Annotated in this window: 53 protein-coding genes (1 of these 53 running past the window's edge); 38 read left to right on the top strand and 15 right to left on the bottom strand. The window is 48.2% G+C overall.

Going from position 1 to position 57,671, the window contains the following annotated elements; genetic code table 11:
* Positions 1 to 1,267 carry the 5' portion of a sensor histidine kinase gene (locus ABRS97_RS17805; RefSeq protein WP_367816116.1) on the bottom strand. 101 nt of this gene lie to the left of the window's left edge, so only the first 1,267 of its 1,368 coding nucleotides appear in the window; its start codon is at positions 1,265 to 1,267; the stop codon falls past the left edge of the window.
* Positions 1,264 to 2,019 (bottom strand): response regulator transcription factor, encoded by a 756-nt coding sequence (locus ABRS97_RS17800; protein WP_367816114.1) that lies wholly within the window; start codon positions 2,017 to 2,019, stop codon positions 1,264 to 1,266. The genes ABRS97_RS17805 and ABRS97_RS17800 overlap by 4 nt, the downstream gene beginning before the upstream one ends.
* A 220-nt stretch (positions 2,020 to 2,239) precedes the next feature.
* Between ABRS97_RS17800 and ABRS97_RS17795 the strand changes: the two genes are divergently transcribed.
* Positions 2,240 to 2,560, top strand: coding sequence for a hypothetical protein (locus ABRS97_RS17795; RefSeq protein ID WP_367816112.1), 321 nt, complete (start codon positions 2,240 to 2,242; stop codon positions 2,558 to 2,560).
* A gap of 85 nt (positions 2,561 to 2,645) precedes the next feature.
* Here ABRS97_RS17795 and ABRS97_RS17790 read toward each other — a convergent pair whose 3' ends face one another.
* Positions 2,646 to 3,608: an aldolase catalytic domain-containing protein gene (locus tag ABRS97_RS17790; RefSeq protein ID WP_367816111.1), complete on the bottom strand. Its 963-nt coding sequence runs from the start codon at positions 3,606 to 3,608 to the stop codon at positions 2,646 to 2,648.
* Between the two features lie 182 nt (positions 3,609 to 3,790).
* On the opposite strand from ABRS97_RS17790, the gene ABRS97_RS17785 reads away from it, so the two are divergent.
* From ABRS97_RS17785 to ABRS97_RS17770, 4 genes are all read left to right on the top strand, one after another.
* Positions 3,791 to 4,597, top strand: a complete 807-nt coding sequence (locus ABRS97_RS17785; protein ID WP_367816109.1) for an inositol monophosphatase family protein — start codon at positions 3,791 to 3,793, stop codon at positions 4,595 to 4,597.
* A gap of 64 nt (positions 4,598 to 4,661) precedes the next feature.
* Entirely contained in the window at positions 4,662 to 5,078 is a 417-nt protein-coding gene (locus ABRS97_RS17780) for a hypothetical protein (RefSeq protein ID WP_367816108.1), read from the top strand.
* A gap of 766 nt (positions 5,079 to 5,844) precedes the next feature.
* Positions 5,845 to 7,137: an arsenic transporter gene (locus ABRS97_RS17775; RefSeq protein ID WP_483312475.1), complete on the top strand. Its 1,293-nt coding sequence runs from the start codon at positions 5,845 to 5,847 to the stop codon at positions 7,135 to 7,137.
* Positions 7,138 to 7,263: 126 nt separating this feature from the next.
* A complete protein-coding gene (locus ABRS97_RS17770; protein ID WP_367816104.1) occupies positions 7,264 to 8,619 on the top strand; it encodes a dicarboxylate/amino acid:cation symporter in 1,356 nt (451 codons plus the stop codon).
* Positions 8,620 to 8,680: 61 nt separating this feature from the next.
* Here ABRS97_RS17770 and ABRS97_RS17765 read toward each other — a convergent pair whose 3' ends face one another.
* On the bottom strand, positions 8,681 to 9,952 hold the full coding sequence (locus ABRS97_RS17765; RefSeq protein WP_367816102.1) for a BaiN/RdsA family NAD(P)/FAD-dependent oxidoreductase: 1,272 nt from the start codon (positions 9,950 to 9,952) through the stop codon (positions 8,681 to 8,683).
* A gap of 241 nt (positions 9,953 to 10,193) precedes the next feature.
* Here ABRS97_RS17765 and ABRS97_RS17760 point away from each other — a divergent pair, with 241 nt between their 5' ends.
* The gene (locus tag ABRS97_RS17760) at positions 10,194 to 10,820 is read left to right on the top strand and encodes a hypothetical protein (RefSeq protein WP_367816100.1); all 627 of its coding nucleotides are present in this window, start codon (positions 10,194 to 10,196) and stop codon (positions 10,818 to 10,820) included.
* A 431-nt stretch (positions 10,821 to 11,251) separates the two neighbouring features.
* Here ABRS97_RS17760 and ABRS97_RS17755 read toward each other — a convergent pair whose 3' ends face one another.
* Positions 11,252 to 12,151, bottom strand: coding sequence for an FAD:protein FMN transferase (locus tag ABRS97_RS17755; protein ID WP_367816098.1), 900 nt, complete (start codon positions 12,149 to 12,151; stop codon positions 11,252 to 11,254).
* A 262-nt stretch (positions 12,152 to 12,413) separates the two neighbouring features.
* Between ABRS97_RS17755 and ABRS97_RS17750 the strand changes: the two genes are divergently transcribed.
* The 12 genes from ABRS97_RS17750 to ABRS97_RS17695 all read left to right on the top strand — a co-directional run bounded on the left by ABRS97_RS17750 (position 12,414) and on the right by ABRS97_RS17695 (position 28,608).
* Positions 12,414 to 14,678 carry an ArnT family glycosyltransferase gene (locus ABRS97_RS17750; RefSeq protein WP_367816097.1) on the top strand — a complete coding sequence of 755 codons (2,265 nt, stop codon included), beginning with the start codon at positions 12,414 to 12,416 and terminating at the stop codon, positions 14,676 to 14,678.
* Between the two features lie 99 nt (positions 14,679 to 14,777).
* Positions 14,778 to 15,746 carry a glycosyltransferase family 2 protein gene (locus tag ABRS97_RS17745; RefSeq protein WP_367816095.1) on the top strand — a complete coding sequence of 323 codons (969 nt, stop codon included), beginning with the start codon at positions 14,778 to 14,780 and terminating at the stop codon, positions 15,744 to 15,746.
* Positions 15,743 to 16,147 carry a GtrA family protein gene (locus ABRS97_RS17740; protein WP_367816093.1) on the top strand — a complete coding sequence of 135 codons (405 nt, stop codon included), beginning with the start codon at positions 15,743 to 15,745 and terminating at the stop codon, positions 16,145 to 16,147. The genes ABRS97_RS17745 and ABRS97_RS17740 overlap by 4 nt, the downstream gene beginning before the upstream one ends.
* A gap of 1 nt (position 16,148) precedes the next feature.
* Positions 16,149 to 17,051, top strand: a complete 903-nt coding sequence (gene galU, locus ABRS97_RS17735; protein ID WP_367816091.1) for a UTP--glucose-1-phosphate uridylyltransferase GalU — start codon at positions 16,149 to 16,151, stop codon at positions 17,049 to 17,051.
* 742 nt (positions 17,052 to 17,793) lie between these two features.
* Positions 17,794 to 18,477, top strand: a complete 684-nt coding sequence (locus ABRS97_RS17730) for a response regulator transcription factor (protein ID WP_367816089.1) — start codon at positions 17,794 to 17,796, stop codon at positions 18,475 to 18,477.
* Positions 18,474 to 19,991 carry a sensor histidine kinase gene (locus ABRS97_RS17725; RefSeq protein WP_367816088.1) on the top strand — a complete coding sequence of 506 codons (1,518 nt, stop codon included), beginning with the start codon at positions 18,474 to 18,476 and terminating at the stop codon, positions 19,989 to 19,991. The genes ABRS97_RS17730 and ABRS97_RS17725 overlap by 4 nt, the downstream gene beginning before the upstream one ends.
* Positions 19,992 to 20,519: 528 nt before the next feature.
* Positions 20,520 to 21,635: a hypothetical protein gene (locus ABRS97_RS17720; protein WP_367816086.1), complete on the top strand. Its 1,116-nt coding sequence runs from the start codon at positions 20,520 to 20,522 to the stop codon at positions 21,633 to 21,635.
* 272 nt (positions 21,636 to 21,907) lie between these two features.
* Positions 21,908 to 23,581 carry a permuted SH3 domain-containing protein gene (locus ABRS97_RS17715; protein ID WP_367816085.1) on the top strand — a complete coding sequence of 558 codons (1,674 nt, stop codon included), beginning with the start codon at positions 21,908 to 21,910 and terminating at the stop codon, positions 23,579 to 23,581.
* Between the two features lie 24 nt (positions 23,582 to 23,605).
* Positions 23,606 to 24,328, top strand: coding sequence for an ABC transporter ATP-binding protein (locus ABRS97_RS17710; protein ID WP_367816083.1), 723 nt, complete (start codon positions 23,606 to 23,608; stop codon positions 24,326 to 24,328).
* Positions 24,325 to 25,503 carry an ABC transporter permease gene (locus ABRS97_RS17705; protein WP_367816081.1) on the top strand — a complete coding sequence of 393 codons (1,179 nt, stop codon included), beginning with the start codon at positions 24,325 to 24,327 and terminating at the stop codon, positions 25,501 to 25,503. Before ABRS97_RS17710 ends, ABRS97_RS17705 begins: the two co-directional genes overlap by 4 nt.
* 102 nt (positions 25,504 to 25,605) lie before the next feature.
* A complete protein-coding gene (locus ABRS97_RS17700; RefSeq protein ID WP_367816079.1) occupies positions 25,606 to 27,813 on the top strand; it encodes a hypothetical protein in 2,208 nt (735 codons plus the stop codon).
* 87 nt (positions 27,814 to 27,900) lie between these two features.
* The gene (locus ABRS97_RS17695) at positions 27,901 to 28,608 is read left to right on the top strand and encodes a response regulator transcription factor (RefSeq protein WP_367816078.1); all 708 of its coding nucleotides are present in this window, start codon (positions 27,901 to 27,903) and stop codon (positions 28,606 to 28,608) included.
* A gap of 99 nt (positions 28,609 to 28,707) precedes the next feature.
* On the opposite strand, the gene ABRS97_RS17690 is transcribed toward ABRS97_RS17695, so the two are convergent.
* Together ABRS97_RS17690 and ABRS97_RS17685 are read right to left on the bottom strand one after the other, a co-directional pair.
* The gene (locus ABRS97_RS17690; protein ID WP_367816077.1) at positions 28,708 to 29,694 is read right to left on the bottom strand and encodes a metallophosphoesterase family protein; all 987 of its coding nucleotides are present in this window, start codon (positions 29,692 to 29,694) and stop codon (positions 28,708 to 28,710) included.
* Between the two features lie 66 nt (positions 29,695 to 29,760).
* Positions 29,761 to 31,197 carry an ABC transporter substrate-binding protein gene (locus ABRS97_RS17685; RefSeq protein ID WP_367816075.1) on the bottom strand — a complete coding sequence of 479 codons (1,437 nt, stop codon included), beginning with the start codon at positions 31,195 to 31,197 and terminating at the stop codon, positions 29,761 to 29,763.
* A gap of 118 nt (positions 31,198 to 31,315) precedes the next feature.
* Between ABRS97_RS17685 and ABRS97_RS17680 the strand changes: the two genes are divergently transcribed.
* The 7 genes from ABRS97_RS17680 to ABRS97_RS17650 all read left to right on the top strand — a co-directional run bounded on the left by ABRS97_RS17680 (position 31,316) and on the right by ABRS97_RS17650 (position 35,636).
* The gene (locus ABRS97_RS17680; protein WP_367816073.1) at positions 31,316 to 31,675 is read left to right on the top strand and encodes a GntR family transcriptional regulator; all 360 of its coding nucleotides are present in this window, start codon (positions 31,316 to 31,318) and stop codon (positions 31,673 to 31,675) included.
* Positions 31,675 to 32,571: an ABC transporter ATP-binding protein gene (locus tag ABRS97_RS17675; RefSeq protein WP_367816071.1), complete on the top strand. Its 897-nt coding sequence runs from the start codon at positions 31,675 to 31,677 to the stop codon at positions 32,569 to 32,571. The genes ABRS97_RS17680 and ABRS97_RS17675 overlap by 1 nt, the downstream gene beginning before the upstream one ends.
* On the top strand, positions 32,568 to 33,236 hold the full coding sequence (locus ABRS97_RS17670; RefSeq protein ID WP_367816070.1) for a hypothetical protein: 669 nt from the start codon (positions 32,568 to 32,570) through the stop codon (positions 33,234 to 33,236). Before ABRS97_RS17675 ends, ABRS97_RS17670 begins: the two co-directional genes overlap by 4 nt.
* A gap of 244 nt (positions 33,237 to 33,480) precedes the next feature.
* Positions 33,481 to 33,780, top strand: coding sequence for a LiaF transmembrane domain-containing protein (locus ABRS97_RS17665; protein WP_367816069.1), 300 nt, complete (start codon positions 33,481 to 33,483; stop codon positions 33,778 to 33,780).
* A 38-nt stretch (positions 33,781 to 33,818) separates the two neighbouring features.
* Entirely contained in the window at positions 33,819 to 34,478 is a 660-nt protein-coding gene (locus ABRS97_RS17660; protein WP_367816068.1) for a PspA/IM30 family protein, read from the top strand.
* 3 nt (positions 34,479 to 34,481) lie between these two features.
* Positions 34,482 to 34,946: a PspC domain-containing protein gene (locus ABRS97_RS17655; RefSeq protein WP_367816067.1), complete on the top strand. Its 465-nt coding sequence runs from the start codon at positions 34,482 to 34,484 to the stop codon at positions 34,944 to 34,946.
* Positions 34,947 to 34,949: 3 nt separating this feature from the next.
* Positions 34,950 to 35,636 (top strand): PspA/IM30 family protein, encoded by a 687-nt coding sequence (locus ABRS97_RS17650; protein ID WP_367816065.1) that lies wholly within the window; start codon positions 34,950 to 34,952, stop codon positions 35,634 to 35,636.
* A gap of 288 nt (positions 35,637 to 35,924) precedes the next feature.
* Here ABRS97_RS17650 and ABRS97_RS17645 read toward each other — a convergent pair whose 3' ends face one another.
* The gene (locus ABRS97_RS17645; RefSeq protein WP_367816064.1) at positions 35,925 to 36,128 is read right to left on the bottom strand and encodes a hypothetical protein; all 204 of its coding nucleotides are present in this window, start codon (positions 36,126 to 36,128) and stop codon (positions 35,925 to 35,927) included.
* A 74-nt stretch (positions 36,129 to 36,202) separates the two neighbouring features.
* Here ABRS97_RS17645 and ABRS97_RS17640 point away from each other — a divergent pair, with 74 nt between their 5' ends.
* The 9 genes from ABRS97_RS17640 (at position 36,203) to nadE (ending at position 48,710) form a co-directional block, all read left to right on the top strand.
* A complete protein-coding gene (locus tag ABRS97_RS17640; protein WP_367816062.1) occupies positions 36,203 to 38,527 on the top strand; it encodes a sensor histidine kinase in 2,325 nt (774 codons plus the stop codon).
* Positions 38,528 to 38,792: 265 nt separating this feature from the next.
* On the top strand, positions 38,793 to 40,016 hold the full coding sequence (locus ABRS97_RS17635; protein ID WP_367816060.1) for an S-layer homology domain-containing protein: 1,224 nt from the start codon (positions 38,793 to 38,795) through the stop codon (positions 40,014 to 40,016).
* A gap of 13 nt (positions 40,017 to 40,029) precedes the next feature.
* Complete coding sequence (locus ABRS97_RS17630; protein WP_367816058.1) at positions 40,030 to 43,959, top strand: hybrid sensor histidine kinase/response regulator; 3,930 nt, start codon at positions 40,030 to 40,032, stop codon at positions 43,957 to 43,959.
* Between the two features lie 330 nt (positions 43,960 to 44,289).
* On the top strand, positions 44,290 to 44,478 hold the full coding sequence (locus ABRS97_RS17625; RefSeq protein WP_367816056.1) for a hypothetical protein: 189 nt from the start codon (positions 44,290 to 44,292) through the stop codon (positions 44,476 to 44,478).
* 352 nt (positions 44,479 to 44,830) lie between these two features.
* On the top strand, positions 44,831 to 45,754 hold the full coding sequence (locus ABRS97_RS17620; protein ID WP_367816055.1) for a polysaccharide deacetylase family protein: 924 nt from the start codon (positions 44,831 to 44,833) through the stop codon (positions 45,752 to 45,754).
* 67 nt (positions 45,755 to 45,821) lie between these two features.
* Positions 45,822 to 46,697: a hypothetical protein gene (locus ABRS97_RS17615; protein WP_367816053.1), complete on the top strand. Its 876-nt coding sequence runs from the start codon at positions 45,822 to 45,824 to the stop codon at positions 46,695 to 46,697.
* Positions 46,694 to 47,089 carry a DUF3905 domain-containing protein gene (locus ABRS97_RS17610; protein ID WP_367816051.1) on the top strand — a complete coding sequence of 132 codons (396 nt, stop codon included), beginning with the start codon at positions 46,694 to 46,696 and terminating at the stop codon, positions 47,087 to 47,089. Before ABRS97_RS17615 ends, ABRS97_RS17610 begins: the two co-directional genes overlap by 4 nt.
* A 223-nt stretch (positions 47,090 to 47,312) precedes the next feature.
* Positions 47,313 to 47,750: a BrxA/BrxB family bacilliredoxin gene (locus tag ABRS97_RS17605; RefSeq protein ID WP_367816049.1), complete on the top strand. Its 438-nt coding sequence runs from the start codon at positions 47,313 to 47,315 to the stop codon at positions 47,748 to 47,750.
* Positions 47,751 to 47,900: 150 nt separating this feature from the next.
* Positions 47,901 to 48,710 carry an ammonia-dependent NAD(+) synthetase gene (gene nadE, locus ABRS97_RS17600; RefSeq protein ID WP_367816047.1) on the top strand — a complete coding sequence of 270 codons (810 nt, stop codon included), beginning with the start codon at positions 47,901 to 47,903 and terminating at the stop codon, positions 48,708 to 48,710.
* Positions 48,711 to 48,766: 56 nt separating this feature from the next.
* Here nadE and ABRS97_RS17595 read toward each other — a convergent pair whose 3' ends face one another.
* The 3 genes from ABRS97_RS17595 to ABRS97_RS17585 form a co-directional block, all read right to left on the bottom strand.
* Positions 48,767 to 48,877 carry a YjcZ family sporulation protein gene (locus ABRS97_RS17595; RefSeq protein WP_367816045.1) on the bottom strand — a complete coding sequence of 37 codons (111 nt, stop codon included), beginning with the start codon at positions 48,875 to 48,877 and terminating at the stop codon, positions 48,767 to 48,769.
* A 46-nt stretch (positions 48,878 to 48,923) separates the two neighbouring features.
* Complete coding sequence (locus tag ABRS97_RS17590) at positions 48,924 to 49,034, bottom strand: YjcZ family sporulation protein (protein ID WP_367816044.1); 111 nt, start codon at positions 49,032 to 49,034, stop codon at positions 48,924 to 48,926.
* Between the two features lie 161 nt (positions 49,035 to 49,195).
* Entirely contained in the window at positions 49,196 to 50,173 is a 978-nt protein-coding gene (locus ABRS97_RS17585; protein ID WP_367816042.1) for an aldo/keto reductase, read from the bottom strand.
* A gap of 155 nt (positions 50,174 to 50,328) precedes the next feature.
* Between ABRS97_RS17585 and ABRS97_RS17580 the strand changes: the two genes are divergently transcribed.
* From ABRS97_RS17580 to acpS, 3 genes are all read left to right on the top strand, one after another.
* Positions 50,329 to 51,204, top strand: coding sequence for a helix-turn-helix domain-containing protein (locus ABRS97_RS17580; protein ID WP_367816041.1), 876 nt, complete (start codon positions 50,329 to 50,331; stop codon positions 51,202 to 51,204).
* A 101-nt stretch (positions 51,205 to 51,305) separates the two neighbouring features.
* Positions 51,306 to 52,625: a condensation domain-containing protein gene (locus tag ABRS97_RS17575; protein WP_367816039.1), complete on the top strand. Its 1,320-nt coding sequence runs from the start codon at positions 51,306 to 51,308 to the stop codon at positions 52,623 to 52,625.
* A 65-nt stretch (positions 52,626 to 52,690) separates the two neighbouring features.
* Positions 52,691 to 53,080 carry a holo-ACP synthase gene (gene acpS / locus ABRS97_RS17570; RefSeq protein ID WP_367816037.1) on the top strand — a complete coding sequence of 130 codons (390 nt, stop codon included), beginning with the start codon at positions 52,691 to 52,693 and terminating at the stop codon, positions 53,078 to 53,080.
* Between the two features lie 8 nt (positions 53,081 to 53,088).
* Here acpS and ABRS97_RS17565 read toward each other — a convergent pair whose 3' ends face one another.
* Both ABRS97_RS17565 and ABRS97_RS17560 read right to left on the bottom strand, forming a co-directional pair.
* The gene (locus ABRS97_RS17565; RefSeq protein ID WP_367816035.1) at positions 53,089 to 53,520 is read right to left on the bottom strand and encodes a c-type cytochrome; all 432 of its coding nucleotides are present in this window, start codon (positions 53,518 to 53,520) and stop codon (positions 53,089 to 53,091) included.
* A 6-nt stretch (positions 53,521 to 53,526) separates the two neighbouring features.
* The gene (locus tag ABRS97_RS17560; RefSeq protein ID WP_367816033.1) at positions 53,527 to 54,102 is read right to left on the bottom strand and encodes a hypothetical protein; all 576 of its coding nucleotides are present in this window, start codon (positions 54,100 to 54,102) and stop codon (positions 53,527 to 53,529) included.
* Positions 54,103 to 54,201: 99 nt separating this feature from the next.
* On the opposite strand from ABRS97_RS17560, the gene mutY reads away from it, so the two are divergent.
* Entirely contained in the window at positions 54,202 to 55,326 is a 1,125-nt protein-coding gene (gene mutY / locus ABRS97_RS17555) for an A/G-specific adenine glycosylase (RefSeq protein WP_367816031.1), read from the top strand.
* A 12-nt stretch (positions 55,327 to 55,338) separates the two neighbouring features.
* Here the strand turns inward: mutY and ABRS97_RS17550 are convergent, their stop codons facing one another.
* Entirely contained in the window at positions 55,339 to 56,022 is a 684-nt protein-coding gene (locus tag ABRS97_RS17550; protein ID WP_367816030.1) for a Crp/Fnr family transcriptional regulator, read from the bottom strand.
* A gap of 26 nt (positions 56,023 to 56,048) precedes the next feature.
* The gene (locus ABRS97_RS17545; RefSeq protein WP_367816028.1) at positions 56,049 to 57,170 is read right to left on the bottom strand and encodes an HD-GYP domain-containing protein; all 1,122 of its coding nucleotides are present in this window, start codon (positions 57,168 to 57,170) and stop codon (positions 56,049 to 56,051) included.
* Positions 57,171 to 57,671: the final 501 nt, after the last annotated feature.

Here is a 57,671-nt window from a genome sequence, read left to right as displayed (position 1 = left end):
CGATGGCCAGTCCTAATCCTGCTCCGCCTTGCTTGCGGTTCCTAGCCTTATCTGCGCGATAGAATCTATCAAACAGGTAAGGAAGATCTTTTTCCGCAATTCCGATGCCGCGGTCAATGACCTGAATGTGCACCTGAGAAGATTCATATTCTTGGATGTTAATGACTACAATCTGCTTGCTATATTTCAGTGCATTATCTACTAGAATGACTAGTAGCTGCTTCAAGTTGTTAGGGTTTCCCATCATTAGGAGCTCTTTCATTTTAGGCGGAATTTGAACCTCAATTTCTCTTCCGGAAGTCAATCGAAGCGAAGAAGCGGTTTGCTGGACAAGGGGGAGAAGATTGAAAGTAACGCTTTCCTCACAATTTTCCCGCTCTGTATCTGTTAAGGAAAGCAGATTTTGTGTGAGCAGCTTCAGCTGTGCGGATTCAGATTGAATGGCTTCCAGTGCTTCCTCACGCAGCTTGGCATCACTGAAAGCCCACCTGCGAAGCAAGCTGGCATAGCTTTCGATAATGGTAAGCGGAGTTCGGAGCTCATGCGAAGCATCGGCGATGAACTGCTCCTGCTTTTGGAAGGTTTCTTCAAGTCGATCAATCATGCGGTTGAACGTTTCACCGAGCATAGACAGCTCATCCTGAGCTCTGCTGGGTGACAGTTCGATGCGCCGGAAAGATCCGCTTTTCTCAATGTTCTGCATCGTGCCTATAAGTTCATGCAAGGGCCTGAAAATCACATTGGTATAGAAATAGCCTCCAAGCAGCGAAACGATAAGCGTACCTGCGGAAGTCAACAATAAAATCGAAATGAGGATATTGGAGTATTCTCCTAACTTTCTGAGGCTCCGCCCGATTTCTAAGGTAGCCACTTGATGGCCTTGGTCAAAGACGGGCATTCTGACGAAAATAAAGATGCCATCTTGGGACGTTGCTGTCGTAACGCTTTCCTTATTTACATAAGTAGGCTTATAACCAAGCAGCCTCTCGTCCGAATAGACCTGATAAAGAACCTTGGATTCCGGCGTTATATATCGGAGCATCTCTTGCGGAATCAGGAACTCATCCAGGTGGCTGTTGTTGGTCCAATATTCCGGATGATGGGGCAAGTCTTTAAGAAGCAGTGCGTGAGCTTTCTCCTTTAACAGTTCGATCTCGCCATTGGTCGTGATCCGAATAAACATATAGTACACAAAGGTGAAGCTGAAAAAGAGGATCAAGAGCAGGCCGGCGGTTACCCATAGCGTGATCTTCAGTCTCAAGCTCATAGAGACGTCTGCTCATCTGAAGAAGGGGGCGTTCCGTTAGACTCTTCAGCCTCTTTGTCTGTAGGCTCGTATTTGAGCATATAGCCAATCCCGCGTATCGTTTGGATAAGCTTCGAGGGGAACGATTTGTCCACTTTTTGGCGCAAATAGCGAATGTATACGTCGACCACGTTCGTGTCGCCTACGAAGTCGTAGCCCCATACCTCAGAGATGATCTGCTCGCGCGACATGACTTCGTCTTGATGCTGAATGAGAAAACGCAGCAGATCGAATTCCGTTGGCGTTAACTCGATGGGTTTGCCACCGCGCACCACGGCGCGGCTTTTCAAATCCATCGTCAGCTCGTCCACTTTCATCACATTGGGCGCAGTGGGTTGCTCATGCAGGCTCTTTTGGCGGAGTAAGCTGCGAATGCGGGCGAGCAGCTCTTCGATGGCGAATGGTTTCGTGATGTAGTCATTCGCGCCCTGGTCAAGTCCGCTCACGCGATCCGGTACGGCGTCACGCGCAGTCAACAGGATGATAGGCAGCGAAGCATGGACTTGGCGAATGCGCCGGAGCACCTCTAAGCCGCTCATCTCGGGTAGCATGATGTCCAGCAGGACGAGCTCCCAATCCGGCTCGGTGAGCGCAGCGTGCAGCCCTGTCCGGCCGTCTGTCGCCATATGCACTTTATAGCCCTCATGCTCCAGCTCCAGCTGCAGCACGCGGGCTATACGTTCTTCATCCTCAATCAATAAAATACGGCTCACTCGTGGATTCCACCCTTGTGCCTCTGATGCCTTGGATCATGGCAATCGCGGCCTGATTCATGCTTTTATTTTCTCAAATTGCCTCAATTACATACATCCGTGACTTGTTCATGTAAGAGGAATTACTTAGAAGAACCAATGTATCGTTCATTAGCCTAGTCCACGTTCATCACTAGTTACATAAAATAGAGGGAAAACGACTAAAGAAGGAGTAGGGACTATGAGTGTATCCACGAAAAAGAAAGTGTATGTCAAATCAAGCCAGAAAGTCGTGATACTGCTCCAGGATCAAGATGCAGTAGGGAGAGTCTACGTTGAGATTCAAGGCGATCTGACATCAAGCGAGCGATTTGCAGAGGCATTCAAACGATTGCAAGAAGGTTTAATTTATGCGGATGAGAGCTGTACGGAGCTAATCGACAGTGAATATATTGAGATTTATCGAAAAAAGAGCGCTAGCCGCAGAGAGGATGAATTCGTTTTTCTCATTGACCGTTCACTTGCCGAGGAGTACATTGTTTCTGCGAAAATTGTTAAATAATTCAAAAAACACCCCGCAGTGGCAGATTAGAGAGTGAGATCTCTGGAATCTACAGCTGCGGGGTGTTTTTTATAAGATGATGAGCTTATTCCTTATGGCTAGGAGCCGTTTCAACGGAAGTCAATTTATCGTAGAATTCAACGAATTTATCTCGTTCCGGACTGTTCAGGTGAGCCATCGCTGTGCGCGGATGTTCATCCAGAGCACCGACGATCATGTAAGGAATGAGGTAGCCCCAATCCCATTTCTGACGCATGGTGATCATGTGCTTCTCGATAATTTCGAGAACTGGACGAATATCGTAACGCGTACCTTTCAAATAGCTGAGCAGCAGTTCTGTTGTACAGTTGCCGGCAGCGCGGCCCATACCGTAAACGGAGGAATCCAAGAAAGTTACGCCTTTGGAAGCACCGGCAATCGTATTGGAGAAAGCGAGCTGCATGTTGTTATGCATATGCAGGCCGAGTTCCTTCTCAGGCAGCAAGCGTTGGAATTTGGCTACGAGATAGTCGATATCTTTATGATCCATGCTGCCGTAGGAATCTACGATGTAGACAACGTCAACAGGGCTTTTGTTGATTTCTTCGAAAGCTTCGGTCAGCTCATTTTCCATAACGTGAGAAAGCGCCATAATGTTCAAAGAGGTTTCGTATCCCATGTCGTGGAACTTTTGGACAAGCTCAAGGCCTTTATCCACATCTTTAATGTAGCAAGCCACGCGGATCAAATCCAGCAAGCTGTCTTCACGAGGCAAAATATCCTTCTCATCTACACGGCCGATATCGACAAGCGCGGATAGCTTCGTGTTGGTTTTTTGTGTGATTACGTCGCGAAGAAAGGTCTCGTTCAGAAATCTCCAAGGACCGGAAGCCCCGCCTTTCAACAATTTCTCCGAGTTTTTGTAGCCAATTTCCATATATTCAACGCCAGCAGCGCTTAAGCCGCGATACATGTCTTGGACAAACTCCACACTGAAATCCCAATCGTTTACCAAACCGCCGTCTCGAATCGTACAATCCAAAATCTTATGTTGATGCTGCTTAACCATACTCGTAATACCCCTTTCCGCTTAGCTCATATCGGTTCTGATTTTGCTATATTATCACTTATCCAGAGGCAGCTTGTCAATGTAAGACATGAAAGCTTAACATGCGCAGCGCAACATTTGCAAGCAGCGTGCGTCATTATGAAAGAAGAGAAGATATGAATTATGGGATAGGGGTGTACGGAATGAATCGAAATGAATGGTCGTTGGCGAAAGAGGTTGCTGTAAAAGCTGCATGGAAAGCTGGCGAACTTGCCAGAGAGCGTTTCGGCGGCAAACTGGATATTCAGCAAAAGGGAGACCGAGGGGATTTGGTCACGGAAGTTGATGTACAGGCTGACCGTATGATCGTGGGCGACATTCAGGACGTCTTCCCGAGTCATCGTATTTATAGTGAAGAAGCGGGAGAAGGCGGCGCCGTCAGCGATTGGGTGTGGCACGTCGATCCGCTCGACGGCACGAACAATTATGCGCTGGGCATCCCGCTTTACGGCGTATCGATTTCACTGAGCTATCAACGGCAGATTATTATAGGCGTCGTTCATGATTCTGCGATGCAAAGCACGTATGCTGCCGTCAAAGGCGAGGGCGCATGGCAGGGTGAAGTGAAGCTGGAGGCGAAGCCGCAAGGCCCGCTGGCGAAATCCACGATTTCGTGGATTCAAGGCCATGGGGTAGGGAAGGACGATGCGAAAGCGCTGGACTTAAGGCATCATCTAGAGCATGAAATTAAGCGGGTGCTCCGCGTGTGGGCGCCTTCCCTGACTTGGGTGATGCTCGCCCGCGGCGATTTGCATGGCATCGTGCTGTACAACTCCGAAGGCGAGGATTTGTATGCGGGCCTGCTGCTTGCGCAGGAGGCAGGCGTGACGGTCACGGATTTCTCCGGCAATCCGGTCACGAACATAGGGAGATCGACGCCGTATTTGGTGGCCGGGGTACCTGCTTACCATGAAGAGCTGCTGAAAATGGTACAGGCAGGTTTGGAATAGGGCGGGACGAGATTGCAGAAGATAATGGCAGACCTTCCAGAAGGAAATAGAAAGGATACCGGAAATGAACAATTCTGTCCCTATTTTTTTTGAATTTGACCAGGAGCGTGATGCGCTTCTTGCGCTGGACACGCTGGAGGAGCTTGGTTACAAGCCCGATCTCCTTGCGGATGCAAAGCCAACCCTGCACATACACGTGGATGCGCAGGAGATTACATCTGCGTTGGAGATTGCTCAGGCGCATGGCGGGAGATTAGTGGAGCGCAAGTTGTCGCAGCCTGAGACCCAGACGTATGCCATGGCGTACGACTTGGAGGGCTCCATCCGCATTCCGGCGCATACCGTGAACGAAGATTGGCCGGATGGCTACGCGGAGACCGCCGCCTTCTCGCAGCGGGATGCGATCCCGACCGAGGAAGAGGCTGCCTTCGATCCGTCGGCTGATGATTACAATCACTTCAGTGCGGGAATTCGTCTGTAGGACGGGAATTCAAGGAATGAAGATGACCGCTTCTCCCATTGGAGGGGCGGTTTATTTGCTTTTGCGGAGAATAGCGGCTTGGCTCGCGGAACAAGGGTGCGCTATTTCTTGATGAAGTCGCTTACATTCGGAGTTCGCGGAACTGAGGTTTCTTATTTCATGCAAAACGTCGGGTTTGCGATCAAAAATGAGGAAATAGCGGAACGACGTTCCCGCTCATCGCTCTGAAGGGGCTATAAGATTCCGATAGCGAATCGTCGTTCCGCGGGCGGAGCGAATAGCGGATAGCGAAGCCTAAAGACTAGGTCGAAGCCAGTTGCAAAGAGCAGAACTTACCCGCCCTCGAGTCTGGGTCCGAATCCCGCACCCTCGAGGCGGAGCCCGGGTTCGAATCCCGTACTCGATCCGGAGTCCGGGTTCGAATCCCGCCCTCGAGGCGGAGTCCGAGTCCGAATCCCGCGCACGAGGCGGAGTCCGGGTCCGAATCCCGTACTCGAGGCGGAGTCCGGGTACGAATCCCGTACTCGAGGCGGAGTCCGGGTCCGAATCCCGTACACGATCCGGAGTCCGGGTTCGAATCCCGCCCTCGAGGCGGAGTCCGAGTCCGCCCCCGGACCCGAGCAGCTCCTCGGACGGAAAACCCGACGTTTTTGAATAAATGAAATAAAGGGTTCCTTAAGCGGTGGACATGCCTTACAATAAGGCAGGGTGCTAGCTAACAAAAGCTTTTTCAAAATTTTAACGCACCGGAGGCTTTATGACTTATATGACGATTATGGCTTGTGTCCTCTTTATGCTAACGATTGCGCTTGTCATCTGGCAGCCGAGGGGGCTCGGCATTGGATGGACGGCTTCAGGCGGGGCGCTTCTTGCGTTGATGCTGGGTGTGGTCACTTGGCACAATGTGATGGAAGTAACCGATATCGTATGGAATGCTACGCTGACATTCGTTGCGATCATTATCAATTCCCTGCTGCTCGATGAAATTGGCTTTTTCGAATGGGCTGCTTTGCATATGGCCCGCATGGCCAAGGGAAGCGGCATTCGGCTGTTCGCTTTTGTCATCCTGCTGGGAGCTGCAGTGTCCGGCTTATTCGCCAATGATGGGGCCGCACTCATTCTTACCCCGATCGTGCTCGCTATGGTTCGGGCGCTGAATTTCGAGCCAAGGATGATCCTGCCTTTTATCATGGCCGGCGGATTTATCGCAGATACCGCGTCACTACCGCTTACCGTGAGCAATTTAACGAACATCGTATCGGCGGATTACTTCGGCATCGACTTCGTCGAGTACGCCATTCGTATGATCGTACCGACTCTATGCTCCATCGGCGCAAGTCTGCTGATGCTCTTCCTGATCTATCGGAGGCAAATTCCGCTGCGCTATGATGTGGCTATCCTCAAGCAACCTCGCGAAGCCATCAAGGATTTACGCCTGTTTAGGCTCTCAGGGATTCTCCTTAACGTGATGCTGCTGGCATTCCTCCTCAGCGAGTTTATTCCTGTCCCGATCAGTGTCATTACGGGTGTGACGACACTCATTTTCCTCTTGGCGGCCCGCCGCAGCCCGGCGGTGCACTTGCGTAAAGTCATCAAAGAGGCTCCATGGACAATCGTGGTCTTCTCAATAGGCATGTACGTTGTCGTATACGGGCTTAAAAATGCAGGCCTGACTGACCTGCTGGGCACATGGATCCAAGCGGCTGCGGATCAGGGACTATTTGCGGCAACACTGGGCATGGGCTTTCTGGCAGCGGTGGTTTCCTCCGTAATGAATAATTTGCCGACCGTCATGATTGACGCGCTAGCCATTCACGGCACGCAAACAGAGGGGATTGTTCGCGAGGCGCTCATCTACGCGAATGTAATTGGAACGGACTTGGGTCCCAAGATTACACCTATTGGCTCGTTAGCAACACTGCTTTGGCTGCATGTGCTGGCTCGGAAGGATGTGCGCATAACGTGGGGATATTATTTTAAAATCGGCTTTGTACTGACGATACCGACATTACTTGTGGCGCTAACAGGACTGTATATTTGGTTGCGGATCATTTCATAGCTGTGCCCAAGGGAAGATTTGGAACACCAAAAGATAAAAATAAAGGATTGACAGCTAACGTGTTCTGTCATATTCTTAATTTCATTAAACCAAGTAACAGCATTGGAATTTAGGGAGATGATTTTGGTGAACAATAATTTACTTACAGCGATCCAATCCAATTGGATCACTTTGCTCGTATCGATCGCCGTTATCGGGCTGCTTGTTTTTTTGGCGAAAAAGCGCATTAGCTTTGGAAACCGCGTTTTTATTGCATTAGGACTTGGACTTGTTGCGGGGATTGTATTCAATCGAACGCACTTGGATTTCAAAAGCGTAAGCACGATAGGCAGCATTTATGTAAATTTGATCAAAATGCTGGTTATGCCGCTTGTTTTTATACTTGTTATTAACAGTATCGCATCTTTATCCAGTCTGGGTCAGCTTCGCAAGCTGGGGTTGAAAACAATCGGCTGGTTTCTGCTGACAACGGGGATCGCGGCTTTGATCGGTTTAGTGGTCGCGCTGGCTATCGATCCGGGAGCAGGGATTGCGCAAGTGGTTCCGAAAGATTTCAAAGCAAGAGAGATTCCTACATTCTCACAAGTTATTCTGGACTTGGTTCCGTCTAACCCGATTAGCGATATGGCCGGCGGTAAAGTTGTACCGGTTCTGATCTTTGCGATCTTCGTTGCGGTAGCGATTGTGCATGTCGGCTCCAAAAAGCCGGATAGCGTTGCTCCTGTTAAAGCGCTGATCACATCGGCTACGACCGTTATTCATCAGGTTGTAAAATATGTTATTCGCCTGACACCTTACGGCGTTTACGCGCTGATCGCGGCTATGGCTGCGAAGTATGGCCTCGAGACACTCGCGCCTCTGGCAAAAATTATTCTTACTTCTTATGTCGCACTTATCATTCACTTTGTTCTGATCTTTGGCGGACTGGTTCTGCTGGTAGCTAAAGTGAATCCGATCAAGTTCTTCAAAAAGGTATATCCGACGATTGCCGTCGCGTTCACAACGCGCAGCAGCTACGCAACGCTGCCGGTGAATTTGGAAGTTATTACGAAACGCCTTCGCGTTTCGCCGCGTATTGCCAGCTTCGTGGCACCGCTCGGCGCAACGATGAATTTCAACGGTTGCGGCGGGGTGTGGCCGGCAGTTGTTGCGATTTTCGTAGCTAAGGTTTACAATCTGCCACTGAGTGTTTCGGAATATGTCCTGCTCATCCTGGTGAGCGTGATTTCCTCTATCGGTGTAGCGGGCGTGCCAGGTCCGGCTGCAATCTCGACAACAGTTGTACTTACAGCGCTTGGCTTGCCGCTGGAAGGTATGGGGCTTGTACTTGGAGTTGAGGCTTTGATCGACATGGGCCGTACAGCCGTAAATGCTACAGGTACTACAGTAACGGCGCTGCTTGTTGCCGAATCCGAAGGCGAATTCGACCGCGAAGCGTTCAATCGCGACGAGGAAGACGATCTTGAAGCAGCAACTGCGTAAGCGAACATAGATAGAAAAAACGGACACGCGCATCGATGGATGTACGTGTCCGTTTTTTTAGTTAAGGTTCCAGGCTTCCGAGGAGGGCAGCATGTTTCCCAGCCGTATACCCCGTAGAGAAAGCCGCGGTTATATTATAGCCGCCGGTATAGCCATGAACATCCAGGATCTCCCCGCAGAAATATAATCCTTCCATGATCTTGGATTGCATGGTTTTGGGGTCGATTTCCTTTAAATGCACGCCGCCGCCGGTCACGAAGGCCTCCTCAATGGAGAGCGAGCCATTCGCCTGGATTGGAAATGCCTTGACGAGCTTGCATAGATCCATCCAACCTTGCTTGGGAATGTTGTCGTAGGTTGTATTCTCGTCCAAACCCGCCTTCAGCAAAAGAAGAGGGATCATTTTTTCGGGGAGATAACCTTTGAGTACGTTTTTAATTATTTTTTTCTGTTCGTTTTTGGCTAGCTGCATCGTTTCAGTGTATAGCTGGTCCAAGGTTTGGTCTGGAAACAAATCGATGGTTAACGTGACGGGGCGCCCATCGGACTGTTTGAGCTGCTTCACGACAAACTGGCTGCAGCGCAGCACTGCCGGGCCGGAAATGCCGAAATGGGTGAATATCATGTCCCCTTCGTGTTCAATAACCTTTTTGCCTTTCGTGTTCCAGACCGACAGTGTGATGCTGCGCAGGGAAAGGCCTTGCAGCTCTTTGCTGCGAATGAAGTTTTCTTTGGACGTTAGGGGAACTTCCGTTGGGAACAGCTCGGTGATAGAATGTCCCGCTTTCTCAGCCCACGGGTAACCGTCGCCAGTTGAGCCTGTGTGGGGAACGGATTTGCCGCCGGTAGCGACAATGACGGCATCTGCTTGAATGACTTCTCCCGTACGAAGGCGGATGCCTGATGTTCGGCCTTGATCATAAAGTACCTCGCTCACGGGACTATTCACCCGAATCACAACACCCTGCCGCTTCACTTGATTCACAAGAGCATCAACGACCGTCTTCGCTTTATCCGACACGGGAAACATCCGCCCGCGGTCTTCTTCTTTTAAGCGGATGCCCAGATTCTCGAAGAACTGCATAATATCCTTGTTGCTAAAGTTCGCTAAGGCGCTATGCAAAAATCTCCCGTTACCGGGGATGTGCTTGATTAACTCATCCAGTTCCTTGGCATTGGTGACATTGCAGCGCCCGCCTCCTGATATGCCCAGCTTTCTTCCGAGCTTATCGCTCTTGTCCACAAGAAGAACGCGCGCGCCATGTTCGCTAGCCGCAACGCTAGCCATGAGGCCCGCCGAACCTCCGCCGATTACAATTACCTCATATTTCATCGCAAAAAAGCCCCTACGTGTATATTTTCTACCATCATATCATGCGTCACGTAGAGTTCAAAACGATTGCAAAGTCTGGTGAGTGGTTTTATTGCAATGAGAGGTTGCCGTTTTCAGCAAACATTCATTTCCAGTTCATGGGCTGTACATGTTGTCTGGCTATATTGATTTTTAGTGCGGACACTGTAAGTTGCCTACGACAAATTCAGGTGTCATGCCAAACTTTAAGGGGGATTTTCGGATGAATATTTCTAACAGTTCTATTACTTCCGCGTACAAGCATTATTCGTTTAGTGTGTCGTCGGACAATTCGACAAACGCGACTAGCTCTTCCGATTCCCAGAGCAAAAAAACGAAAAAGTCGGACACTGATTCTATCCAGCTAAGCGCTGAAGCGCAGCTACTGCTGGCCCAGCTTCGGGATTCCGCGGCAGCTGCTGCCACGGATGATGCGACGGCAACGGAAAGCACAGATGCTATTGGCGCAACTTCGAGTACATCGGATATCTCCGCATTGACCGATGAAAAGCTTCAAGAGCTGCTAGCGAAGCTGAATGGCGACGAGAATTCGGAAACATCCGCCGAGGGAACAGAAAAAGCGAAGCGTCCTATGGGTCCTCCGCCAGGCGGCAAACCGCCTGCTGGACCTCCTCCAGGTGGCGGCCCAGGTGGTCCAGAAGGAGCACAGGAGTCTTCATCTGCGGACAAGTCTACGCTCGCCTCGATTCTTGAAGCGCTTAACGACGACGATGATGACGATGACGACGATAGTGATAATTCCGTGACTTCATCCACATCCACGGATGAGAATTCGCTGGAATCCATTCTTCAAGCGCTGAAGAAAGATGAAGAGAATTCAAGCGTTTAAATGAAGTGCTGATGAAAGCCGGCCAGTGATATACAAAAAGCGATCAAGTTTAAAGAATCTATGAGATTCTTTGCTTAATCGCTTTTTTTCATGAGAGTGGATCTGGGGTAAGATGGTTCATTCTGCTTGGCGAGCGGAACGTGGGTGCGTTATGGAGCTCTGTATCGGGCTTTTTGCTGATTTCACGGAACGTGAGTGCGCTATTCGCTAGCAACAGGGAGTGAAAAGACCTTGAATGCATGAATAGCGCACCGTAGTTCCACCTGTTTAACCAAAATGGAAGCATCCGAAAAAATAGCGCCCTCCAGTTCCGCGTAGCTAAGTCGAGCCGATACCACTCATGGCAATCCCGCCCATTCTCTCGCGTTCCCAGTATCCGAATCTCTTAAGTTGCATAGAGGGGAGGAACGGGCAGTTGGCGAGGTGTTTACTCACGAGACTTTATCCTGCTGGAAGTGATAATGGTCAATGTTCATATCGATCCATCTTCGGCCAAGTGATTCCCTTCTGCCGCAGTAGTGCAGTTTATGCGCTGTAGAGAGCACAACTGCCTCACAACGGGCAGTGCGCTCTGCGAGGAGCGCAAGCCCTTCCTCGATGCCCAGAGAGCAGAGCGTTTTGGCCCAGACTTGGCATTCCACTATGTCTTGGCCTGCGACCGTGCACTGCATCACATCGCTGCCTTCGGCGTAGGCTCCTTCCTCTAGTCTGTTCCATGTCGATAGGGAACCTTCCGATAAAGCGATAGCGCCAATCTTGGTGCTGAGGTTCCATGGATTTTGAATGCCGACGACATAAGGATCAAGCTCGCTGGAAGAACGTCCCCATACGGTCATGTCGCCTCCAGCAATGATGAGACCTTGCGAAAGTTCCAATTTGCTTTGCATAGATTCGGCGAGGCGCTTGACCGACCAACTCTTGTCGATACCCCGCAGGTCAATGCTCGTATGATCGGGCAGCCGAATGGATTTGATAACAGGGTCCACTTTCCAAGCTAGTAATGAAGGTGGAGCCGAAGGGGCGTTTACCGCACCGTCTTGCTGGAGTGGAATATAGTTGCCGTTTGTCGCGGTTTGATAGGCTTCGGCTAGAAACAACACTTCCAGCATCGTATTCGAAATCATGCAATTTTCGCCGGCTAGTGTGTTAAGCAAGCTGATTTCACTGTTGTCATGCAGTCGGCTGAAACGCTTTTCAACGCTGCGGAACCAGTCCATAGTAACTTTTTCTATGATGGGGACATCCTTATCTTCACACCGAAGCAGCAATTCAATATTGGATTGCAGGGCTTGGAAATGAAACGGATGAAAAGATGGCGCAATAGGCTCCATAGGGTTTCCTCTTTTCTTTCGCAACCTTGCGTGTATGGAACTTATTATAGAAGCGTTAACTGAGATTCACTTGATAATTTGCTGAAGGAATACTGAAAATCGGGTCTGGTCAGGGATTCAGATAAGTCTCAGGAAGCTTTCACGAAATGCTCAGGCGGTATTCAGCCAAGATTCAGGAAGGGTGGGTAAAGTGTTAATTGTAAGCGAGGGACACGGTATAAGTTCCCATCGAAGACTTGAAGATAGGGGTGTAGATAAAAAGATGACGAGATTAAAAAGTACAAGAATCGATTTCTTCCTCGTAGGCATAGCGTTATTAGCTGCTTTTCTGAACATGTATAACATTTGGCAGGACAGTACGGTGAACGGGTATTACACAGCGGCAGTAACGAGTATGCTGCAAAGTTTTCATAACTTCTTTTTTGCTTCTTTTGATCCAGCTGGATATGTAACGGTGGATAAGCCGCCGGTTACCTTCTGGATTCAAACCATTAGTGCTTATGTGTTCGGCATGCATGGATGGAGCGTGATTTTACCGCAAGCTTTAGCTGGCGTGGGTTCGGTGCTTTTGATGTATTTCATTATGAAACCGACGTTTGGAAAAACGTCAGCGCGGTTAGCGTCCTTGGTGTTCGCTTGTACGCCGATTGCCGCGGCAGTCAGCCGTACGAACAATGTGGATAGTATGCTCGTGTTCACGCTCGTTCTTGCGACATGGATGTTGATGCGCGGTGTTCGCAGAGGTAAATGGGGCTGGGTTGTAGCCGCTTTTGCGATGATCGGCGTCGCCTTCAATATGAAAATGCTTCAAGCTTACATGGTAGTTCCAGCTTTCTATCTTTTCTATATATTTGCAAGTAAAGTGAACTGGAAAAAGCAGCTTAAAGTGCTGACTGGCGCGACGGCTGTGCTGATTGCCCTGTCTCTATCCTGGGCAGTCATTGTAGATTCGATTCCAGCGGACAAACGTCCCTACATGGGAAGCAGCCAAACGAACTCGGTGCTGGAGCTTGCTTTCGGATATAACGGGGTATCCCGTTTGACAGGCAATCAAGGACCTGGCGGAGGCGGCGGTGCCAGACCGGACGGCAGCTTTACGCAGCAGGACGATGGTCGCAATCGCGACGGCATCCAAGATGGGAAGAGCGCGAGCGCTGATGGCGTCATGCAAGACGGCGCCGGAAGTGGCGCAGCTGCTGTGCAAGATGGAGCCCAAACGGATGGCTCAGGCTCGATGCCGACCGGTCAGGATGGCGGATTCGCCGCAGATGGTCAGATGCCGCCTAGCTTCGACGGCCAAGGAGGCCCCGGAGGCGGCAATGGCGGCGGCGGTGCCTTCAATACAGGTACAGCAGGACCTTTGCGGCTGTTCCAATCAGCACTTTCCGGTCAGATTAGCTGGCTGTTGCCACTTGCTGCATTCGGAGCGCTGGCGCTGCTCATCGGCATTCGCCGGAAGAAACCTTTTACCGCCAAGCAGTTCGAAGCTTTATTCTGGTTAGCCTGGTTGCTTCCAGCGGCGGCATTCTTCAGTGTAGCGGGCTTCTTCCATCAGTATTACCTGATCATGCTGGCTGCGCCGATCGCGGCACTGGCTGGAGCGGGTTTGACTGAGCTCTGGAACTTGTATCGCGACAGAGCAGGCTGGAAAATGTGGTTGCTGCCTACAGGCGTCGCGGTTACTACCGCTTTCCAAGTCTACATTCTTTATCCTTATATGCAGCAAATCGGCGCAGGTTGGGCAATTGGCGTCGGCGCGGCAGGTGCCGTTGCCGTTCTTGTCCTGGTACTCGCTTCTAAGAAAGAGAAGCTGGCTCGCACTGCAATAATACTAGGCTTGATAGCTTTGCTCGTCGCACCGCTCTATTGGGCAGCGACGCCACTGCTTTACGGCGGGAACAGCATGCTGCCAGAAGCAGGACCAGGCTTGCAAACAAACGCCGGTAGGGGCGGTTCCCGCATGGGAGGCTCCAGCGAAGTGAATACGAAACTGCTTGATTATGTGACGAAAAACAACACAGGAGAGAAGTATTTGTTCGCGGTATCGAGAGCCACGGATGCTTCCTCTTACATTATCCAAACCGGTAAAGCGGTGATGGCGATGGGCGGTTTCTCCGGCTCCGACCCGATCCTCACGGTCGATAAATTGAAACAAATGGTACAGAACAAAGAGATTAAATATTTCTTGATCTCTTCCGGCGGATTTGGCGGCGGCGAAAGCGGAAGCTCGGAAATCACAACATGGATCAAAGCGCACAGTACCGAAGTTGCAAAAAGCGAGTATCAAACAGAAACGGCGCAGGCCGAACAAGGTCAGCAAGCTGAGCGGCAGGAGCAGGCTCAAGATCAGGCTCAGCAGTTGGATTCCACGAATCAGTCTGGCAATCAACAAACTCAAGATGGTCAGCAAAGCGATGGAAGAAACGTTGACGGCAGAGACGGTCGAGGCCAAGCTCAGGGTGGGCCTATGGGCGGAGGAATGGGTGGTTCTAGTACCCTGTATGAGATTAATTACGATTCCTTATAAAGTAAGCCTGATCGCAGGATGTCTGCTTGGCTCATGTAAAGCCCAGCAACGTTTACGAAGATAGCTTTCCATTGGAAAGCTCTAAGGAGGATGCTAACTATGTTCAATCATGTGCGATATTCGGTAGTCATTCCAGTTTTCAATGAGGAAGAAGTCATAACAGACACGTATCAAAGATTACGGGAAGTCATGAACCAGACGGGCGATACGTATGAGCTGCTGTTCGTCAATGACGGCAGCCGAGACAATTCGGCAGCTATGATCCAGGACTTCAGCGATCGGGATGAGCGAGTGAAACTCATCAACTTTTCTAGGAATTTCGGTCATCAGATTGCCATTACGGCGGGTATGGATTATGCAAACGGGGAGGCGGTCGTCGTCATCGACGCCGATCTCCAGGATCCGCCGGAGCTTATTCTGGAGATGATCGCGAAGTGGAAAGAGGGCTACGATGTCGTCTACGCTAAGCGCACCAGACGTAATGGAGAAACCTTTTTCAAGAAGAAGACGGCTCACCTGTTCTACCGTATTCTGCGGGCATCGACGGATATTGCGATTCCTGTGGATACTGGCGATTTCCGGCTGATGGACCGGAAGGTTTGCGATGAGATGCGCCGCCTGACGGAGAAAAATCGCTTCGTTCGCGGGCTTGTCAGCTGGGTTGGTTTCCGCCAGACATCCGTCGAGTATGTACGCGATGAGCGAGCGGCTGGGGAAACGAAGTACCCGCTCCAAAAAATGCTGAAGCTTAGCTTGGACGGTCTAACCTCTTTCTCCATCAAGCCGTTGAAAGCAGCCAGCTACTTGGGAGGCGCACTATCTGCATCAGGCCTGCTGTACCTGTTGATTGTGCTCTATTTGAAGTTGTTCACCGATACGACGGTGGGAGGCTGGAACGGGATAGCGATTATTCAGCTGATCTTTAGCGGGTTTATTTTGATTATTCTCGGTGTGGTCGGTGAATACATCGGACGAATCTACGATGAGTCCAAGGGCCGCCCTTTATATATCGTTCGCGATTGCTACGGCTTGAAGAAAAAAGAGCGCCGAAGCAAGAGCATCGTATGAACAAGTTCATCGCACAATGGATGAAATTCGGGCTGGTTGGAGCCGTGAATACGGGGATTGATTTCGCTGTCTTTACGCTCCTCACCCTGTGGGGCTGGCCGTATTTGCTGGCGCAGAGCATTTCCTTTACCAGCGGCGTGCTGAACAGCTTTTTTATGAATCGAACGTGGACCTTCCAGAGCAGCGGCGACAAGAAGGGGCAATTCGTCAAATTTGTCAGTTTGAACGCCGTACTGATGCTGCTGACCTCCTGTTTGCTTGTCTGGTTTACCGAGCATTGGGGGTGGTCGTTATGGTTCAGCAAACTAACGGCTACTGGATCGGGTGTGATTTTTAACTATATCGGAAGCCGCAAATGGGTATTCAACGATTCCAAAACGATGGAAGAAGGAGTGATTTAACATGAAAATCAAAAAAGCCGTAATTCCTGCCGCCGGACTTGGCACACGCATACTACCCGCCACGAAAGCTCAACCTAAGGAAATGCTGCCGATTGTCGACAAACCCGCCATTCAATATATTGTGGAAGAGGCGGTGCAGGCCGGTATTGAAAGCATTTTGATTGTAACTGGCCGCAACAAGAAGTCGATTGAGGATCATTTCGACAAATCCGTCGAGCTGGAGCAGACATTGTTTGAGAAGGAGAAGCTGGAGCTGCTTAGCGAAATTCAGAGCATTTCGAATATGGCGAGCATCCACTATATCCGGCAAAAAGAACCGCTCGGTCTGGGACACGCCATCTTGTGCGCGGAGCCTTTCATTGGGGACGAACCGTTCGCTGTCCTTCTAGGTGATGATATTATGAGCTCGGAAACATCGGCTTTAATGGAAATGATGCAGATCTTCGAGGCAACGAATAAGCAGGTGGTCGGCGTCCAGCAGGTTCCGCAAGCGGATGTGAGCAAATACGGGATTATCGCGGCAGAAGCTTCGTACAACCGTACCTACCGGGTTAGCGACCTTGTGGAAAAGCCGTCATCGCAGCAAGCCCCGTCGAACATGGCGATCATGGGCCGTTACATTCTGAAGCCCTCGATCTTCGAGGTGCTGCAAACGATTGAGCGAGGAGCGGGCAACGAATATCAGTTAACCGACGCGCTGCGCAGCATGTGCCTGCAGGAGGGGCTAATGGCGCTGGAACTCAAAGGTGACCGCTATGACATCGGCGATAAATTCGGTTATATGAAAGCCACCGTGGAACTGGGGTTGCAAAGAGAGGAGCTTCGACCACAGCTGCTGGCATATCTGGATATGTTAGTACAGAAAGAGCTGGGGAAGGAGAAGCTTAAGAGGAGGGTCGTTTAATTGAACAGGTTGTTATGAAAAGGTCGGGTCCGCCAAGGGTCCGGCTTTTTGACGCCAAATTCATATGTTGTTTGAAGGGGAGCAAGCTTGGTTTGGAGAGATGGTACTACTGTAAGCGGTTCACCGAACCATTGGATTCTTTGAAGGACGTTATCCTGAGCGGGCTAGCGGAACTACGGTGCGTTATGGCTAGTTATATCGGCTTAAGTGGGCGGTTCGCGGAACTGCAGTACGCTATGCATCAGAAATTAGGAGTTTTACGCTAGCAATTGCCTGTTTAACGCATCACAGTTCCTCGTGACTGTGAAAAAATAGGGAATTCGAAGAAATAACGCACCGTAGTTCCGTCGTTACAGCTGGCGATAACCCGTGATGGAAAAGAGAAGTGGAAGGCAGCTCAAAAGTAGAACAGAAGAGGGGATGGGATTGGGGTGGAGAAGCGTTAGCGCCCGTATTTGAAATCGTCTTATTACCAACTAAGTAAATTCAATGAAAGACGATTTCAAGAAACGGTCGGAACCCCATTCTTAAGTCCACTCCCTATGCTCAAACGTATGGGTTTAGACACAAAGGACCGTGAGGATGTTTTCCCTGACGGTTTTTCGCATTTCCGAGGCTGCTGCTTGAATTTTGAAACTTTCAGGTATCTTTCAGGTTTCACTCAGATTGCTTTCAGGCAGGATATGGGATAATGAGTATAGAACTCGTGTAAAGGAAGATGAAACTCAGGAGGATTTTGCAGATGCGCCAATTAAAAGGGATTAAAATATTGCTCGTGGACGATGAGCCGCACATTTTGGAATTTTTGGAGCTCGGCTTGCAAAATGAAGGCTTTGAAGTGATGACGGCTCAGGACGGGTTGAGCGCCATTACGATTTGCAATAAATTCCAACCGCATATTGCCATTTTGGATGTGATGATGCCTGGGATGGACGGATTCGAGGTATGCCGGATGATCAAAAAGACAGACAATGTCGCCGTCATCATGCTGACCGCTAAGGATGAGGTCGACGATCGGGTGAAGGGGCTTACGCTCGGAGCAGACGATTATATGATCAAACCGTTCAGCTTCGAGGAACTGCTTGCCCGCATCTATGCGCGGATTCGCAATCATTTCCCGAATCTCTTCGGCGAAGTCGTGATCGGGCCGCTTCGCATGGATGATCGTCGTAAGGAAATCTCCATCTACGATCGTGTGCTGGAGCTCTCCCCAACGGAATATGAATTGCTCAAATTCATGGCCATCAATCATGGGCTTGTGCTCAGCAAGACCATGATTCTGGATAAAGTTTGGGGCTATGACTTCGGCGGCGAAGAGAATATCGTCGAGGTGTACATTCGATCTTTGCGCGATAAATTGAACGATAAAGAGCATAAGCTGATCCGCACGATTCGCGGCGCGGGGTATCGGATGGATCTGACATGAAGAAGCGGGGCCGGTTCTTTAAGCTTTTTGCCACCGGTTCGCTGAAATTTCAATTATTGTCGCGGACCTTATTGGTCATGTCGGTGCTGCTGCTGCTCATTGGTGTTTTTCAATATATTTTCATGCAGCAATTCTTGTATAAAAATAAGGCGGAAACCATCAGCAATCAGTTGATGACGCTTCCGCCGAATACCTGGCAGCGGATAGGGGAGTCGCCCGAAAAAGGGTTGAATCCTTTTGTGCCGAAGCGAGATGGTATGCGGGATGACCGCACGGACAATAACGGAGATTTTCCACGAATTTTCATTCCGGAATTATCTATAGCGATTATTGATGAAAAAGGCGCCTATAAGCTGATCACCTCGCAAAATGGGCTTTCCACACCTGAGCTATCGGTAGATGAATATTTAAATTTAATGAAATCGAGAATGAAGCCGGCACCTTACAAAACCATTAAGGATAGCAGCGGCAACGAGCAGTTGATCGTCTTTCATCAGATCGGCAGAAATTCCGAGAGATCTCAGGATATCAAGGGAATTATTCAGGCGAGCGTAAGCACTAAACCTATTAAAGATGTGCTGTTTCGTCAGCTTCTCACTTTTTTCCTTCTTTCTATGTTAGCCCTATTTGTTGGACTGCTAGGTTTTCTTCCGGTGTTGCGGCGCACCTTGGTGCCGTTATCCAATATGGTGGATACGGTTAAACGCATTGACGCCGGCAGCCTGAATGAACGCTTCCCGGCTCATCAGGGCCAAATGGAAATCGACAGCCTCGCCACCTCCTTCAACAGCATGTTGGAGCGGCTGGAGATTTCATTCGAAGCCGAGAAAGAGGCGAAGGAGCAGATGCGGCGCTTCGCGGCGGATGCTTCGCATGAGCTTCGCACGCCGCTGACTTCGATTCACGGCTTCCTGGAAGTGCTGCTTCGCGGGGCTTACAATCAGCCCGAGCAGCTGCTGAAAGCGCTGAAGAGCATGCATGGCGAGTCCGTGCGGATCAACAAGCTGGTCGAGGACCTGCTGCTGCTCGCACGTTTAGACCGCACTCCGACTTTCCAGAAGTCGGAAGGGATGCTGGATGAGATGCTCCGCGAGATGGAATCGCAGCTTCGCCTTCTGGCGGGCGAGCGCACCGTGACTTTGAAACTACAGCCCGGGGCGCGTTGTATGTACGATCCGGACAAAATGAAGCAGGTCGTGCTGAATTTGTTTCACAATGCCGTTCAGCATACGAATCCGGTTACGGGGCAAATCGGCCTGACGGTAGAAACAACGCAAGCTGGCGTCGAAATCGCCGTTCAGGATAATGGGCCGGGTATTGCGCCTGAGCATCAGGCCCATTTGTTCGACCGCTTCTACCGTATCGATTCTTCTCGGGCGAGAAGGAGCGGCGGCGCGGGTCTAGGCTTATCGATCACATTATCGATCGTAGAACTGCACGGAGGAACCATCGAAGTCGATAGTGAAGTGGGCCGCGGCAGCACATTCCGTGTGACGCTTCCTGCAGGCCATTAAGAGCTCGGTCCCGGTAAAAGCCGGGGCGGGCTCTTTTTTTCGTATATGTCAGGGGATCCTGCTTTGAGCGAAGATCGTTCTGTCCTGCGAAACGGAACCAGGGTACCTTATGTGGAGTCAAATTCGCTTTTACCGCGATTTCGCGGAACTACGGTTCGCTATTGATGGGAAAAAGCTGGTTTTAGGTGGTTTTAGGAGGGAATGAACCTACTTAGCGGATCGTAGATCCTCTTCATGGCTCTGAATGGCAGTATTCAGAGCGAAAACACATCGTAGTTCCGTCTGGGACGACTAAGTTGACTTGACCTTCAAGCTCGTAGGACCGAACGCCAGGCTTCAACCGAAGACCTGAATGCAGGTCAAGCCTTTCATTTTCCATGCAGGCTCAGGCATGGTTGGCTTTTTCAGCCAATTCTCAGGTAACGCTAGGCGAATCTTCAGTTTGCACTCAGATGTATTTCAGGTAAGGCACCTATACTTAGTCTTGTAAGCAGCAAACAAAACTAAAATATAAAGGTGGAAACAAACATGAAAACTATTGGCAGAAAAATCATCACAGGCACAATGATCGCGTCTTTCGTACTTGGAGTTGGATTTGTGGGAGCCTTACATAACCAAGCATACGCAAATACAGCGAGCACGACTTCCAGCAGCACAACAGCGAAGCAAGCGGACAAGGGCTGGGGACAAGACGGCAAAGGGCGCGGAGGCTTCGGCGATCGCGGTGGACGTCAAGGAGTTAGTGTCGTGAAAGAGACGGCAACCATCCTGAGCGTTGAGCAGAGCGCAGTTGAAGAAGCGTTGAAAGCCGGCAAAACATTGGCCGCCTTCGCGGAGGAAAAAGGGTTGACGGAAGCAGACTTTTTGCAAAAGCTGGTTGCGGCTGAAACGACAGCGATTAACGCGCAAGTGACCGCGGGCAAAATCACACAGGAGCAAGCGGATAAAGTGATTGCCGGTCTGTCCGATCAACTGACGAAGCAAATTGAGAATGCAGGCTTTGGCAACAAGGGAGGCGGAAACTTTCAAGGCGGGGGCAGTCCATTCCCAGGCGGCGGACGTCAAGGCGGCGGTTTCGGCGGTAAGCTGACTGAGCAAACGGCTACGATCTTGAACGTTGAGCAAACGGCAGTTGAAGAAGCGCTGAAAGCCGGCAAAACATTAGCGGCGTTTGCTGTAGAGAAGGGTACAACCGAAGCGGACCTCTTGCAGAAGCTGGTGGCGGCTGAGACGACAGCGATTAATGCCGAAGTAACTTCTGGCAAACTTACACAAGAGCAAGCGGATAAAATCATCTCCGGTTTGTCCGACCGCCTGACGAAGCAGATCGAAGGCACGGGGCCTGTTGGCGGCCATGAAGGAGGCCGTGGCGGTCACGGAGGCGGCATGGGCTTCGGCAATCCCGACACGCTCGCGACCATTCTCGGCATCACCGCGGATGAATTGAGAACCGAGCAGGAGGCTGGCAAGTCTATTGCCGAAATCGCTACGGCTAAAGGCATCAGCGAAGACGATCTGATCAGCAAAATCAAGGACGGCATGACGGATTCCATCAAGAAATTTGTTGAAAATAAAGGCGGATTCCAGCACGACCGCCCAGCGGGCGATGCCCCTGCAGCGCCTGCTGCTCCGGCTGCTGAATAATGAAGCTGCGGTAGTATCGGATTAAAAGGGAACCTCCAACTCACATTTGAAGTGGGTTGGAGGTTCTTTGGCGTGTTTGGAGACAGCAAACAGATTAGCGGAACGAGAGTTCGTTATTGGAGAGGGGCTTTCAGCAAACGTTCAGCTTGTATTCAACTTACTTTCAGCTTACGTTCAGAAGGGTTTCAGCCTTGCCCCTTACACTTAGTCTTGTGAAGATGTAGATGACTAAGACGTTCGATGTCTTGGGAACTTGGAGAGGGGATTTATGGATGAAACTGGGCAGTAAGAAGAAATGGATCATTGTGGTCTTAGCTGCTATGTTGTGTGGAGCAGGCACTTATTTCTACCTACATAAGAAATCGCAACCCGCAGCAACTGCCACACAGCAAACGGTAATGAAGGTAACGAAGGGGGCTATTACCTCCACGGTATCGGGTACCTCTCAGTTGGATGCGAAGGATAAGCAAAATATCGTCATCCCCGTGGATGGCATCATTAAAACGATGAATTTGACGCAAAATCAAGCAGTCAAAAAGGGCGACGTGCTCGTCGAACTTTCCGTGCCTTCTACAGAAGCAAACCTCAAAGAGGCCCAAGTCAGCTTGTCTCAACTGGAGAAAGAATTGACGGAGCTTCAGAACGAACAAAATCATATGACAGTTTCGGCACCACTCAGCGGCAAGCTTACGCTAGCTTCCAATTTGGATGTTGGCAGCCAAGTCAATAAAACAACGAAAATCGGAACGATTTCAGATACAACGCAATTCAAAGTAAGCCTGCCCTTCTCACTGCAAGAGGCTGTACAGTTGAAAAAAGGCGACAATGTCGAGCTTACGGTGGATGGTTACTTGTTATCCAAGGTCGGTACCGTGAATACGATCGGTCACGAAATTAAAGCGGATGCGGGTGGGAATAAAATGGTTGCTGTGGAGGTGCTTGTCACCAATGATGGCACACTCTCAGCTGGTTTGAAAGTGAAAGGCAGCATTGGCAGCGGTAACGGCAAGGTCGAATCTTCCGATCAAGCAGCGCTTGACTATGTGCGTACGGCAGCTATTTTCTCAGAGGCTAGCGGTACGGTGAAAACGATGAAATTCAAGGATGGAGAAACGGTAAAACAGGGCGATCTGATCGCAACACTGTTCAACGATGATTTGCAGAATAATATCATTTCCAAGGAAGCAGCTATTGATAGTCAGAAGATTAAAGTGGATGACGCTGATCAGAAAGTCAAGCAACTGACGATTACAGCGCCATTTGACGGCGTGTTCTCTGCAGATTTTGCCAACAGTAAAAGTAATGTGCTGCGCAATTATCCGGCAGGCGCTCAAGTTGAAGCTAACACAACACTAGGCGCCGTAGCGAGTCTGAGTACCATGCAGCTAGCTATTGCGGTAGATGAGCTGGACTTGACGAGCATCAAGGTCGGCCAGAAGGCAACCGTGAAGGTTGACGCGATATCCGGCAAATCGTTCGATGGCGAAATCACCTCCGTTTCTAATGTAGGTACTACGTCCAACGGGGTAACGACGTATGATGCGGTTGTGGCCATTCCAAACACAGCGCAAAACGATTTGAAATACGCCATGACGGCAACCGCAGAAATTTATATCCAGGATAAGAAAGACATTCTGGTTCTGCCGATTCAGGCGGTGACGACGACGAAGGGCAAGACAACGGTCACGTTGAAAAAAGCGGACGGCACTGTCGAAGAGCAGCATGAAATCAAGGTCGGCATCCGCAGCAAAACGCAGGTGGAAGTGGCGAGCGGCCTGGAAGCAGGCAATGAGGTTGTAATGCCGACACGGAAAGCGACGACGACTAACCAGCAGCAAATGCAAGGTGGCTTCCCTGGCGGAGGCGGCTTCCCAGGTGGTGGAGCCGGAGGTTTCTCTGGCGGTGGCAACGCAGGCGGCGGAAACCAAGGCGGCGGACGAAACTAGCAGCCCCGGAAAGGAGCCAATCCAATGAACATTATTGAACTGAATCAAATTACGAAGAGCTACGCCAGGGGCGAAGAAGAGCTGCAAATTTTGCGCGGCATTACGCTGCACATTGCGGAAGGCGACTTTGTTGCCATCATCGGCCCCAGCGGATCAGGCAAATCGACGCTGATGAATACGATTGGGCTGCTCGACAGCCCGACCTCGGGGACGTATACTCTGGATGGCGTTTCCACGGAGAAGATGTTGGATAATGGGCTGGCCGAGCTGCGGAATAAGAAGATCGGCTTTATTTTCCAACAGTTCAACCTGCTGCCTAGGCTTACTGCGATTGAAAATGTGGAGCTGCCCATGATTTACGCGGGCATCCCGGCCAAACAACGCAAAGAACGCGCGCAGCAAATGCTGGAGAAGCTAGGGATGGGCCAAAGGGGACATCACAAGCCGAGTGAGCTGTCCGGCGGTCAGCAGCAACGGGTCGCGATTTCGAGAGCGCTGGCGATCTCCCCGTCATTGATTTTGGCGGATGAGCCTACGGGAGCGCTGGATTCGAAGACCGGCATCGAGGTACTCGAGTTGATTAAAGAACTTAATCGGCAGGGCAACACCATCGTACTCATTACCCACGACAATCACATTGCCGATAACGCCAAGCGTGTCGTAACGCTGCGCGATGGGGAAATCATTAAGGATGTGCGAAATGAGCCCATGCCGAAGCTGCTGGCGCAGGAGGCGGTAATCTTATGAGAATTTGGGAGCTATTTCAAATGGCGATGGCCACGGTGCGCTCGAATCCGCTGCGTTCCGTGCTGACCATGCTCGGTGTCATTATTGGCGTCAGCTCGGTCATCACGCTTGTATCGATTGGTCAGGGCACGTCCAAAGCCATTGAAAAACAATATGAAGGACTGGGCACGAACCTGCTGACGGTTAATCTGATGGGTAACGGCCGCGCCACTCAACTGAATTACGATGAAGTCATGCAGCTGGAAAGTACGCCCGGCATCAGCGCCATCGCACCAACCATGACAAGGAGCAGCACGAACATCAAGTACGACCGCACGTCGGAGACGTACAGTGTTATCGGGACGAATGACCGTTACCTGGATTTGCAAAAAGGCAAAATCGGCAGCGGGCGTTTCCTCGCAGCGGCTGATCTTGACTATCGCAATCACGTTGCTGTCATTGGCACCGATGTGGCTAAGCAGTTTTTTGGCACCGAAGATCCCATTGATGAAGAAATTAACGTAAACGGGTACATCTACACGATTATTGGGGTTTTGCAAACCAAAGGCTCCAATACAAGCGGGACCTCCTTGGACAGTTCCGTTATCGTGCCGTTGCCGACAATGAGCAGGGATTTCAAGCTTGGCTCGATACGGACAGCTTATGTCGAAGCGGCGTCCGGCGATGATGTGAGCCGGGTTCAAAGAATTTTGGAAGCCTATCTCGCCAATAAATTCAAAAGCACGTCAGGCTACAATATTTTCAATTCATCGGAATTGATTAGCGCGAGACAGTCGGCATCCAGTTCACTTACGAATCAATTGGTTGCTGTGGCTGCCATTTCACTGATTGTAGGCGGTATCGGCATCATGAATATTATGCTTGTTACAGTCAGCGAGCGAACGCGGGAAATCGGAATTCGCAAGTCCATTGGCGCCAAGCGCAGAAATATTTTGCTTCAATTCCTTGTTGAAGCGACCTTGATAAGCGGCCTGGGAGGTTTAATCGGTCTCATAGTCGGGGTTGCGTTATCCCTGGCGTGGCCTTACATCAATCCCAGCCAAGAAACGAGCCTTTCGCTCAGCGTAGGCATGTATGCCTTCCTGTTCTCTGCTTTAGTTGGCGTCATTTTTGGATTGTATCCAGCCAATAAAGCATCTAAATTAAAACCAATCGACGCCCTTCGCTACGACTAAAATAGTAAAGCCAACGCTTACGAAGAAAGCAATCCAAAGGATTGCTCAGCCTATGCTTACGAAGAAAGCAATCCAAAGGATTGCTCTAAGGAGGTAACTACGATGATCCGCAAACTAACATCGATTTCACTCAAACATACAACACTGGCGCTTCTGGTCACTGGCGGTTTAACGGCAGCAACCTGGGCGGCGCCCAGCGCTCCGGCAGCACACGCCGCTGCGGAAGCGGTCTACATCTCAGACTCATCCTATTTTACTTTGAGCCAAGCAAGCGTTTCGTCCTCTTCCCTGCAGTTCTCTGTGCTTCTACATAATGGAGAGAGCAGTGCGGTTGACTTCAACCAATATGGCGTTCGCGTAACGGATGCGGCAGGGCACAGCTACACGGCGAAACTGAGCGAGAAGAAGAGCGCCAGCGTTCTTCCCGGACAGGAGCAAAGCTTCCGCTTCTATTCCAGCCTCGCAGCAGGTGAAACAGCGGATCAATTGAAAGTCGATGTATTTCGCTGGGATTCGAACCAAGCTGATTTCATGAAGCATCTAGGCAATCTCCCGGTTGCATCTGCCATCCAGGAGGGGCAGGTTACCGTACCGGAAGAGATTATTAATCTGCGTACGCTCGACAGCACACTTGACACCGATGCTTCTATCGCCTTCCAATTGGGGCAAAGCGTTCGCGTATCGGAGAATGGGAAATGGTACATGTACACCCAAGTTTCCGCCAAAAATCTCGGCTCCAGCAGCGTCAAGCTGCCTTCCGCTCTGCAAGTCAGGCTCGTAGACGCGAATGGCCTGAAATATACGTCTTCTATTGCCAGCGGGTCAGGCACGACATTCCTGCCGAACCAATCGGATACGATTACACTGAAAACACCAGTGTCCAAACAGATGTCCACAAGCGGTTTATCGCTGGAATTCTTTTACCTGAATCAGAGCGAGGATGTTTCGCTGGGGACGATGAATTTGAATGCTTCGCTGCAAACGACGGCTTTAGGCGCGAAGCAAGCGTATATCGGTCAACAAGATGGGGAGCAGATCACAGTAAAGGCAGACAGCTCCGTGTACAACAAGCAAGCCGACGGTGTGCACGTGCAGACGGTTGTTACACTCAGCAATGACGGTGAAACCACGACATCTATCCCTTCGTTTTACGCGTCTTATCAGTTTAGCGATTCGGGAACAGCTGTGACGGCTACGGATAATTCCGAGCGCAATGACTTTCTGGCTCCGAAGGAAACCGTGAGTTACTATTTCAATGCCATTCTGCCGAGCGGTATTGATCCGGAAGCAAGCCAGCTTGTGCTGTGGGAGAAAACGACGGCGTCCAGCTCGGGAAGCTCATCTTCAAACAGCGCAAGTGGAACTGCCGCAGCATCGACAGCTGGCGAAGCTTCCACGGCAAGTACAACAGCAAATGCTGCGTCCAGTAGCAGCACTAGCAGCTCCAGTGGCAGTACGGCGACAACAAGCCAAATGCCTGTGGCTGTGTTCCTCTTGAAAGGCGCTAGCGAAGCGAAGAGCGGCTTCACAACAGCTGTAAGCTACACGCTGGGCAGTAAGCTTTCATTCAACAACAGCTCCGTGGTCAATAAAAATCTGGCCGTGTCGCTCGTAGAGCTGCATGCTCTGGAGAATGACGACTTAGGCTACAAAACAGCCGTAGCCAAATACAAAATAACGAATAACGGAACGAGCACGCTGGCGCTACCTGATCTTCAGAACGAGCTGATCGACAGCAGCGGCAACTCGTACACGGGTTCCAGACAAAGCTCTGTCGCAACGCAGATCACACCGGGAAGCTCGTATGTAGTCAGTTATTCCTACCTGCTTCCGAATAAGAAAGAAGACGAGACATTCGCGCTCAGCGTCTATGACGATAAATCCGTATCCGAAGGTAAGGTATCCATCGGCACGTATCAAGTCGCGGTTCAGAAAGAGGAAGACGGCGATATCCTGGCGCTGTATCCGTTCTCGATGAAGGTCAACGACTCTTCGATCAGCTGGCTTTACAGCGGCGGCAACTACTCCTATCAGTTGAATCTGGATTTGGATATTACGCATGAAGATCAAGTGATTATTGACTCGAACTTCTCCAAGGTCGAATTCGATATGGTCGATTCGCTCGGCCGCATCGTCGGCACGCAGACGGCGGCATTGACAGGAACCGGGAAGCTGACTAGCGGCAAGCAAAAGATTGTCGTAACCGGCTTGAAGAATGAGCAGGTAGATTCCGGCGTTGTCGTCAATATGTACGAAGTCATTGAGACACCGAACGGAACGGCCAAGCGACTGCTCAAACAATTCCATTAAGTATAAATAAACCCAAGAAGCGCCTGTATGCATGATGCGTATGGACGCTTTTTGGTTGCAGGCTCCCAAAGGAGGTGTTCCGTAGAAATGGCTCGCGTACTCATCATAGACGACGACGGTCCCGTACGGCACTTGCTCCGATACACGCTCCAACGGGAAGGATTTGAGGTTGTCCACACCGCTGAGGGCAGCGCCAACGTGATGATGCAGCTGGATCGCTCCTCGGTTGATGCCATCATCCTTGATGTCACGGTTTCCCATTTGGACGGCTGGCAGCTAGCGCGGGACTTCAGCGCGGATACGGGGTTGCCTCTTCTTCTGATCGGAGCCCCGGGCGACCATAAGGACACGATTCGGGGATTCCAGCTGGGCGCTGACGATTATTTGGCCAAGCCTTTTCATCCAGAAGAGCTCGTTGTGCGAGTAAGGGCTGTGCTTAAGCGATATCGGGTAGCTATTTTAACTAAAATAAAACTCGGCGATCTGGTGATTGACCGGGCCAAGCATGAAGTGCGCATTCAAGGGCATAGTCTCATCTTGCCGCTCAAAGAATTCCAACTGCTGTTTACACTCGCCAGCTATCCGAATCAAATTTTGACGAGGAGCCAACTCATCGAACAGGTATGGGGAGTGAATTATGCAGGAGACGAGCGGACCGTCGATGTTCATATTAAAAGACTGCGAGGCAGGCTCGGCCCTTATTCGGAGGGGATCCGATTCACAACAGTTCGCGGGTTGGGATATCGTTTGGAAGTGCAGGCGGCAGGAAGCCATGCGGAGATTGAACATAGATGACAGGCGATAGACGAGGATTATGTTATATGCAAAAGAAGGCCGCCAGACGAGGGGATTATGCTTCCCTTGTCTGGCGGCCTTTCAACATTGGCAACGGCGTCATTTCACATCGTAGCCCTTTGCGATAGAAGGTTCAATCCAACGCTTCTGGCTGTGTTCGCGACGATTAATGATAACCTTGTCCTTGTAGACGTCCACGATGAGGCTTTGGCTAATCGAGCGCACTTCGGGCTCGTTTTGAGCGTTCCACACCTGCCGGATGGAGGCGCTTGAAGCGGCAAGAAACTTCAGCTGTTTCACTTGCCTTGTAGTTTCCAGATTCCAATGCGTGTGCCCGCTGAAAAAAATGACATTCGGATGCGCATCGAGCAGCGCCCGCAGCTCCTTGTGCTGGACGACGCCCAGCTCACGGTCCGTGCCATCCAGCGTCTGCGGCAGCGGCTGGTGCAGGAATACGAAGACCGGCTTGCCGGCGTCCGTGGCGGCAGAGGCATCCAGCCTTTCCTTCACCCAGGCTAGCTGCTCCGCAGACAAGAACGCATTCTCGTTGATCGATGCGTCCACATCACGATACGCTTCCCCGCTGAGGAACAGGAAGCGGTAGCCCTCTACGATAAGCTCGTGATACGGCTTATCGTAATGAAACATGCGGTCGAACAGCTCGACGGCCTGGCGGCTCGACCAGTTCGGATTGAGCTTCCTCGTGTCCATGCCTCCCTCGGGCGTACGCCACATGCGATAGTAATCATGGTTGCCCATGGTCGCATGGACAGGCGCATGGGGCAGCTTGCCCAGCAGCCCCAACAAGGCGCGATAGTCGGCCTCATCGCCACCCGTGAGGTCGCCGTTGAGCACGAGCAGCTTGCTGTCCGGGCGCATCGCGTGGTGATCGTCCAGCGCATTGCGCAGCAATCGCTGAGCTTCTCCGTCCCAAGTCGTGATATGCACATCACTCAGAACGGAGAAGGAGAACAGCGGGGCAGCCTGCGTCTCTTCAGGGGCAAGCGAATCCTTCGCTCCCGCATGCATAGGCAGTAGAATCAGGAAGCAAACAAAGGCGGAGATACGCAGCCATAACGGTTTCATGGGAAGCACCTGCTTTCTAGATGATGAAATAGTTTGTGCGTAAGCATGGCACTTTTATACAGGCGTTTACTTCTGCTGGGCCGCTTTCTGGGCGTCCTCCATTTGTTTCGCTTGCAGCAAGGCTTCTTGGCCCTTCTCCTCCATCGTCTTTAGCGCCTCATCCGCAGACTTCTTGTTATCGAGGACAGCTTGAACTTCTTGATTGGCTAAGTTGTTGAACTGTTGATAGAAGCTCATGGGCATCTTCTCATAACCTTTATAAATCGAGTTGGGATTTGGTTTCAGCATGTAGAATGGCTCCAAATTATGCCCGTCTTTTTCTTTGGAATAGGTGGTGCGGGTCTGCAGGTTTTGCGACGATTTGGACATGACTCTGGCGAATTCATCGCTGTTGATATATTTAATTAATTCCCAGGCTGCTCGCGTATTGGAGGACTGTGCGTTGATGCCGAATAAGTTGGACACCGATACGTTGTTCGAAAAATCCGGATTTTGCGGGTCGACGGGAACGGTGACGATATCCCAATTGACGGCCTTCACATCTTTCAGACGATCTTTGGCTTCCTGGATATTCTGCATCATATAGTTGCCATCGATTGTCATCGCGACTTTCCCCATCACGAACAAATTCTGTTTGAGATAGTCTTCATACATGTGCGGTGCATTGTTGTCGGCATTCTGGCTTTTCGGAATGTACAAAGCTCCGGATTTTAAAGCATCCACGGTAAGCTCCAGCACTTTTTTCCAGGCGTCAGTATGGTAGGTCAGCTTCATCTGATCTCCATCGAAATAGGAGAGCCCTAAAGTGGTGCCTATGGTGTTCATATACTGATAGCCGACGCCTTCCTGCATGTAGGAATACGCGGAAAAGCCGTAAATGCGCTGATCTCCCTGACCATCGGTTGGGAAACGCTTGGCGAGTTGAAGGACGTCCTCCCAGCTCATTTTATTTTTCGGGAGTTCCACGCCGTATTGCTGGAACAGGTCTTTGTTATAGTACAGGGCTTGACTGTAGAAGTCCGGAGAAAGGCCGTAAAGCTTGCCTTCGCCTTTGACCTTTATCGCCTCTAGCGATGCCGGAAGGATGTTTTCGATATCGAATTTATCCTGCTTAATGACATCATCCAACGCATAAAGGCGCCCTTTTTGCACATATTTTTCAAGCTGATCGGTGCCGTTTATGAGGATAATATCGGGCTTTTCATCATCGATGAGCTTTTCCATCGCTTCCTGCGGATCACCATTGCCGTTTGGTCCATAGATATTTTGGCTGGAGATAACTTCCACATCAATATTCGGATTTTTGGCCATGAACAGATTTCCGTACTGTTGATAAAATGAATTTTTATCATAATAAAGGACCTTGACTGTTGCTTTCTCATCTTTGCCCAGCTTCTTTAGCGCTCCTCCTTCTCCTGAACTGCCGACCTTCCCCATAAAATTACAACCGGTTAGCGATGCGGTGACTGCAATAGCAGCGAGTGTGCACACCCAACGTTTCATTTGTTTCCCTCCAAATAATTAAATTTCCAAATATAGTAAACTATCATCCACTATGATACACATTTCGAAATAAAACTACAAATTCTACCAAAATTAGTAGATTCACTTTGGCTGATTAATGATGGACGATAGCCGCCCGATTTTTGTGCAAATTGCGGAACGTATCGAAGATGACATTATTGCAGAAAGATTGCTGGAGGAATCGCAGGTACCTTCAACGAACCAGTTTGCCTCTTTTTATCAGATTAATCCAGCGACTGCTGCTAAGGGCGTAAATCTTTTGGTGGATCAAGGCATTCTGTATAAAAGGCGGGGGATCGGCATGTTTATAGCAACTGGGGCACGAATCAAGCTGGTGGAGAAGCGGAAAGAGCAATTTTACGAGCAGTATGTGGTAGCTATGGTCAAGGAAGCCGAGAAATTAGGCATTACTTCCGAGCAATTGTCAGAAATGATTCGGAGAGGGGATAAAGCGTGATGGCGAGCATAGTGGACGTTAGGAATCTGACCAAATCATATGGTGAAGTCACCGCGGTGGATCAAGTCAGCTTTACGATTGAAGCGAATAAAATCTATGGACTGCTGGGCCGAAATGGCGCTGGCAAAACGACGATTATGCATATGCTTACGGCACAGCAATTTGCTACGAGCGGCGAAGTCAAGGTGTTTGGCTTAGCTCCCTATGAGAACAATCGGGTGTTGAGCCAAATGTGCTTTATTAAGGAGAGCCAGAAGTACCCGAACAGCTTTCGTGTAATTGATGTGCTGGATGTCGCCGAATCGGTATTCTCAAATTGGGATCGTGAGTACGCCGATTCGTTAATTGATGAATTCCGGCTCCCTTTGAAAAGAAAAATGAGAAAGCTTTCCAGAGGCATGCTGTCTTCCGTTGGTATTGTTGTCGGGCTTGCAAGCCGGGCCCCGCTTACGATTTTCGATGAGCCCTATTTGGGATTGGATGCTGTAGCCAGAAGCATCTTCTACGATCGATTGCTGGAAGATTACGCGGAGCACCCGCGGACGGTTATTTTATCCACACATATGATCGATGAGGTTAGTCGTCTTTTGGAGCATGTCTTGCTCATTGATAACGGCAAGCTCATTATCGATGAGGATGCCGATGACCTTCGCGGTCGTGCTATCACAGTTGCTGGACTAACGAATGCAGTAGAGTTGTTCGTGAAAGGGAGAGAGATACTGGATCGCACACCGTTTGGCGCTATGACTTCCGTTACCTTATTGGGAACCCTGAGCGCGGAGGATCGAAGAGAGGCTGAAGAGCTTGGTTTGGAGCTAGCCCCCGTATCTTTGCAGCAGTTAATCGTTCAGTTAACAGGCAGAACCTCAGAAAGAAAGGCGGCTGAACCCCTATGAATCGGATTCGAAGTGTGGTGAAAATGCATTTGAAAGACAAGTCCATGTGGTTCATCACCCCTTGGCTCGTTCTCGCGGCTAGCTTTGTCATCAATCTATTTTTTGCTGTTATGATGAACGAAGTAGATTCCTTCCATACGGGTGGTCTTGCTTCCATCTTCATCTATGTGCTCATCGTTGGCATTATCACTTTAAAAGAAACCTTTCCTCTTGCAACAGGCTTAAGCGTTCGCAGAACGGACTACTTTCTTGGGACGGTGTCTGCTGCAGCGTTGGCTAACTTTATTTCGGCACTTATACTCGTCTTGCTGTCATTCGTTGAGGGCGCAACGAATGGCTGGGGTGTTCACCTGAACTATTTCCAGTTGGAGTTTCTGAAGGATGCTTCGCTAATCCAGGTAGGGGCCATATATTTAATTATATTACTGAATCAATACTTTCTAGGGTTGGCGATATCGAGCTTGCACGGAAGATTTGGTCGAAATGGCTTGTTTGCTTTTTTTGCCGCCATTTTTCTAATAGGCAGCTTAGGCACATACTTGATGACTTACTATCAACAATGGGGGCCTTTGTTCGAATGGTTGATTCATCATTATATGGAGCTGTTTTGGTGGATGATTCCGGCGACAGCTCTACCTGCTGATCACCTATGTGCTGCTTCGTAAAGCAGCAGTGTAATATTGAAATAGAGCCGTCATGGACCACGTCCATGGCGGCTTTTTGCTGTAACTACGGGGTATTCCATGCTTTTTTTCCATATAAGAGCTTGTCTTCTCCCTAGGTCTGAGCTGCGCCCCGACTTAGGTCTAGGAATAAAAACCGTCGCGGGTCCGTTTTGGGAAGCTGCATTTTTACCTAAAATAAAGACATGAACAAGAGCACAACACACGAAAGGCGGTGACGAAAACGATGAAAAGAAATACAGGTTTAGCCGTTCTGTTAATCGCATTCGGTGCGCTGATCCTGCTGAATAAGCTAGGCATCCATATGGGACCGTTCATTGGCTCCATCATGGGCTACGTAATTCCTCTTGCGATGGTAGGCCTTGGCTATGTCGGCATTCGAAATGGCAGCAAAATCGGATGGGTGATTGCAGGACTGGGAATTATCATCCTGCTAGGCAAATTAGCTGGTTGGGTCATTATTCTTCTCGCTATCGGGTTGATCGGATACGGTTTCTCGATGCTAGCGAAAAGGTCGCATGTCTAAGTAACGGATTCCAGAGAGTGAAAAAGGTGGTATGAGAGATGAGCCTAATCAGGCGTATGAGAGATATAACCGTAGCAACACTAAATGAGCATTTGGAGCGTTCGGAAGACCCGGTGCGCTTGATCGATCAATACTTAGCTGCACAACGCGAGCAGCTCCAACAATCCGAGAAGCTGTACCAGCAATGCGTCAGCCACGCGGCGGCGCTCCGCCAGCAGTACCTGACGGCGCTGGAAACGAAAGAGAAGCGCGAGCATCAAGCGCTGCTGGCTTTGAAAGCTGGCGAAGAACATATGGCGCGCATCGTGCTTCAAGAGAAGCTGCAAGCCGAGGAGAAGAGCGAGCAATACCGAGATTTGTATGAACAAGCGAAGCAATCCATCCTTGATCTGGATGAGGAGCTGCAGCAGATGAAGTCCGATTACAAAGAAGTGGCAGATAAACGCAGCTACTACCTGGCGCGAATGGAATCCGCGCGTTTGCAGCAAAGGCTGCATGCACGGATGAGCAGTGTAGGGCAGGACGCGACACCGCGGATGTTCGGACGTTTGGAAGAGCGCGTATCCGATATGGAGCTTAACGCAAGGACGCTCCGAGATGTAAGACGCATGAGCCGGGAAAGCTACTATGCGGCGGGCAACCCTGCTGTAGACGCTGAGTTGGAAGCCTTGCGCAACAAACTGAAACAGGAGGGTTAGATCATGATGGGCAAATTATACCGCTCAAGAAGAGATAAGAAAGTGACTGGCCTATGCGGTGGACTGGCTGAGGCTATGAATGTAGATGCAACCTTGTTGCGGTTGCTAGTTGTCATCACAACTTTTTTTACCGGAGGCACCGTCATCTTCATTTACTTCATAGCAGCGGTAGTTATTCCGAAAGAACCGGGCTTTGACCAGCCGCCTTTTGATCCCTATGCGGGCTCTTATGGCCGACAAGCGTATAACGGCGGTGGCTGGCAGCCTCCGCAGCACAAGCCTTACCAAGGCTCATCTCCAACGAACGCAGGCTTCAATCAAGCCTATGATGCCGGTAAGCCAACGAACAACATTGATGAAATGATGAAAGATATTGAAAAGAAAGCACTGCAAAGAGAAGTCGAAGAATTGAGAGCCAAAGTCGCTCGTTTTGAACAAACTAATGATAATAACAAAGGGGACGTGTAAACCATGGGAGTATTTACAAGAATGAAAGATATGACGAAAGCATCGATTCACGAGGTATTGGATAAAATTGAAGATCCGATTGTGATGCTGAACCAATATTTGCGCGATATGGAGCAAGAAATTGCACAAGCTGAAGTAACCGTAGCTAGACAAATTGCGAATGAACGCAAATTGAAGCAGCGCCTGGAAGAGTCCGTTCGTCTTGTAGCTGACCGTGAAGCGAAAGCAACGGCAGCATTGAAGAACGGTCAAGAAGCGATTGCCCGCCAAGCGCTTGAAGAGAAGCTTTATCACGAAGATAAAATAGTCGAGTACAGCGATTTGCATGCATCTTCCAAGGCGCATGCCGATGAATTGACACAGCAATTGCACGAAATGAAGGATGAGTTCTACAAATTGCGCAACAAGCGCAATGAGCTTGTATCCCGTGCGCAGTTGGCGAAAGCGAAGAAGCAAATGGCGCAAGTTTCCTATAACGGCGTTATTGAGAGCGGCAGTGCATCCCGCGGCTTCCAACGCATGGAAGAGAAAATCATGCAGATGGAAGTCGAAGCGGAAATCGCTCGCAAGCCTTACGTGCCGGCAAGCGGCATCAGCAGCTACACGCCTGTGGATGCTGTGAAGGAAGCCAAAGTAGCTGAGCAGCTTAACCTGCTTAAAGAGAAATTGAACGGCAGCGCTGCCGAGTAACATGCTGTCGATGAGAAGCCCCTCCGTGCGAGGGGCTTTTTTTGTGCGGATAAGAATGTTATAACCCTTTACTAAAACTATGTCTCACCAACACGATTCCCTTGTCCACTAACCACGATTTCCATTTTCTTCGCCCGAAGTCAGTACAAAATTCGTTTTCTTCGAGCTTCACCTTTCTTCGCTTGTGCAAACTGTGTCAAAAAATGCGTGGAAACGAAAAAAGATTGCATGATTAGCAGAATGCTACTTATACAATCTTTTTATTATTTGGTAAAATAAGATAGGACATTACCAGTGTGCACGGGGTTCTAGCAGGTCTTTTCCTCTGTTTTTAGCAGGGCGGTTGAAGGTGCTGATTAGGGCGGAAGACTCTTCTTTCGACAAAGAAGGTTCAGCGACAGCGATGGCAGTGTTTTCACACTTATGTACTTCGACGTTTTTCAACATATGTACGGTCCGATGCAAGTTCGGGTCAAGCTGGATGGTAGGCATGGAGTCACCTCCTTCCCGACAAAATTATACTGCACTACCTATTATATCAAATGAATGAAGTTCGGAGGATAGATATGATGAAAAATAAGTATGTAATTGGGCTGTGCGCTTTGATGTTCGTTGCCTTGCAAATTTGGTGCTCGTTCCTTACATTTTATTTCCCTTATAATGGGATTTATCTTGAGCTAACCCCACAGCAGCAATGGGTGATCAAGGAACTAGATCCCAACGGCTGCGGTTCAAAGCATGACCTCCAAGTCGGGGATATCGTCAAACAAGTGGACGAGAAACTTCCCGCTGAATCTCCATTCGTATCTAAATGGCGAACAATTGAGCAAGCCAGCACGCTTTTGATTTTCAGAGAAGGGCGTGAGGACGGTTTCCAAGTGAACGTCAATAACGATTGTTCCAATGATTTTGTTCCAATCGTAGAGGAATCAGTATGTCTGTTGATGGCGGTTTTGCTTTTTGTAAAAATGCGTTTCTCTCCATCAGCCAGGCTACTTTCAGCTGTTTTTCTGACCTCAGCGATCATTTATATGAGTATGGGCGCTTCCGATAGAGGAGATGCTGTCGGGAAGCTCACCATCGCCAGCTTGATGATGGTGTTACCGATCGTGTTTTACCATTTTCTGGTCGTCTTTTTCAAGGAAAAAGGTAACATTACATTGCCCTCGAAGATTTTGAAATACTTGTACGCGTTAGTTGCTTTAAGCTTTGGAATCAGATGTCTGTATTTGTACCCGCCTCTTGCCTATGCGATATACTGCTATCATGACTCTGTGACCTTGAGCTTTTTCATGGTCGGATTTTTATTCAATATGTGTATCTTAACGATCTTGTATGTCAAAGTACGGAAACAACAGTCTTACATCACAAGTATCATCAAGAGTGTATGGCTGTCGTGGCTAATCTCATTTCTACCAGTTATTTGCTTCTCATTTCTTCCAAAAGTAATAACAGGATTTCAAGTATTAGATCCTTTATACACTAGCTGGATCATTATATTTTTTCCGATCTCGTTTGCCTATTTGATCGCTTCCGACAAATTGTATGATTTTGGCCTTGTAATCCGACGAATTTTGTTTGCTGGTCTACTGGCAGTCGTTCCAGTCAGCTTGTTTACAGGGTTATTCGCTTTCTTATTCCATACTGCAGTGGATGAGAAGATGATTTTGTTCATTTTCATTGGCGTGCTTATTCTGGTTTCCTCGGTGCTGTATGCAGCCGAATATTGGTCAACACGATTGGAGCCGTTTCTGTTTCCGAAGAAATTCGTCCTGCAACTGGCATTGAAGAAAATTGCCAAAAACCTCGGAACGATCTCCAGCTTCCGTGAGTTGAAAGATATTGTTCTCACTGATATTGTCGAGACGCTTCAGGTAATAGGGGCTGCTATTGTGTTCCAATATAAGAATGATACCGAGATTATTTACGAAGGTGATGTAGATGTCACGGAAATTCGGCAGCTTGTCGGCACGTCCTTCTTGTCCACTCATCCGCTTTATACGTGCATTGCGATGAACAGCCATGAAGAATACACAAGCTATATGATCATGACACGCAAGAAAACGAATACGATGCTCAGTAAGGAAGAGACGCAATGGCTGCGCCTCATTACATCCTATTTGGAAGTCAGTCTGGAAAATGTTTATTTGATCCGCAAGCTGACCGTCAAGCTACAGCAGATGGCTTCGCAACTGCCTGATGAAACCATGGCGCAAGATATTCAATGGTTTCGTAAGGTGATGTTTGAATTACAGGAGGAGGAACGGATTCGGATCGCTACCGATCTCCACGATACGACGATGCAGGATCATTTCTTTCTCAAAAGAAGGCTAGTTGCGCTAGGAGAAAAGTACGCCATGCATAAAGAAGGTCAGGATCAGTTGAATTCTTTAATTCATTTTGTTGAAATGATCAATGCCGGTTTACGCGAGAGCTGTTTTGCGTTAAATCCACATTTGCTCAAAGAAGTCGGTTTGATTCAAACGCTGGAGTTGTATGTGAAGAAAGAGGCATACACAGCTCCATTTCAGCTTGAATTCTTTGCACAGCAAACGTTTGCCATCGAAAGCAAAGATTTGTTGACCAAAAAGCATATTTTCCGCATCGTTCAAGAATTGCTTAACAACGCGAAGAAGCATTCGCAATCTTCCAAAGTCACCTTCCACGCGGAAGAAGGAAACGGAAGCTTTTGCTTGCGTTACGAAGACGACGGGGTAGGTTTTGACAACATGAAAGTAAGGCAAAAGGGAATCGGTTCATCGGGAATGGGGATGGAGCAAATCAGAAGCCGAGTTGTGCATATGGGTGGACAGTTAGAAATCATCACGCAGACAGGAAGAGGAACGAAAGTCGTCATTAGGATACCAATAGAGGAGGTGATGTCTGCATGATTCAGGACATCAAGCGACATATGTATCGTATAAATCTTAAAGATTTATGAGCAATTGCAAGCTGTCTCCCCTTGGAAGGAAAAATTTAAAGAAACCACATTTGCGTCGTTCTTGGATGTGGATGAGGTAACCATACTCCAAAATTAATCAAGCATCATCAATTTATATTGAAATATTGAGAGTAAAATTGAAGGAGTTGAAATAACGCATAAGAGCGGATAAAACTATGCGAGTCTTGATTCATTTAGGAAGGGGCAGAGTTACGATGAACTTTTTTACCTTTGTACGAATTATCCAATTCTTTGTTTTTCTTACTTTACTTGTTTCTTCGAGTGGAACGTCCTATGCTAAACAGAAAATTTCTTTTCGAGATTTGAGTTCAAGCCATTGGGCTTACCCTACAATTGAATGGGCCGTTTCCAATGGAATAACAGTTGGATTTGATGATGCAACATTTCGACCAGATGAGACGATTACGGAAGAGCAGTTTATTGCTTTGTTAGTGAGATCTTTTGGGGATATCCCAGACCGTGACAAATCGGATACATGGTCAGATAAGTATTACTTGTTTTTGAACAAGAAGAATTACCCCTTATCGAATGTTCGTAACGCTGCGATCACCAGGAGAGCAATGGCGGAGATCGTTGCGGCTACTCAAAGTGTGAATTATTCCAGTAAATATGCGATTAAATATCTGTTGGATAGAGGTTTGGTGAATGGAAAGACATCGTCCACAATTGAAGGATTTAAGGGAAGCGATTATTTGACGCGCGCGGAAGCTCTTCAATGTATTAAAAATCTACTAGAAACGCTAACAGTTAGAACTTTAGGGGATAGGCCGCAAACTACTAGCGATATCAAATCGCTGAACATTCCTCTATTACCAGTTGAAAGATTACAATCTATAGGCAACGCAGAGCAGGTAATTATGGTGACCGCCGACGATTACGATCAGGTTTCCGTGAAAATCGAAACTTTCGAAAAAGAAAGTGGGGTTTGGAATGAGAAATTCCCCTCAAAAATGGGAGTCATAGGCGTAAAGGGATTTACGTCCGATATGCACGAAGGGGCGAAAAAGTCTCCGGAGGGAGTTTTCACATTAAGTGAAGCTTTTGGGAAATATGAAAATCCAGGCACAAAACTGGATTACAGGCAAACGGATACAAACGATTATTGGATAGACGACCCGGATTCTTTTTTATACAACACATGGCAAGTAGGGTTGGCAAACGGAAGATGGAAATCGGCAGAGTCTCTCCTAAGGAAAGATTCGCTGTATGATTATGCCGTCGAAATCAATTATAATACCGAACGAATTCCCGGCAAGGGGAGCGCAATATTTCTTCATGTTTGGGGGTCGGAAGGAAAAGGTACGGCTGGTTGTACGGCTATGTCAAAATCGGATTTATTGGAAGTTATGAAGTGGCTTGATCCTGCGAAGAAGCCGGTCATTGTACAGGGCGTGGAGAAGGACGTAAACAATATGTGATTTAGGAGAGACGGTGAGAAAGTTGTTCCAAAAATTCAAAATTCCAATAGTATTTGTTTTTTTCATATATATAGCCTTACTCTATCAACAATCTGTTGACGCTCAAAGTGATTCGCAACCTTATGGTATGAAGTTTGAGCATATTGATACCCTGAGTTCCGATTTATCGCAAAGTAGCATTTTTAACATTGTACAAGACAACAGCGGATTTTTATGGTTTGCTACCCAAAACGGGCTGAATCGATTTGATGGATATAACTTCAAGATTTACAAATCCAATAAGAATGATCTTACCTCCATTTCTGATAACTGGGTTAATACAATATTTTTAGATAAATCAGGGGTGCTTTGGATCGGAACTCTGAATGGTGGGTTAAATAAATATGATGAAAAAAATGACTCTTTTCTGAGATATACGTATCAGTCTGGAAAACCAGACGGGATTAGCTCTAATCTGATTGCCGATGTGGTAGAAGACAACCATGGATTCATTTGGATTGGAACCGACAATGGATTAAACCGTCTTAATCCGAAGACGGGTGAGTTTAAATCTTATCATCATAATCCAAACGATTCAAATAGCCTAAGCTCTGATAGAATAAGTGATTTATTTATGGATCGAGATGGATTCTTATGGGTCGCGACCGAGGATGGTGGAGTCAATAGGTTCGATCAAGAAACAGAAAAAGTGATCACTTATAAAAATGACCTTCATTCTAAAAACTTAAGTGATAATTTCGTAGAATATATTTATCAAGATAGCAATGGGAAGTTTTGGTTTGGAACAAAAAATGGGTTAGATCAATTCGATCCTGGGACAGCAAAATTTAAAAATTATATAAATGAGCCCAACAATCCAAATAGTTTAAGCAACAACTATGTACAGTACATTTATGAAGATAAGGAACATCGATTATGGATAGGTACTAATCAAGGATTGAATTTATTCACTCCCGATGAACAAGGGTTTATTAGATATGTACATGACCCTGCAAACATCAATAGTTTAAGCGAGGATAACATTCGATCGATATTCCAAGATCGTTCGGGAATCATTTGGATCGGTACTAATTCGTCAGGTATAAATAAATTTAGTCAAGAAAAGGATAAGTTTGCTCATTTCTACAATAAACCAATCGATGCAAACAGTCTGGATAATAATAATGTGTGGAGCTTTTATGTTGATAAAGATAACCAGTTATGGGTAGGGACATCGGATGGATTAAACATTTACGATTCTTCTAGGCAGAAAGTTAAGCATTATCAGCATGATCTAAAAGAAGGGAGTAGCATAAGCACTGGTAATGTGTGGACAATTATGGAGGATTCTCACGGTGATATTTATGTGGGGACGCAAACGGGTTTAGATCGTTTTGATAGAAAAACCGAAAAATTTATTCACTACCGTTATGATTTGGATAACGGGAATAATCTCAGCAATATTCGAGCTCTTTACGAAGATAAGAAGGGGACGCTATGGATCGGTACGAAAAATGATGGCTTACTTTCATTAGATCCAGCACGCACAACATTTAATCAAATTCCTAATAAAACTCTAAGTGGATCAATATGGATTACCTCTTTAATGGAAGATCGCGACGGATCATTATGGGTTGGAACCAATACAGGTCTATATGATCTAGATTCGCAGGCTGTTTCTGTAGGTAGTTATAGACAGAATTCTAATAATCAAACCACCAGCATCAGCAATGATCGTATTCGTTCAATATATGAAGATGCTGCCCATGGAATGATATGGATTGCAACTTTGGGGGGAGGATTAAACCGACTAGACGTTAAAACAAATTCACTTACGACTTTTAGCGAGGATGATGGACTTTCTAATAATACGATTTATGGAATACTTGCAGATGAGGAGGGAAATTTATGGTTAAGCACGGATTTTGGAATATCTAAGTTTGATCCTAACAAATTGATATTTAAAAATTACGATGTCAGAAATGGTCTGCAAAGCAATGAGTTCAACGGAAATGCTTATTATAAAAGCAAAAGTGGTGAAATGTTTTTTGGCGGTGTAAATGGATTTAATGCTTTTTATGCTTCGAGAATAAAGGATAGCTCTTTTATTCCGCCTATACACATTACAAGCCTTCGGACAAAAAACAAAGTTATGAAATGTTGTACGGAACCTCTTCATTTATCATATGCTGAAAATGCGTTTTCCGCGGAATTCGCCTCATTGGACTACACGATGCCTCAAAAAAATCAGTATGCTTATAGACTTGAAGGTTTTGATAAAAACTGGGTGTACTCTGGAGATAGAAGGTTCGCTAGTTATACGAATCTTGATGCTGGAAGATATATCTTTGAAGTTAAAGGCACGAATATAGATGGAGTATGGTCGGATAAACAAACTCTGGAGGTCACTGTAGATCCTCCATATTGGAAAACTTGGTGGGCATATACGCTTTATGTGATGATGGCAGTTTTAATATTCTGGACATTTAGTTGGCTTCGATCGAAAAAACACAAGAAGGATTTAAAGGCACAGCATATCATCAACGAAGAACTGGTACGGATGAATCGTTTAAAAGATGATATACTGGCAACTACAACGCATGAACTAAAGACTCCTTTAAACGGAATCATAGGTATAACAGACTCTATACTTGAAGGGATCGGCGGACCAGTTAACGATGTGGTGAGAAAAAATTTGAATCTCGTTATTTCTAACGGTAAGAGGCTACATGCATTGGTGAATAATATACTAGATCTATCTCATTTGAAGCACGGAAATATACAATTGAATTTGAAATCGTTAGATCTTTCAAGAATACTGGATGAGGTCATTATTGTTTCTCGCCCTCTTCTATTGACAAAAGATATCATACTAGAAAATAAAATGATAGAGGGGGTATTCGTATATGGCGACGAATGTCGAATTCAACAAATTTTGTATAATCTCATTGGAAATGCAGTTAAATTTACCGAATCGGGTAGAATCGAAGTTACCGCGCAAATCAGCGATCAGTTTGCCGAGATTATGGTCTCGGATACAGGTATAGGAATACCTCAAGAAAAATTTTGCGCTATATTTGAACCTTTCGAGCAAGTAGATGGCTCGATGTCAAGAGAACATGGGGGTACAGGATTAGGTTTAGCGATCACGAAACATCTTGTAGAATTGCATCATGGTTCAATCCAAGTTGAGTCAATAGTGGGTCAAGGCTCAAAATTTACATTTACTTTGCCTATAGCAGATCTACTCAATAATGACGACTATGAGACTATTCATGATGAAATCGTACAAAAGCAAATAAAGTTACATTTGATGCAGGATGAAATAGCAATATCCCGAGAAAATAAGTCCAGTATAAACCAAATTAACGTTTTAGTTGTTGACGATGATCCAGTTAATTTGCAAGTTATGATAAATTATTTCGCTTTACAGGATTGGAATTTAGTTTTCGCACGAGATGGACTAAAAGCATTGGATATCATTGAAAGCGCAGTCATTGATTTGGTTCTACTGGATGTTATGATGCCAAAAGTATCAGGATTTGAAGTGTGCAAAAAAATTCGTGAAACGTATAGCAAAGAGGAGTTGCCTGTTATCTTTTTAACAGCCAAAAATTCGCCAGATGATTTAGCCACTGGTTTTGATTCCGGCGGTAATGATTATCTGACAAAGCCTTTTTCAAAATATGAGTTAATAGCGAGAGTAAATGGTCATCTTAAATTGCGTCTCATGACATTAGAGAAACAAAAAGATGAGTTCACAAAAACAGAAAAAGAAATCTTAACATTGGCTTATCAATATCCGCGGCGTGAGCTGCTTGAACGGTTTAATGAGAGAAGAGAGCATAAAATAGTGGAAAAAACGTTGGAGAGCCATATTAGTAAAATAATAAAAAAACTTGGAATTGAAGGAGGAGGCATTGAAAAAGGGGCGCAACTTGCAAAGAAGAAAAGCATTATCTAATTTTGGCTCCTGGGTTATGTGGGGTGATACAACTTGGTTTCGTTCGATAGCTTCGAGTTCATTTTAAATACTACATGTAGAGTAAATGTTTGAAAATCGAAGTACACGGATCGATTAAAGGAAAAAATATGGCCCTTCCGGCAACCCCTAATTTTTTTTAATGGTTATGTGTGCTTTTTGAATAACCCTTAATTAATTTTCGGGGTATAACTCAGAGATTTTGAATTATATAATGGGGTCAAATCAGGGGTTTCTCAAAACAATTACTTCTGATTTTTTTCAAAATAAGGCAATCTTACTAAGTAAAATCTTGGAGGGGGGGGATTCATAATGGTTGTTCATGTTACATTAAACGAGTTTTTTTGGTGGATTGCTTTATCAATTACTGCACTAACAGCAATAATTCTCATTTCAATGATCTTGGAATATAAAGAGAGCAATAAAACAAGAGTTAAAGAGAATAGTATTGATTTTGATATGGCAAAAATTAATTACTATAAAAACGGGTATGATTTTTGAAATTAAATCCGGAAGCTCATAGATTTTAACGAAACAAGGCTGCCCTCAAGTAGAATTATCTACTTTTGGGGCAGCCTCTTTTCTTAATGCGCCTCCTGAGTGCGCCACACCTTGCTAATACGAAGCAAACCATTGTCGCTTTTTGCTCAACGCGTGTTTATTTAGACAACAATTTCGTACGTTCAACAAATTTCCCAGGAAATATCTGAACGTGTTGTCGATTGACGTATGAAGGTACGAACTGCATAAAAACTGCAAAAAAGTACCAGCGTTCTGGAAAGGAGAGGGAGCCATAATAAGATCGGAAACAAGTGCCAGCGTTTTTGGCAATAAGTGACGAGGAGGATTTCCGATGGCTGTGGCGTCCAAGTATGGTTTGATTTATTTTATGCTGTTAATAATGGGGACGGGACTAGTTGGTTGTGGGGAGAAACAGACAGAGAACACGCCGCAATCCTTAACTGGAGCGTCAACAACCAAGTCTTCGCCACTATCCAGCGCAACGCCACCTCTGTCGCCAAACAGCGCAATAACGAGAGCCATTTCCGGTCCTGACGATGCGATCGTGGAAACACAATACTTTTACTCAGGTCCTCGAGAGCCGAGGCCCGAAGATGAGGTCGACTCAGAAGCATCTCATGGCAAAACAGCCTACTTGACCTTCGACGACGGCCCTTCGCAGAGTACGAAGCGGATACTCGACATTCTGAAAAGTTTTCATATACCTGCTACCTTTTTCGTCATAGGATCAGATACAACGGAAGGGAGAGCGCTTTATAAGCAAATCGTGGCTGAGGGCCATGCGCTGGGCAATCATTCTTATTCGCATGATTACAATACTATCTATAAATCGCCGGAGGCGTTTCGCAAGGATGTCCGGAAGCTGGATCGGCTTTTGGAGGAAACGGTGGGGTTTAGGCCGGATATTTTACGCTTTCCCGGCGGGTCTAACAACCATTTAAGCCGGAAAGCCGGAGGAAGAAGCATCATGAGCAGGGTGGCAAGCGCGATGAGGGAGGATGGCTACCAATATGTCGATTGGAATGTCAGCTCCACGGATGCGGCAGCGCCTGTTCAAGACAAGAATATGATTATCGACTCCGTGATCGGCGCAAGCAAAGGCAAGCAAAACATTATCGTACTGATGCACGATAACACCTATAAGACGACGACTGTAGAAGCATTGCCCATTGTGATCAAAAGGCTGCAAGCAGCAGGCTTCCGTTTTGCGAAGTTAACGAAGTTTTCGTACACGTTTCAATTTTTGACGACTTAACAGTTGTGGGCACCCTTTTCATCGTTTAACATGAAGATATTGACAATGGAAAGGCAGGGTTTTTGTTATGCCTGATGTGTTACAAATCGGACCGTTTCAGTTGCAAGGCAAATTGCTCGCGCTGCTGCTCGCCGGCCTTGTAGGCCTATGGGTGATTCGCAAGCAAGCTCGCAGTCAGCAGAGCGAGAATCAATCTCCCATACATGAAATTATTTGGGGCGGAGCCATCATCGTGGTGCTGACATGGAAGTTTGGCAGTATACTAACACAGCCTTCTCTTCTATGGACGCAGCCGACCAAACTGCTCTTAATCACAGGTTCCCGTACAGAGCTGCTGCTTGGGCTGCTATTTGCTGTTATGTACGGCTTTTACCAAATACGAAAAAGAAGATTAGCCCCCATCCTGCTGCTGGATGCGCTTGCATGCGGAATGACGGCGGCATGGTTTGTATTCAACGCGTTGGTACCGGAATATGGCCGCTCTACAACGTTGCCCTGGGGCATAGGGATTGAAGGGACTATGAGCAGGTTCCATCCCTATCACATGTATTTGGCGCTTTTGCTAATTCCCCTGCTCATCTGGCAGCAGTTTATTCAACCTCGCTCGCAACTGCTTGGTTCGGGCGTGCTTCTCAAGCAGTCATTGTTAGTTGCCGGAGCAGCAGGAATGATCGCAAGTTTCTTCGCGGACTCCGTGCCTACAGCTATCTATCTCAGCTGGCCGCAGTTGCTCTATCTTTTCATGCTAATCGTTGGAATGCTTCTTCGGACAGCGGCGCATAATACAAGCAGAAGGGAGCTGAGCCAAATGAGCCAAAATGATTCCAAAACACAGGTTGAACAAGAAAAACAAAACAAAGAGCATCAGAATTTCTCATCCTCTACAGGCAAAGAAGGCTTTGTCGATAAAAAACTGGACGGTCCGAACCGCCCGTCGACATGACAGAAGCGAATAAAAGCAAGCTGACCCAGTCAGCTCAGGATGAGAGCGATCTTGATCCGTTCGAAATCAATTTTCTACCCGAGTTCGAGGAAGGACGCGGTCCGCACGCCCCCTTTGTGAACGAGCATGGCGTCGTGATCGGCGATCATGATTACGAATCCGATAACTCCCCGCTGGAGAAGTGGACAGCGGAAACGGACCCGGAAGTGATGGCCGGAGATGAGTGGGTTCATCCCTACAAGGATATCGGCTTTCAAAGCGCCGAGAATCGGGATTATTTCGAGAAGGGCATTCCGCCGTTAAGCGGCATTTTCACGCATCCGGACAAAAATGTTTCCTTCGAGCCAGGGTTAGCGACAACCAAGAAGAAAGAAGATGAGGCGGAAGCGTAGCTTTCGTCTCTTTCTATTGCGATTCACGCTAAACACGCTATTTCATGCTTCAGCACGCTGCTGACGGAAAATCCGGATAAAACCCTTCGGGTCCCGTTAATATCCGCGAGCCAGAAATGAATCGAGGTACATGGGACTTTGCTTTCCCCGTTAACGGTTGTATAATAGAGCTTATCAAGATTACGTTTTGAGAGTTACTATTAATTCCTAAGGGGTGGAACATATGGCAATGTCTTTTGATTCTTACATGAAAGATATGGTTAAACCGATGAGAGAGGATTTGACTCGTCTGGGCATTACAGAGCTTTTGACACCGGAGCAGGTAGAAGAAGCGATTGAGAAATCCAAAGATGGAACGATGCTGCTGGTCGTTAACTCCGTTTGCGGTTGTGCGGCAGGCCAATGCCGTCCAGGCGTAGCCAAAGCGCTCCAGAACGATACACTGCCTACTTACACTTACACAGTGTTCGCAGGTCAAGAGAAAGATGCAACAGCCAAAGCGCGTGAATTCCTCGCGCCTTATCCGCCGTCATCGCCGTCCATTGCACTTTTCAAAAATGGTGAGCTGGCGCATTTCATCCAACGTCACCAAATCGAGGACCGTTCTGCCGATATGATCGCTGGCGATCTGATCGGGGCCTTCAACGAATTTTGCAAATAATTCAGGTAAAGTGTTCGTCCTCGCTGCATGCAGCGGGGATTTTATTTTTTGGCAAGATTGTCCAAATCGCCTTTGAATTTTCGTCGGCTAAAGTCTATACTAGTCCTTAAAGACGGATTGTTCGATACCAGAGAAAAGGTGGAGAGAGCCATGAGTTTACAACAAGACATTATTGCCAAACTCGGCGTGAAGCCGGAAATTGACATTGATGCGGAAATTCGGAGTCGCGTGGATTTTCTGAAGAATTATGTGCGGAATGCGCATGCGAAGGGTTTGTTGATTGCCATTAGTGGAGGCATCGACAGCGCTGTAACCACCGGCTTGTGCAAGAAAGCGACGGACGAGCTGACGGCTGAAACGGGACAGGAGTACAAAACCGTAGGCGTGTTCCAGCCTTACGGCGAGCAAGTCGATATCGAAGATAGCTATGCGACAGCGAAAGCCTTCGATTTGAAGTTTCAAATCGAGAACAACATCCAAGAAGCCGTTGATGAGATCGCCATTGAAGTTGAATATGGGCTTAAGCATATCGGCGTTCACCAGCACGTAAGCCGCGGCGGCAAAGGCAATATCAAAGCGAGAACGCGCATGGTCATGCAGTACGCGCTTGCTTTTGAGCTTGGATTAATCGTTGTGGGCACCGATCACGCTTCGGAAGCCATCACAGGATTTTTTACCAAATATGGCGACGGTGCCGTCGACATTACGCCGCTGAGCACGCTGAATAAGCGCCAGGTGCGTTCGCTTGCAGCGAAGCTTGGCGTGCCGCAGAGCGTCCTTGACAAAGCGCCGACAGCAGGTCTCTGGGATGGTCAGACCGATGAGGGCGAGCTAGGCATTACATACGGCGATAACAGCGACTACCTGGAAGGCAAGCAAATTGATCCTGCCGTTCAAGAGAAGCTGGAGAAGCAATATTTGAAGACCGAACATAAACGTGCTCCTATTCCCGGCATTTAAGCGGAAGAAAAAAAGTAATCCAACCCATGAAGGTCGGATTACTTTTTTTTTGAAGATTACCAAGCGAATGTCATTGTAACAATAACCAAGAGAATGAAAAGAACCAATACAGTAGCTGAATTAAAGCCGCCGTAGCAGGCGGTTCCTGTTCCTACTGGATATCCCATACCTGGACACCCCCCCATGTTCAATTTTCATTATTCTGTGCAGCAATTACCAGACGAATGTTCTTGTAATGATAACCAACAGAATGAAAAGTACCAGAATAGTAGCGGTGCTTGTGCCAATACCTCCGCCGCAATAGCCGCCTGCAGGATAGGACATATTCAATCGCTCCTTTCGGAATCAGATAGTCTATTGTATTCCCATGGCATATGAATGGATTGGACATATAACCTGTAAGGACAAATGTTCAAAAAAAGAAGGGCGCCTCCACAGCGATGAATATCGCTTAAGAGGGCCCTTCTTTTGTAGGGGAGTGAGGATTATGGCACCCGATGTCCGCGGGATTTCTCATAAAGCGCATACCACTCTTCGCGGCTCATCAGCTCGGATTGCGCGGTGGCATCCTTGCATGCCTCAACCCGCTTGGCAGATGACGTGCCGATTACGGGCTGAATGAAAGCCGGATGTTTCATTAACCAACCGAGTACGATCGCCTCCGGTGTTGTTTCCTTCTCGGCAGCCATTTGCTGCACGAGGGCGGCGGTTTGCTTCACAGCGTCCGATTCGCCTTCCAGACTTCGGCCGGAATAGATGCCTTGGGCCAGAGGGCCCCAGGCTTGAATTTGAATGTTTTCCATCTGGCAGTGCTCCATGATGCCCTCAGGGAAATTGACGCTGGCGCCTTCCTTGCGGTTAACAAGGATGCCCAGATCCAGCCAATCCGTGCGAGCCAGGCTCATTTCCAGTTGATTGACGACAAGAGGTTCCGGCATCGATCTTTGCAGGAAGCGGATCTGCGGAGCCGTCATGTTCGACACGCCGAAATGGCGCACCTTGCCGGACGATCTCAGCACATTGAAGGCCTCTGCCACTTCAGCCGGCTCCATTAGCGGATCGGGACGATGCAGCAGGAGTACATCAAGGTGCTCCACGCCCAGGCGTGCGAGAATGCCGTCAACCGAACTCACAATATGGCTCTTGGAGAAGTCGTAGCGCTGTGCTGCGACACCGTCTGTCAGCCGGATTCCGCACTTGGACTGCAGGACGATTTGATCGCGAAGATCGGGTCTATGTTGGAGAATTTGTCCGAAAACGCTTTCGGATTTGCCCATTTTATAAATGTTGGCATGATCGAACATCGTGATGCCAATCGATAGAGCCGCTTCTACGGCAGCTTCTGCGGTTAGGTAATCTTCTTTCGTGAGGGGAGCCTGATTCCATTCTCCGCCAATCCCCATACATCCGAACACGACGCGGCTGTTCGAAATCCCGCGCTTTTCAAGCGGCATTGCTTTCATAAGGTTGCCTCCCAGCATTAGAATCTACTTGTATTATACGGATAACCGCAGGCTCGCATAAGAACTGAAAATAGGTTAACTTACTTACCTGCAAGTAACGATGCATTGCATTTCGCCGCATCTATCATGTAACGTAGAGGAAGAATTAGGAATTCATGTTGGAGTTGATGGGTATGTCTCATTCCTACTTTATAATGATCCAGGAGACGGTGGATTATATCGAAGATCACCTGGACAAGGAGCTTGGATTAAGCGTTTTAGCTGACAGATGTTTTATGTCGGAATCTCATTTTTATCGTATGTTTCGTTCGGTTACGGGTTATTCGTTGAAGCATTACCTGCTTGGCAGACGCTTAAGCAAGGCGGCGGTTCATCTTAAAATGGGCCGCGGCAAAGTTGTTGATGTCGCATTGGATGCGGGTTTTCAGTCACATGAAGTATTTTCACGCAATTTCAGGCAATGGTTTGGCGTAACGCCAACAGAGTTTAGGCGAACAGGTTCTATGGAACGAGCCATCGCACGCCTCGAACTGGTAGAACGCAAATTCAAAAACGAAAACAAGGATATCGTTGTCCATTATACATTGACGGAGCTTCAAGAGATTGAGTTGATCGGCAAACCCCAGCATTTCTGTCCGGGGAAATCAGGTGAAATAGAGCGGCTTAAGCCCATAGTGAGCGATTTTGTCGCGGAGGTCATCGATCCATTTCAAGGGGAGCGATTGATTAATATCATTCGATGCGATCCTTCTATGCCGGATAGGCTGCACTATTTTATGGGCACAGATGCAAAAGCGGATCCGCCGCCCTTGGGATTGCTTAGAGATTGCGTCCCTGCCTCGCAATATGGCGTATTTCAGTATAAAGGGAGCATGGGGCTGGTACATCCCACGGTCATGGATGATCTCTACAAATGGATTGTGATTTGCAAAATTGATATCAATCATGCTTTGGGTGTTGATCTTATCGAATATTACGAACAAGATTATGATCAAACAGGCTGCTTCCGGCTGCTTGTCCCGGTAAAATAGGCCATTTGCTGTAAAAAGCGTCAAGAACGCTTCCCTCTTCTAACTTATAGTAAACAACGTAACGAATAGACAACGTTGTTTAGAAAAGAGGAGATTGGGATATGACGGGATCAGAAACAACGCATAGCCGTGTACCGAGCTCGTTCGCGGCGAACGGGCAAGACTTTTTCAATTACTTTTCGCAATACGGCATTAGTGATTTTCAAATTCAACTGATGCTTCAAATCGATGGGCGCCTGGATGCAGATCGTTTGCATCGGGCCATACGATTAAGTGCAGATGCTGAGCCCATACTGGGCTGCCGATTTGTCGAGGATGCCCAGCATCCGTATTGGGAACGCCGGCAGGATCTCGATAGGCTGCCTTGGTTAACGATACGGGAGCTTCCTGTGGCTGAATTTGATACAGCGCTGCACGAATGGTTTTCGGCCCCCATTCATATGCAGAACGATCCTATGGTCAAAGTTTGCTTGCTGCGCACGGAGACGAATGATGCAATTGGTATCAAAATGAACCATACCTGCTGCGACGGAGCTGGGCTGAAGCAATATATGGAACTGTTAGCTCGTATATATACAGAGCTCGAGCTGAATGCTGCATACGTACCAGAACCGAATGTGCGAGGGAAGAGGGATCAAAGCCAGCTGTTTCTGGATGCGGGCATAATGGATTACAGGCAAGCATGGGATCAGAACCAGGCGGAGATTCAACCGTCACGCGCATTTCCGTACAACGCAGCTGAAGCGTCAATAAGCCGCAAACAGTGTATACGGCGTCTCTCCAAGGAATTGACGCAGATCGTATTCGATCAGGCGGCAAAGTGGGAGGCAACCGTCAATGACGTCATACTCGCTTCCTATTATCGGGCTTTGCATGCAATTCTCGCACCTGAGCAGGGTGAGCCTATCACGTTGACCATGACAGCAGACTTACGTAAATACTTGGCTGAGCATTCGCCAACTGCACTTTGTAATTTATCCGGTTCGCTCATTTTGTCATTACGCGCAGAAGTGGTTCAGCCGTTCTCGGATCTGGTGAAGGAAATCGCTGCAATCACGAGGGAATATAAGAAAACCAATCAACTCGGACTGCACACGGCTTCCATGTTTGAATTCCTGGCTGGAATGGGGTTCAATGAGGCGAAACAGCTCATTCTTAATCTTGCCGAGGGGAGCAGGCAGCAAGGGACCTTTTCTTCGACGCTTTCTAATTTTGGGAAAATAAACGCAGAGGCAAGTCCATTTGGCTGTTTAACCGTGTCCGACGCTTATATGGTGAGCCCAGCTATGCATGCTCCTGGATTTATGCTAGGCGCCAGCAGTTGCAAGGACGTATTGACGCTGACTGTGTCTTATTTCGAGCCAACGACGGATGCTTCGCTTGTAGAAAAATTCATGGATCTAGTTATGGCAATGGCTTGACCAGGCGCTAAGAATCAGGTACATTGTACGCAAAACGATGTACGAAAAGTGAGGTTCAGGCGCTCATGATTATTGGAATTGGAACGGATCTGGTGGAAATTGCGCGAATGCGCAAAACGTTGGAAAGCTCGACCGGGGCGCGTTTTCTGGAACGGATACTAACGCCTGCAGAGAGAGAGCTTGCAGAGCAGCGGCGGGGCCGGCTCGCAGAGTTCGCTGCAGGCCGCTTTGCGGCGAAAGAAGCAGTTGTAAAAGCAGTTGGCTGCGGAATCGGCAAGCAAATCGGCTTTCAGGATATCGAGGTGCTGCCGGATTCGCTCGGCAAGCCGATTTGCCATGTAGCGGAGGCGGCGCTGCTACGGGCAGGCCTGAACGGCAACAGCCACCGACTCCACTTGAGTATTACGCATACGGAGTCGATGGCTGCCGCCTATGCCATTGTAGAGCAGCTCTGAGAGCTGCTCTATTTTTTCGAGCTGAGCCAGTCGGAGAGCAGTTCGACTTCCTCATCCGAGAGCTTGTTTTTGTACGGGAGCATCCCGCCTCCGCCATTTTTGATTTGATTCGCAATCGCTTCCTTGCTCATCGTGCTGCCAACCTTTTGCAAATTCGTCTTGGGTCCGACTTTGCCAGCGAGATCAACACCGTGGCAGGATATGCACTTGTTGGTCGTATAAAGCTCCTGCGCCTTCACATACGCAGGATCGCTCTCCGGCGCCATGGTCGCAGCCGGCGTAACAGAAGCTTTACTGCCTGAGCCGCCTCCGCAGGCCGCCAGAAAGAGCACCAGCGCGATGCCGATCATCACTCCGAAGCTTCCCCGCCAAGCTGCCGGGCGCATGGCTATGCCACGGACACGGACATCCTTGCTCAAAGTTACGTCTTTTTTCTCCATAAGTCCTTATTTCCCCCATACACGCAGCATATACCCGCTAACTAACAAGCTAATGCCGCCCATTCCTTCGAGTACAACAGCGGAATACCCGAGATACCACACGCTCATCATCGCGGTCAGCGCGAATAGCCACAAACCAAGATATACAAGCGGTCTGCCTAAAAGCAGCCCAAACTGCACGAAACCAATCGCGAGGATGAACGCTCGCAGTACGGGCGCGAAGAGCGGGCCAACGGCACCGATGGCTTCCAGCAGTACGATCGCCGCAATGAGCAGCGCTCCTGGCAGCAGCAGGAAGACGGGATGTCCCCAGCCGCTGCGGTCAGATACCGCAGAAGTTCCCTCTTCGCCAGCGCGCATATCCTTCCGCAGGCTCCAAATCTGCACCAGGCTGGCCGCAACAGCCGTAATCAGGGCAGCTTGCTTCAGCCAGTCCAAGTCCCGCCAAATGATGGCAACATCCACCAAAGCGCTGAAGATCCACTGCGCGCCCCATATGCTAAGCAGCGGCAGCAGCGCTCGCGCTTCTCCGATCCAAGCCTTTCTTCTATGTACCCTGTCTGTTTGCTTTGCGTTCTGCATGCATTCACCTCTAGTTTTCTCTTGCGAACTTCTCGTATAATGATAACATGTCCATTCATCCATTATAACTTGAACGTGTTAGATAGAGAAGGAGAGCACATGTACAGCGAAGAACAGAAGCTATTTTTTTCCAGCAACTTGTTGGATTGGTATGATACGCACAAACGGGATTTGCCATGGCGAAGAAGCAAAAACCCTTATTACATATGGATTTCAGAGGTCATGCTGCAGCAGACGCGAGTCGATACGGTCATTCCGTATTTCCATCGCTTTGTTGAACAGTTTCCAACGGTTGAAGCGCTGGCCACAGCTCCGGAGGAAAACGTGTTAAAGGCTTGGGAAGGTCTCGGTTATTATTCGCGCGCACGCAATTTGCAGAGTGCGGTTCGAGAAGTTCACGAGCGTTATGGAGGTGTTGTCCCGCAGGAGAAAGCGGAGATTTCGTCCCTAAAAGGGGTCGGTCCCTATACATCGGGCGCGATCCTCAGCATTGCTTATAATAAACCGGAGCCGGCCGTAGACGGCAATGTGATGCGGGTGCTATCCCGCTATTTTCTCATCGAAGAGGACATCATGAAGCCGGCAACACGGGTTCGCATGGAGAAATTGGCGCGTGAATTAATCCTGGAGGGAACGGCAAGCGACTTTAATCAAGCGTTGATGGAGCTCGGCGCTATGGTGTGCACGCCACGTTCCCCGCATTGTTTGACCTGCCCGGTTATGGCGCATTGCTCTGCGCGCGAAGCCGGGATGGAAGAGGCACTCCCTATCAAGAAGAAAGCGAAGCCGCCGCGTCCGGAGTTGCGGGCCGTCGCTCTTATTGAAGGTGCAGGCGAGAATGAAGGGAAATGGCTGATCAGACAGCGGCCGCAAGAGGGACTCCTGGCCAAAATGTGGGAGCTTCCGCATGTGGCATGGACTTCACCAACGTGGAGTTCCGATGCTGCTGCGATGGAAGCACTCCGGCAAAGCGTTGCAGAGCAAGAACAAATTGTGATAAGTCCTGTGGAATGGTTCATGGATACGGAGCATGTTTTCAGCCATATTGTGTGGCATATGAAGGTGTATCGCGCCAAGCTGGGCGAGGGCAGCCGCCAGCGGGACAGCGGAGAGTGGTTGCCTTTCCATTATCGTTGGGTAGATGCGAGTGACCTTAACCAATACGCGTTCCCAAATGTTTTCATACGTATCATGAAGGCATGGCAAGAGCAGCGCAAAGGTTAGCAAACGGAGAAATTAACGGATTTCACGTTTTATGGCATCAATGTTTTTGAGTGTGATGAGCTTCTTATCAATTTGAATAGAGTCCTCATCCAGCAGCTCTTGCAGCACTTTAGTCACAGATTCGCGCACAGTGCCAACCATATTGGCTAATTGTTGATGCGTCAGCTTCACGTCAATCAGCAAACCATTCTCTGTAGGTATGCCGTGTTGTTCGGATAGACGGACTATGGTTTTCAAAATGCGTGAGCGAACACCCAAGAAGGTAAGATCATAGATTTGTTCATTGGCTTTGCGCAATCGTTCCATCGTCGTTTCCAAGAGCTTTAAGATCAGCTTAGGGCTCTTTTCCATAAATTGTACAAATACGGAGCGTTTCAGCGCATACAGCGTGCAGTTTTCCAGGGTCTCTGCGGTGGCAGAGCGTGTGAGCCCATCATGAATAAGCGACATTTCCCCGAAAAAATCGCCTTCACGGAACAACGCCAAAATAATTTCCTTGGCATCGTCTAGACGATAGATTTTCACGACACCCGTTTTGATCAGAAATAATTCCTCGCCCGAATCGCCTTCGAGAAAAAGAATGCCGCCTTTTTTCACTTTTTTCTCAATAAATAAAGGGGCTAATCCCAGTAGGTCTTCTTCAGAGAGCTGCTGAAAAAGGGGGACATTTTGAAGCAATGTAACAATTGTTTTCAAGGGGCTTTCAACTCATTTCGGTCATATTAAACGACCAGCTGCTCTCCGATCTCTTCAATCATCACATTCAAAGCGCGCGATAAATCAACTTCGTAAGGCTCCCTAAGCTCTTGTCCGGACGCGGTTCTAAGTATACGTACGATGGGGCGCTGCATACTGTGGGTGTTCAAACGGGAGACGATGCCTTTGTCACCTGTGTTTAAAGAAACACTGAGGCCGAGTGGATAAATCGCGACGTTGTTGCGGAACAGCTTGACCATATCTATATCGTACAGCTTTCCAGCGTTTGCGTAAAGGACTTCAAGTGCGTAATGAGGAGGGATGGCTCTGCGGTAGGACCGAGGATGAATCATTGCATCGTAGGAATCAAGTAAGCCGACTAAACGGGCATAGGGGTGAATTTGATCGCCTTTGATCCGGAAAGGATAACCACTGCCATCCATTCGCTCGTGATGCTGAAGGGCGCATTGGGCGGATAAGAGGGGAATGCCGGCTTCATCCTTTAACATTTGAAAACCATAAAGTGCATGCTTCTGTATGTCCAAATATTCGGATGACGTTAATCTGGTTTTATTTTGGAGCAGCTGTGCAGGCAGGTGTACATTGCCTATATCATGCAGCAAAGCGCCAAGCCCGATGGCCATCAACTCGTCACGATGATAGATGCCTTGATTCATCGCTAGTTTCGTTGCATAGACACAAACATTAATCGCATTTTGGCAAAAGTGCTGTTCAAGACTCGTTGCGGGTACCATATTGAGTGTGGTGAGCATGACGGGTGCGTGCTTGCGGAAGTGGAGGTCATCAATTAATTGGGACATGGCTTCTAGGAAAAGTTTACTTAAAGGAGGTAGCGGGTGATAAGTTGGCGTAGTGAAGTTGGCTGTGGGGTGGAACTTTTGGAATACCTTAGCTAGTGAACTGCGCAGCAGCATTCTCGTCTCTTCGTGAATCGGATCTTCGATATGAATGTCTTCCGTTCGCAAATCTTCAATGTATAAATAATCGATGCCAAGCTGGCTGAGCTTTTGGAGTATGGAGGTCGTCAGTTCTACTCGATAGCCGACAAGCACCTGGCCTTCTTCCGTGTAAATGGCCTTGCCTAGCCGCATACCCGGCTGACACATAATGGTTGGTATGATTCGCATGTGGATATCCCTACTTTCCGTTCGATCCAGAAAAAACTGCAAACATAAGTCTTAAGCCTTATGCAAATCAATTCAATAGACTCATTCAATCGAACTCATGTAGGCTATTATTTCATAATCGACATTTTATTTCTGTGAGAAAGGTAACAAAATCTTAGGGATTTTGTCATAAAAAAACAGAGGGAGAAAGGAAGAGAAGGGGAGAAGCCGGAGAAGAGAAACATTCTTTCTTTCAGATGGTGAATGGCAGTAAAACGTGGAATCAACTCATTGTTTTTGATACGAATCGTACCGCTCCCTCTATGCAAGACCCAGTATAAGGAATTGGAGATGATGAGCATAGTACTATTTTGATGTAGTACTAGAGAATTAAGATACCTTCGAATAAAGAACACCTTGCGAAAGATGGAGGCCACTGAAGAACTTATGTTTTTTTACGGCGTCTCGCATAAGTTGCAAAAAAGACATCTACCTCCATTTTTTAGGGGGCGGATGTCTTTT

This window comes from Paenibacillus tabacirhizosphaerae, from assembly GCF_040812395.1.
Taxonomy (GTDB): Bacteria; Bacillota; Bacilli; order Paenibacillales; family NBRC-103111; genus Paenibacillus_E.
Note: the sequence above shows the minus strand (reverse complement) of the source record. Positions and strands in the feature narration are given on the sequence as shown.

Excerpts from the sequence above, each read along its gene's own strand:
- ABRS97_RS17795 (WP_367816112.1), top strand. The coding sequence starts at position 2,240 with ATGAGTGTATCCACGAAAAAGAAAGTGTATGTCAAATCAAGCCAGAAA.
- ABRS97_RS17790 (WP_367816111.1), bottom strand. The coding sequence starts at position 3,608 with ATGGTTAAGCAGCATCAACATAAGATTTTGGATTGTACGATTCGAGAC.
- ABRS97_RS17785 (WP_367816109.1), top strand. The coding sequence starts at position 3,791 with ATGAATCGAAATGAATGGTCGTTGGCGAAAGAGGTTGCTGTAAAAGCT.
- ABRS97_RS17780 (WP_367816108.1), top strand. The coding sequence starts at position 4,662 with ATGAACAATTCTGTCCCTATTTTTTTTGAATTTGACCAGGAGCGTGAT.
- ABRS97_RS17775 (WP_483312475.1), top strand. The coding sequence starts at position 5,845 with ATGACGATTATGGCTTGTGTCCTCTTTATGCTAACGATTGCGCTTGTC.
- ABRS97_RS17765 (WP_367816102.1), bottom strand. The coding sequence starts at position 9,952 with ATGAAATATGAGGTAATTGTAATCGGCGGAGGTTCGGCGGGCCTCATG.
- ABRS97_RS17760 (WP_367816100.1), top strand. The coding sequence starts at position 10,194 with ATGAATATTTCTAACAGTTCTATTACTTCCGCGTACAAGCATTATTCG.
- ABRS97_RS17755 (WP_367816098.1), bottom strand. The coding sequence starts at position 12,151 with ATGGAGCCTATTGCGCCATCTTTTCATCCGTTTCATTTCCAAGCCCTG.
- ABRS97_RS17750 (WP_367816097.1), top strand. The coding sequence starts at position 12,414 with ATGACGAGATTAAAAAGTACAAGAATCGATTTCTTCCTCGTAGGCATA.
- ABRS97_RS17745 (WP_367816095.1), top strand. The coding sequence starts at position 14,778 with ATGTTCAATCATGTGCGATATTCGGTAGTCATTCCAGTTTTCAATGAG.
- ABRS97_RS17740 (WP_367816093.1), top strand. The coding sequence starts at position 15,743 with ATGAACAAGTTCATCGCACAATGGATGAAATTCGGGCTGGTTGGAGCC.
- galU (WP_367816091.1), top strand. The coding sequence starts at position 16,149 with ATGAAAATCAAAAAAGCCGTAATTCCTGCCGCCGGACTTGGCACACGC.
- ABRS97_RS17730 (WP_367816089.1), top strand. The coding sequence starts at position 17,794 with ATGCGCCAATTAAAAGGGATTAAAATATTGCTCGTGGACGATGAGCCG.
- ABRS97_RS17725 (WP_367816088.1), top strand. The coding sequence starts at position 18,474 with ATGAAGAAGCGGGGCCGGTTCTTTAAGCTTTTTGCCACCGGTTCGCTG.
- ABRS97_RS17720 (WP_367816086.1), top strand. The coding sequence starts at position 20,520 with ATGAAAACTATTGGCAGAAAAATCATCACAGGCACAATGATCGCGTCT.
- ABRS97_RS17715 (WP_367816085.1), top strand. The coding sequence starts at position 21,908 with ATGAAACTGGGCAGTAAGAAGAAATGGATCATTGTGGTCTTAGCTGCT.
- ABRS97_RS17710 (WP_367816083.1), top strand. The coding sequence starts at position 23,606 with ATGAACATTATTGAACTGAATCAAATTACGAAGAGCTACGCCAGGGGC.
- ABRS97_RS17705 (WP_367816081.1), top strand. The coding sequence starts at position 24,325 with ATGAGAATTTGGGAGCTATTTCAAATGGCGATGGCCACGGTGCGCTCG.
- ABRS97_RS17700 (WP_367816079.1), top strand. The coding sequence starts at position 25,606 with ATGATCCGCAAACTAACATCGATTTCACTCAAACATACAACACTGGCG.
- ABRS97_RS17695 (WP_367816078.1), top strand. The coding sequence starts at position 27,901 with ATGGCTCGCGTACTCATCATAGACGACGACGGTCCCGTACGGCACTTG.
- ABRS97_RS17690 (WP_367816077.1), bottom strand. The coding sequence starts at position 29,694 with ATGAAACCGTTATGGCTGCGTATCTCCGCCTTTGTTTGCTTCCTGATT.
- ABRS97_RS17685 (WP_367816075.1), bottom strand. The coding sequence starts at position 31,197 with ATGAAACGTTGGGTGTGCACACTCGCTGCTATTGCAGTCACCGCATCG.
- ABRS97_RS17680 (WP_367816073.1), top strand. The coding sequence starts at position 31,316 with ATGATGGACGATAGCCGCCCGATTTTTGTGCAAATTGCGGAACGTATC.
- ABRS97_RS17675 (WP_367816071.1), top strand. The coding sequence starts at position 31,675 with ATGGCGAGCATAGTGGACGTTAGGAATCTGACCAAATCATATGGTGAA.
- ABRS97_RS17670 (WP_367816070.1), top strand. The coding sequence starts at position 32,568 with ATGAATCGGATTCGAAGTGTGGTGAAAATGCATTTGAAAGACAAGTCC.
- ABRS97_RS17665 (WP_367816069.1), top strand. The coding sequence starts at position 33,481 with ATGAAAAGAAATACAGGTTTAGCCGTTCTGTTAATCGCATTCGGTGCG.
- ABRS97_RS17660 (WP_367816068.1), top strand. The coding sequence starts at position 33,819 with ATGAGCCTAATCAGGCGTATGAGAGATATAACCGTAGCAACACTAAAT.
- ABRS97_RS17655 (WP_367816067.1), top strand. The coding sequence starts at position 34,482 with ATGATGGGCAAATTATACCGCTCAAGAAGAGATAAGAAAGTGACTGGC.
- ABRS97_RS17650 (WP_367816065.1), top strand. The coding sequence starts at position 34,950 with ATGGGAGTATTTACAAGAATGAAAGATATGACGAAAGCATCGATTCAC.
- ABRS97_RS17645 (WP_367816064.1), bottom strand. The coding sequence starts at position 36,128 with ATGCCTACCATCCAGCTTGACCCGAACTTGCATCGGACCGTACATATG.
- ABRS97_RS17640 (WP_367816062.1), top strand. The coding sequence starts at position 36,203 with ATGATGAAAAATAAGTATGTAATTGGGCTGTGCGCTTTGATGTTCGTT.
- ABRS97_RS17635 (WP_367816060.1), top strand. The coding sequence starts at position 38,793 with ATGAACTTTTTTACCTTTGTACGAATTATCCAATTCTTTGTTTTTCTT.
- ABRS97_RS17625 (WP_367816056.1), top strand. The coding sequence starts at position 44,290 with ATGGTTGTTCATGTTACATTAAACGAGTTTTTTTGGTGGATTGCTTTA.
- ABRS97_RS17620 (WP_367816055.1), top strand. The coding sequence starts at position 44,831 with ATGGCTGTGGCGTCCAAGTATGGTTTGATTTATTTTATGCTGTTAATA.
- ABRS97_RS17615 (WP_367816053.1), top strand. The coding sequence starts at position 45,822 with ATGCCTGATGTGTTACAAATCGGACCGTTTCAGTTGCAAGGCAAATTG.
- ABRS97_RS17610 (WP_367816051.1), top strand. The coding sequence starts at position 46,694 with ATGACAGAAGCGAATAAAAGCAAGCTGACCCAGTCAGCTCAGGATGAG.
- ABRS97_RS17605 (WP_367816049.1), top strand. The coding sequence starts at position 47,313 with ATGGCAATGTCTTTTGATTCTTACATGAAAGATATGGTTAAACCGATG.
- nadE (WP_367816047.1), top strand. The coding sequence starts at position 47,901 with ATGAGTTTACAACAAGACATTATTGCCAAACTCGGCGTGAAGCCGGAA.
- ABRS97_RS17595 (WP_367816045.1), bottom strand. The coding sequence starts at position 48,877 with ATGGGATATCCAGTAGGAACAGGAACCGCCTGCTACGGCGGCTTTAAT.
- ABRS97_RS17590 (WP_367816044.1), bottom strand. The coding sequence starts at position 49,034 with ATGTCCTATCCTGCAGGCGGCTATTGCGGCGGAGGTATTGGCACAAGC.
- ABRS97_RS17585 (WP_367816042.1), bottom strand. The coding sequence starts at position 50,173 with ATGAAAGCAATGCCGCTTGAAAAGCGCGGGATTTCGAACAGCCGCGTC.
- ABRS97_RS17580 (WP_367816041.1), top strand. The coding sequence starts at position 50,329 with ATGTTGGAGTTGATGGGTATGTCTCATTCCTACTTTATAATGATCCAG.
- ABRS97_RS17575 (WP_367816039.1), top strand. The coding sequence starts at position 51,306 with ATGACGGGATCAGAAACAACGCATAGCCGTGTACCGAGCTCGTTCGCG.
- acpS (WP_367816037.1), top strand. The coding sequence starts at position 52,691 with ATGATTATTGGAATTGGAACGGATCTGGTGGAAATTGCGCGAATGCGC.
- ABRS97_RS17565 (WP_367816035.1), bottom strand. The coding sequence starts at position 53,520 with ATGGAGAAAAAAGACGTAACTTTGAGCAAGGATGTCCGTGTCCGTGGC.
- ABRS97_RS17560 (WP_367816033.1), bottom strand. The coding sequence starts at position 54,102 with ATGCAGAACGCAAAGCAAACAGACAGGGTACATAGAAGAAAGGCTTGG.
- mutY (WP_367816031.1), top strand. The coding sequence starts at position 54,202 with ATGTACAGCGAAGAACAGAAGCTATTTTTTTCCAGCAACTTGTTGGAT.
- ABRS97_RS17545 (WP_367816028.1), bottom strand. The coding sequence starts at position 57,170 with ATGCGAATCATACCAACCATTATGTGTCAGCCGGGTATGCGGCTAGGC.